The organism is Dyadobacter psychrotolerans (genome assembly GCF_004349265.1).
In the GTDB taxonomy this organism is placed as follows: Bacteria; Bacteroidota; Bacteroidia; order Cytophagales; family Spirosomataceae; genus Dyadobacter; species Dyadobacter psychrotolerans.
The window spans coordinates 57,672-115,342 of record NZ_SMFL01000008.1; the positions used below are offsets into that span (position 1 = coordinate 57,672).

The 57,671-nt window shown below is 42.0% G+C and carries 42 protein-coding genes (2 of these 42 cut by a window edge); 24 read left to right on the plus strand and 18 right to left on the minus strand.

Annotated features, from left to right (window positions below):
- On the minus strand, positions 1–693 hold the 5' portion of the coding sequence (locus E0F88_RS20665; protein WP_131960184.1) for an acyltransferase family protein. 414 nt of this gene lie to the left of the window's left edge; 693 of the gene's 1,107 nt are visible here — the first part of the coding sequence; its start codon is at positions 691–693; the stop codon falls past the left edge of the window.
- A gap of 697 nt (positions 694–1,390) precedes the next feature.
- Between E0F88_RS20665 and glgP the strand changes: the two genes are divergently transcribed.
- Together glgP and E0F88_RS20675 are read left to right on the plus strand one after the other, a co-directional pair.
- The gene (gene glgP / locus E0F88_RS20670) at positions 1,391–3,037 is read left to right on the plus strand and encodes an alpha-glucan family phosphorylase (RefSeq protein ID WP_131960185.1); all 1,647 of its coding nucleotides are present in this window, start codon (positions 1,391–1,393) and stop codon (positions 3,035–3,037) included.
- 77 nt (positions 3,038–3,114) lie between these two features.
- Positions 3,115–3,696 carry a Uma2 family endonuclease gene (locus E0F88_RS20675; RefSeq protein WP_131960186.1) on the plus strand — a complete coding sequence of 194 codons (582 nt, stop codon included), beginning with the start codon at positions 3,115–3,117 and terminating at the stop codon, positions 3,694–3,696.
- Positions 3,697–3,699: 3 nt separating this feature from the next.
- On the opposite strand, the gene E0F88_RS20680 is transcribed toward E0F88_RS20675, so the two are convergent.
- The 4 genes from E0F88_RS20680 to E0F88_RS20695 form a co-directional block, all read right to left on the minus strand.
- Complete coding sequence (locus tag E0F88_RS20680) at positions 3,700–4,617, minus strand: SDR family oxidoreductase (RefSeq protein WP_131960187.1); 918 nt, start codon at positions 4,615–4,617, stop codon at positions 3,700–3,702.
- Between the two features lie 8 nt (positions 4,618–4,625).
- Positions 4,626–5,351: a peptidylprolyl isomerase gene (locus E0F88_RS20685; RefSeq protein ID WP_131960188.1), complete on the minus strand. Its 726-nt coding sequence runs from the start codon at positions 5,349–5,351 to the stop codon at positions 4,626–4,628.
- A gap of 26 nt (positions 5,352–5,377) precedes the next feature.
- Entirely contained in the window at positions 5,378–5,989 is a 612-nt protein-coding gene (locus E0F88_RS20690; protein ID WP_229213850.1) for a hypothetical protein, read from the minus strand.
- A 166-nt stretch (positions 5,990–6,155) separates the two neighbouring features.
- Positions 6,156–7,580: a BamA/TamA family outer membrane protein gene (locus tag E0F88_RS20695; protein ID WP_131960189.1), complete on the minus strand. Its 1,425-nt coding sequence runs from the start codon at positions 7,578–7,580 to the stop codon at positions 6,156–6,158.
- Between the two features lie 222 nt (positions 7,581–7,802).
- On the opposite strand from E0F88_RS20695, the gene E0F88_RS20700 reads away from it, so the two are divergent.
- The 10 genes from E0F88_RS20700 to E0F88_RS20745 all read left to right on the plus strand — a co-directional run bounded on the left by E0F88_RS20700 (position 7,803) and on the right by E0F88_RS20745 (position 27,081).
- Positions 7,803–7,997 carry a hypothetical protein gene (locus E0F88_RS20700; RefSeq protein WP_131960190.1) on the plus strand — a complete coding sequence of 65 codons (195 nt, stop codon included), beginning with the start codon at positions 7,803–7,805 and terminating at the stop codon, positions 7,995–7,997.
- Between the two features lie 200 nt (positions 7,998–8,197).
- Entirely contained in the window at positions 8,198–11,722 is a 3,525-nt protein-coding gene (locus E0F88_RS20705) for a SusC/RagA family TonB-linked outer membrane protein (protein WP_165940119.1), read from the plus strand.
- Positions 11,723–11,745: 23 nt separating this feature from the next.
- Complete coding sequence (locus E0F88_RS20710; RefSeq protein ID WP_165940120.1) at positions 11,746–13,491, plus strand: SusD/RagB family nutrient-binding outer membrane lipoprotein; 1,746 nt, start codon at positions 11,746–11,748, stop codon at positions 13,489–13,491.
- A gap of 537 nt (positions 13,492–14,028) precedes the next feature.
- Positions 14,029–14,985, plus strand: a complete 957-nt coding sequence (locus E0F88_RS20715) for a PKD domain-containing protein (RefSeq protein ID WP_131960193.1) — start codon at positions 14,029–14,031, stop codon at positions 14,983–14,985.
- A 23-nt stretch (positions 14,986–15,008) separates the two neighbouring features.
- Positions 15,009–18,416, plus strand: a complete 3,408-nt coding sequence (locus tag E0F88_RS20720; protein ID WP_229213851.1) for a SusC/RagA family TonB-linked outer membrane protein — start codon at positions 15,009–15,011, stop codon at positions 18,414–18,416.
- Between the two features lie 18 nt (positions 18,417–18,434).
- Positions 18,435–20,090, plus strand: a complete 1,656-nt coding sequence (locus E0F88_RS20725; RefSeq protein WP_131960194.1) for a SusD/RagB family nutrient-binding outer membrane lipoprotein — start codon at positions 18,435–18,437, stop codon at positions 20,088–20,090.
- Positions 20,091–20,167: 77 nt separating this feature from the next.
- Positions 20,168–21,454, plus strand: a complete 1,287-nt coding sequence (locus E0F88_RS20730) for a hypothetical protein (protein ID WP_131960195.1) — start codon at positions 20,168–20,170, stop codon at positions 21,452–21,454.
- Positions 21,455–21,587: 133 nt separating this feature from the next.
- The gene (locus E0F88_RS20735; RefSeq protein ID WP_131960196.1) at positions 21,588–22,946 is read left to right on the plus strand and encodes a PhoPQ-activated pathogenicity-related family protein; all 1,359 of its coding nucleotides are present in this window, start codon (positions 21,588–21,590) and stop codon (positions 22,944–22,946) included.
- Positions 22,947–23,254: 308 nt separating this feature from the next.
- Positions 23,255–25,294, plus strand: coding sequence for a beta-L-arabinofuranosidase domain-containing protein (locus E0F88_RS20740; RefSeq protein WP_220466361.1), 2,040 nt, complete (start codon positions 23,255–23,257; stop codon positions 25,292–25,294).
- An 8-nt stretch (positions 25,295–25,302) separates the two neighbouring features.
- Positions 25,303–27,081, plus strand: a complete 1,779-nt coding sequence (locus E0F88_RS20745) for a purple acid phosphatase family protein (protein ID WP_131960198.1) — start codon at positions 25,303–25,305, stop codon at positions 27,079–27,081.
- 43 nt (positions 27,082–27,124) lie between these two features.
- Here the strand turns inward: E0F88_RS20745 and E0F88_RS34340 are convergent, their stop codons facing one another.
- The 4 genes from E0F88_RS34340 to E0F88_RS20755 all read right to left on the minus strand — a co-directional run bounded on the left by E0F88_RS34340 (position 27,125) and on the right by E0F88_RS20755 (position 28,387).
- Positions 27,125–27,328: a type II toxin-antitoxin system VapC family toxin gene (locus E0F88_RS34340; protein WP_262709898.1), complete on the minus strand. Its 204-nt coding sequence runs from the start codon at positions 27,326–27,328 to the stop codon at positions 27,125–27,127.
- Between the two features lie 9 nt (positions 27,329–27,337).
- Positions 27,338–27,514, minus strand: coding sequence for a PIN domain-containing protein (locus E0F88_RS34345; RefSeq protein ID WP_165940121.1), 177 nt, complete (start codon positions 27,512–27,514; stop codon positions 27,338–27,340).
- 38 nt (positions 27,515–27,552) lie between these two features.
- Positions 27,553–27,726, minus strand: coding sequence for a hypothetical protein (locus E0F88_RS33755; RefSeq protein ID WP_165940122.1), 174 nt, complete (start codon positions 27,724–27,726; stop codon positions 27,553–27,555).
- Positions 27,727–27,826: 100 nt separating this feature from the next.
- The gene (locus E0F88_RS20755; protein ID WP_131960200.1) at positions 27,827–28,387 is read right to left on the minus strand and encodes a methyltransferase family protein; all 561 of its coding nucleotides are present in this window, start codon (positions 28,385–28,387) and stop codon (positions 27,827–27,829) included.
- 370 nt (positions 28,388–28,757) lie between these two features.
- Between E0F88_RS20755 and E0F88_RS20760 the strand changes: the two genes are divergently transcribed.
- From E0F88_RS20760 to E0F88_RS20770, 3 genes are read left to right on the plus strand one after another with little or no spacing between them, the layout of a single operon-like run.
- A complete protein-coding gene (locus E0F88_RS20760; RefSeq protein WP_131960201.1) occupies positions 28,758–31,916 on the plus strand; it encodes a SusC/RagA family TonB-linked outer membrane protein in 3,159 nt (1,052 codons plus the stop codon).
- Positions 31,917–31,934: 18 nt separating this feature from the next.
- Positions 31,935–33,575 (plus strand): SusD/RagB family nutrient-binding outer membrane lipoprotein, encoded by a 1,641-nt coding sequence (locus tag E0F88_RS20765; RefSeq protein WP_131960202.1) that lies wholly within the window; start codon positions 31,935–31,937, stop codon positions 33,573–33,575.
- Between the two features lie 26 nt (positions 33,576–33,601).
- Positions 33,602–34,168, plus strand: a complete 567-nt coding sequence (locus E0F88_RS20770) for a hypothetical protein (protein WP_131960203.1) — start codon at positions 33,602–33,604, stop codon at positions 34,166–34,168.
- Between the two features lie 62 nt (positions 34,169–34,230).
- Here E0F88_RS20770 and E0F88_RS20775 read toward each other — a convergent pair whose 3' ends face one another.
- Positions 34,231–35,517 carry a hypothetical protein gene (locus tag E0F88_RS20775; RefSeq protein WP_131960204.1) on the minus strand — a complete coding sequence of 429 codons (1,287 nt, stop codon included), beginning with the start codon at positions 35,515–35,517 and terminating at the stop codon, positions 34,231–34,233.
- 132 nt (positions 35,518–35,649) lie between these two features.
- Here E0F88_RS20775 and E0F88_RS20780 point away from each other — a divergent pair, with 132 nt between their 5' ends.
- On the plus strand, positions 35,650–36,864 hold the full coding sequence (locus E0F88_RS20780) for a DegT/DnrJ/EryC1/StrS family aminotransferase (protein WP_131960205.1): 1,215 nt from the start codon (positions 35,650–35,652) through the stop codon (positions 36,862–36,864).
- A gap of 12 nt (positions 36,865–36,876) precedes the next feature.
- Here E0F88_RS20780 and E0F88_RS20785 read toward each other — a convergent pair whose 3' ends face one another.
- Positions 36,877–37,335 (minus strand): DUF1569 domain-containing protein, encoded by a 459-nt coding sequence (locus E0F88_RS20785; protein ID WP_131960206.1) that lies wholly within the window; start codon positions 37,333–37,335, stop codon positions 36,877–36,879.
- 165 nt (positions 37,336–37,500) lie between these two features.
- Between E0F88_RS20785 and E0F88_RS20790 the strand changes: the two genes are divergently transcribed.
- Genes E0F88_RS20790 through E0F88_RS20815 form a run of 6 tightly spaced genes read left to right on the plus strand, consistent with a single transcriptional unit; the run spans position 37,501 to position 41,686 of the window.
- Entirely contained in the window at positions 37,501–38,007 is a 507-nt protein-coding gene (locus tag E0F88_RS20790) for a GbsR/MarR family transcriptional regulator (RefSeq protein WP_131960207.1), read from the plus strand.
- Between the two features lie 57 nt (positions 38,008–38,064).
- Positions 38,065–38,883: a DCC1-like thiol-disulfide oxidoreductase family protein gene (locus E0F88_RS20795; RefSeq protein ID WP_131960208.1), complete on the plus strand. Its 819-nt coding sequence runs from the start codon at positions 38,065–38,067 to the stop codon at positions 38,881–38,883.
- Between the two features lie 5 nt (positions 38,884–38,888).
- A complete protein-coding gene (locus E0F88_RS20800) occupies positions 38,889–39,815 on the plus strand; it encodes a TIGR01777 family oxidoreductase (RefSeq protein ID WP_131960209.1) in 927 nt (308 codons plus the stop codon).
- A complete protein-coding gene (locus E0F88_RS20805; protein ID WP_131960210.1) occupies positions 39,812–40,240 on the plus strand; it encodes a hypothetical protein in 429 nt (142 codons plus the stop codon). The genes E0F88_RS20800 and E0F88_RS20805 overlap by 4 nt, the downstream gene beginning before the upstream one ends.
- A 7-nt stretch (positions 40,241–40,247) precedes the next feature.
- Positions 40,248–41,210, plus strand: a complete 963-nt coding sequence (locus E0F88_RS20810) for a wax synthase family protein (protein WP_131960211.1) — start codon at positions 40,248–40,250, stop codon at positions 41,208–41,210.
- A 2-nt stretch (positions 41,211–41,212) separates the two neighbouring features.
- Positions 41,213–41,686: an SRPBCC family protein gene (locus E0F88_RS20815; protein WP_131960212.1), complete on the plus strand. Its 474-nt coding sequence runs from the start codon at positions 41,213–41,215 to the stop codon at positions 41,684–41,686.
- Here the strand turns inward: E0F88_RS20815 and E0F88_RS20820 are convergent.
- From E0F88_RS20820 to E0F88_RS20830, 3 genes are all read right to left on the minus strand, one after another.
- The gene (locus E0F88_RS20820) at positions 41,665–42,009 is read right to left on the minus strand and encodes a DUF1801 domain-containing protein (protein WP_131960213.1); all 345 of its coding nucleotides are present in this window, start codon (positions 42,007–42,009) and stop codon (positions 41,665–41,667) included. The genes E0F88_RS20815 and E0F88_RS20820 overlap by 22 nt on opposite strands.
- A gap of 76 nt (positions 42,010–42,085) precedes the next feature.
- Positions 42,086–42,772 (minus strand): tetratricopeptide repeat protein, encoded by a 687-nt coding sequence (locus tag E0F88_RS20825; protein ID WP_131960214.1) that lies wholly within the window; start codon positions 42,770–42,772, stop codon positions 42,086–42,088.
- Positions 42,773–43,185: 413 nt separating this feature from the next.
- Complete coding sequence (locus tag E0F88_RS20830; protein WP_131960215.1) at positions 43,186–49,221, minus strand: alpha-2-macroglobulin family protein; 6,036 nt, start codon at positions 49,219–49,221, stop codon at positions 43,186–43,188.
- Positions 49,222–49,480: 259 nt separating this feature from the next.
- Here E0F88_RS20830 and E0F88_RS20835 point away from each other — a divergent pair, with 259 nt between their 5' ends.
- Positions 49,481–50,545, plus strand: a complete 1,065-nt coding sequence (locus tag E0F88_RS20835) for an efflux RND transporter periplasmic adaptor subunit (RefSeq protein WP_131960216.1) — start codon at positions 49,481–49,483, stop codon at positions 50,543–50,545.
- A 37-nt stretch (positions 50,546–50,582) separates the two neighbouring features.
- Complete coding sequence (locus E0F88_RS20840; RefSeq protein WP_131960217.1) at positions 50,583–53,696, plus strand: efflux RND transporter permease subunit; 3,114 nt, start codon at positions 50,583–50,585, stop codon at positions 53,694–53,696.
- A 185-nt stretch (positions 53,697–53,881) separates the two neighbouring features.
- Here E0F88_RS20840 and E0F88_RS20845 read toward each other — a convergent pair whose 3' ends face one another.
- The 4 genes from E0F88_RS20845 to E0F88_RS20860 all read right to left on the minus strand — a co-directional run.
- A complete protein-coding gene (locus E0F88_RS20845) occupies positions 53,882–54,997 on the minus strand; it encodes a fatty acid desaturase family protein (RefSeq protein ID WP_131960218.1) in 1,116 nt (371 codons plus the stop codon).
- 229 nt (positions 54,998–55,226) lie between these two features.
- Entirely contained in the window at positions 55,227–56,507 is a 1,281-nt protein-coding gene (metK, locus tag E0F88_RS20850; RefSeq protein WP_131960219.1) for a methionine adenosyltransferase, read from the minus strand.
- Positions 56,508–56,720: 213 nt separating this feature from the next.
- Positions 56,721–57,599 (minus strand): lipoyl synthase, encoded by an 879-nt coding sequence (gene lipA / locus E0F88_RS20855; protein WP_131960220.1) that lies wholly within the window; start codon positions 57,597–57,599, stop codon positions 56,721–56,723.
- A 57-nt stretch (positions 57,600–57,656) separates the two neighbouring features.
- Positions 57,657–57,671, minus strand: partial view of a hypothetical protein gene (locus tag E0F88_RS20860; RefSeq protein WP_131960221.1) — the end only. Its footprint extends 747 nt past the window's final position; 15 of the gene's 762 nt are visible here — the last part of the coding sequence; its start codon lies off the right edge, out of view; it ends in the stop codon at positions 57,657–57,659.

Sequence of the window (57,671 nt, forward strand, 5' to 3'; positions counted from 1 at the left end):
AAAGATAGGTAATGCAATTTTATTCACCAAATTATTATGTTTGCGTATTAAAATTGCAAGTATAGATCCAGTACTTAAAGCATCCAATCTGGAAAATGTAAATACATAACTAAAGTCACTATTCACATTGTAATTTCTTATCGATAAGGCTGTTACGATTAGTGCTATAAAGATGCCAAGTGCTTTTGGAGTATCCAGATAAAAAATTATAAATGGACAGACTAGATAAAACTGCTCCTCAATTGCCAGAGACCAGAAATGATTAAGAAGATCCGTTACTCCCCAACCCTTAAATGAAAATAGTAAATTTGGAGTGAATGTCAGGTAATAAACACTATCTTGAATTAATCGTTTGTCAAATACGGGGTTGATATTGTTTATTCCCGGGATTGTTAGGGCCATAAACACTACAAAGAGAGTTAAGTAATAAAGTGGAAATATTCTTAAAGCTCTTTTAATAAAAAAAAATTTGAAATAGTTTTCTTTTCCTTTTGCGTCAATAAGTATTCCGGTAATTAAAAATCCGGAGAGAACAAAAAATAAATCTACTCCAACCCATCCTATTTCAGAAATAAAATTTAATGGATAGACATTAATATTTCCGCAGCAATGAAAAGAAAGCACTAACAATATCCCGATTCCTCTAATGCCATCCAATGAATTAATGTGTCCTTTTTTGAAATTTATACTCATCCAAATCACTAGCTAACTAAATACTCAAAAAAGGTTGCTGTTAAGAACTGTGTCATTCTAAACCAGCAAATAATAAATTTACAGTCAAGTACAGATTAAAACTGCTGGCATCTTTGATATTTGGATGCTCTGTTTTTTTTGTTATATTCTAAACCCACATCAGCTAACCTTGTCGGCAGAAAATATACTAAGGCAAAATGTGGAATGCTCCTGAGACATTTGCAAAGCTTCTAATTGTTTAATAAAAAAGCAAGATAAGAATAATAATACTGATGGTTGTATAGATTTGTTGAAGAGGAAGGAAGTGCAAGGGATTATTTCAGGTAAGCGGTAGAATGGTGGATTAGTGAACGCTGAATTATATAAGTTTAACGCAGAGTTTCGCTGTTCTATTTAATTGAAAATCAGAGAAACTCCGCGTTAAACTCTGTGTAGTCAGTGGTAAATTAGAGTTTATTTTTTCTTTTTATTCCAAAACCAAATTCCGGCGAGTAACGGTAAGCCAATCAAAAGGGTTGTCACTAATTCTTCGATAAAGTCCTGCCAGTCTATTTCCCGTAGTAGTATCATGAATGTTTAGTGTGATTATTATGTGAAGTGAAGATACGTATATTATTAAATTTCAGCGCAATGGCATAATTTTATTAGATTAGTTGTTTTGATTTTTCAAACTTTGCTAACGCTAATCCACTGATAGATGCCACAAGCACCATTTTCACTCCCATATAAACATCCCTTCATCCCGGATAAAAACTACAAAAAGTCAGTCGCGTATTTTTCCATGGAGTTTGCCGTTGACCAGGCACTGAAAATCTATTCAGGCGGTCTGGGATTCCTGGCTGGTTCACACATGCGCAGCGTGTATGCACTCAAGCAAAACCTGATTGGCATAGGAATGCTTTGGAAAAACGGCTATTACGACCAGGGCCGCAAAGCCGACGGAAGTATGCAACCTGAATTTCACGAAAAAATTTACCATTATCTGCAGGATACAGGCATCCGATATCAAATCCCGATTCTTGGAAAACAGGTTTGGGTAGCTGCATATTATCTTCCGCCGGATACTTTTCAATCGGCGCCGTTGTTCCTGCTCACGACAGATACCGATGGTAATGATACCAGCACACGGGCAATCAGCTATTCACTTTACGATGCTGATGTAACCATGAAAGTGGCCCAATGTATGGTGCTGGGAATTGGCGGTGCCCGTCTTTTGGAAGAATTAAAATATGAGCCACAGGTTTATCACTTCAATGAAGCGCATGCTGTTTCTGCTGTTTTTTATTTGTATAAAAAACTAGGCAAGGTGGCGGATGTGAAGAAAAAGGTCGTGTTTACTACTCATACGCCGGAAGAGGCAGGAAACGAAAAACATAACATGCAATTTCTGGAAGGACTTGGTTTTTTCTCGGGATTATCACTGGATGTTGTCAGGAAAATAAGCGGGAATACAGGTGATGTTTTCAACCATTCACTTGCTGCACTGACATTGAGCAGAAAAGCAAACGGAGTTTCAAAACTGCACGGTGAAGTTTCCCGGAGCATGTGGAAGGCATATCCGAAAATTGCTCCGATCGATCATATTACCAATGCTCAGAACAACACTTACTGGGTAGATAAAACGCTTGAAAAGGCCCGTCTGACAAAAGACGTTGAAACGATCTCTTCCCGGAAAAAAGAACTGAAGACAGTTTTGTTCAAAACGGTTGCTGACCAGTGCGGGAAATTATTTGATCCTGACGTGCTGACGATCGTTTGGGCACGCAGGTTTGCTGCGTACAAACGGCCTGACATGCTTGTGTGGGACATAGAGCGTTTGAAAAAGATACTAAGCAATACCGATCAGCCGGTGCAGATTATCTGGGCAGGGAAACCATATCCAAAAGATGACGGTGCCATTAATACCTTTAATCATCTCTTTTACCTGAGTCATCATTACAATAATATGGCGGTGCTGACAGGTTATGAACTTGCACTTTCGAAACTATTGAAAGACGGCTCGGACGTATGGCTGAACACGCCTGTTGTCACGCGTGAAGCATCCGGGACGAGTGGTATGACAGCCGCTATGAACGCTTCGCTAAACCTATCAACCTATGATGGCTGGATCTGCGAATTTGCAAAAGACGGTGAAAATTCATTTATACTACCTGTTGCGGAAGGAAACGACATCAACAAAACAGATTGCGACAATTTGCTGGATAAACTCGAAAATGAAGTGATTCCAACGTATTATGAGAATCATAAAAAGTGGCAGGAAATGGTACTGAATAGTATGAACGACGTCAGTGAAGAATTTAATTCTGATCGTATGGCCAGGGAGTATTATGAGAAATTGTATTGATAAAAATCATGATATTATCAGGCATTTTTAAAGTGCTTGATAATTACTAAATTGCCATTAAAACAATAAGAAGGATTATGAATACGCCCGTTACCCTGAAAGTTGGGGATATCATGAGTGAGGATGAGTTTTTCCGGTTTTGCCTGATGAATGATATGCTTGACTTTGAACGGGATAGTAATGGAAATATAATATTTATGTCTCCAACAGGAAGTTTTACTGGCAGCTTTAATTCAGATATTTTAATTGAACTGGGTATGTGGCTTCACAGCCAAAAGATTCCAGGAAAACTGTTTGACTCCTCAGCCGGTTTTACACTTCCTAACGGTGCTGTAAGATCTCCGGATATATTCTGGATTGCCCGGGAGAAGTGGGATGTGCTATCGGCCGAAGACAAGGAAAGATTTGCTCCGGTTTGTCCTGATTTTATCGTTAAAATTCGTTCCAAGTCCGATGACCTGAAATATCTGAAAAAGAAGATGGACGAGTATATGGATAACGGGTGTCAGCTTGGCTGGTTAATCGACAGGTTTGAAGAAAAAGTGTATGTTTATTCTGAAGGTAATGAAATTTCTGAATATGCTGGCTTAGATATGCAGCTTTCGGGAGAACCATTATTTCCGGGATTTTTACTGGATCTTTCTGCAATTGAAAAATAATGATCAATCTGTTTTAGTAATCGCTTGCTCAGCCAATAAGGCAATTCCTTCCCGGAATGTATGCGGTTCATAACCCAGTACGTTTCGGGATTTTTTTAAATCAAAACCGGTTCGGGGTGGACGTTTTGCAGGTTGTGTAAAAGCAGAAGCATCCGTTGGCGTTATCAGTGATTTTTCCAGACCAAAATAATCGGCAGTCATCACTGCCATTTCATAAGGTGTAAGAAAATCCTTTCCGGAGATATTAAAAATACCCTCAGCTTCCTGTTTTGCAATTAAAAAACATCCCTCTGCAAGATCTTCCGCCAATGTTGGTGTACGAAACTGATCCGTTACAACCTTAATTGCTTTTCCTTCTTCCAATGATTTTTTAACCCACAAAATAATATTACTGCGACTCATATCATGGGCAATACCGTATACCAAAACAGTCCTTGCAATAGCCCAGCGAATGTCGGAGCTTGTGACAAGTTTTTCCGCCGCGTATTTGCTCCATCCGTAAAAGCTAACCGGATTGGGCGCATCCTCTTCCTGATAAGGTCCGGCTGTTCCGTCAAATATGAAGTCGGTAGAAAGATGCTCCAGGAAAACATTGTATTTTTTGCATGAAGCAATAAGATGTTCCACTGCCGTAACATTTAACTTCCAGCAATTTTCTTTTTCCATTTCACACTGATCCACATTTGTCATGGCGGCAGTGTGGATAATCACATCCGGTTTAGTCTTGCCAATAACATCATCAATCTGAAGCGGATCTGTAATATCCATTTCATGATATTGATAACCATTGGTAAAAGGCAGCCGGTTTTTCCCGGACGCAGTGGCTATGGTATCGATATCCGGTTGGCCTGTCAGTAATTCAACCAGTTTTTGGCCTAAAAGTCCGTTAGAACCAGTGATGAGAATTCGTTTTTTAGTCAATGCAGTTGTTATTTACGGGCAGAAATTCCAGTTTCATAGTTCCATCCGTACTTCTTCATGATCTTTTTCTTTTTTACTTTTTTAACAGAAACCTTCATTACAATATTTTTCTCCGGACGGTCACGATCATCACGCGGGTAAGAAGTGATTTTATCGATGACATCAATACCATCGATCACCTGACCAAAAACAGAGTAAGAGCCGTCGAGATGAGGTGTTCCTCCAACGGTTTCGTATACAGCTTTTTGTTCATCTGTAATTTTACGGGCTGCCCTGGCGGTTTGTTTAGCAAGATCTGCCTTGTTCCACTTTTTACCCTGTACGATATAAAACTGGCATCCGCTCGATTCCTTCGTTGGATTGTTGTCACGAGCGGCGGCAAGTGCGCCTTTTTGGTGAAAAAGCTTCGGGCTGAATTCGGCAGGAATTTTATACCCGTTATCACCTTTTCCAACCATGTCGCCGGGTTTGGCATTTTTAGATTCCGGGTCGCCGCCCTGGATCATGAAACCTTCAATAACACGGTGAAAAAGCAATCCGTCATAGAACTTGTCTTTTGCAAGTTTTATAAAATTGGCTTTATGTTTCGGCGTTTCATCAAACAGGATCACCTGCATGGTTCCCTGTTCCGTTTTGATCGTTACCAGATCATCCTTTTTTGAGCTTTTTTGAGCAAATGTATGAATAGACAAAAGGCATAAAGATGCCAGTACTACGGATTTAATGGTTTTCATGTAATAAATTGTCGTTTACTTAATTATTATTTGGCCGCAAGCACCGGTTTGCCAGCCGGGAAAAATTCGAATTTTAATCCGAAATCTTTTCCTTTTGATACGTCTTCCATATTCACACGAACGGCGTTTTTGCTGAATGTCAGTATCTTACTTTCTTCTTTTGGTGCATCATAGCTTTTGGTGAAATGTGCTTTTCCTGCATTCCAAAGCTGTTTCGTGGCTTCGGCGCTGTTAAGATACACATCTACTGAAATTTTATTTACCTTTTTATCTTTATCAGCAGTTAAAAAATACTGCACATCAATCGTTTCAAGCTGCGGCGTCTCCTGGGTATAACCCAAATGATCAGCTGTTTCTTCAAACATTTCAAAGGTTTCAGTTGCTTTTACCTTACTTACCGGATCTCCGAAAGATACGCCTCTGATAATTACGCCGGGATTTTGCGCAGTCGTGCCCAGAATGGCCTGTAGCAATGAAGACTGGTCACTATTTAACTCGGATTGTGCAGGGTTTGCCAGTGCCACCGAATCAGTAACTGTTTCGTCTTTTTCTTCCTCCGTTTTGGTACTACAGGCTTGAAATGTGAGCAGGATCAGTGCAACAGCCAGAGGTTTTTTTAACAATCTTAAATAGCTCATTGTTGTAAAAATTGTATTCATTGTAGTGATGTGAAGTGTTTGGTTAAAAATGTATGCCTGGTTGCCAAAACAATTATTCGTGCAAATTTAAAATATTGGCTGAGTTTCTCCTAAGGTGGGAAAAGAATGTTTGATAACCAGAACGATCAAACATAAATCAACATTTTTAAAATTCTCTGGCGATGTTAAAAAAGAATCTCCGGTCGCCCTGTGCGTTGATGTTGAAGTTAAATCTGGCAACGATATTGTAGAAACTCACGAAGTCGACTCCGGTTCCTGCGCCGTATAACAGCGAGTTTCCAAGTTTGGTATTACTGAATTCCGGATAATTATTCCAGACGTAACCGGCATCAGCAAAGGTGTTGATGTATGCAGCAAGCGGTATCGTATTAAATTGTTTTACTGGAATCCAGGAAAAATGTTTTTGGATTGAAAACAGTCTGTATTTTATTTCATTTTTAAAAAGTGCATAATCCTGTCCGTCGACAACATAAAGCTCGTATCCCCTTACGAGATCGTTGCGGTATCCCAATCCGATTGTCTGCAAGTAAGGCTGGCGTTTTGGGATAGACAATCTGGTGCGAATACCTGTGTTAGCATACCACCTTTTGCTGATCGGAAGATATTTTCTGAAAGAACCATAAAAATAAGCCTGATCGATATTGTCAGAAGGCAAAAGGCCGATTTTGGAAAACTGAACAGCTCCGCTTTGTCCCAGCAATGGATATTGGGTGTTATCCCTTTTGTCATAGCTAAATGAGTAAGTCAGCTGAAAATATTTTTGAACCGTCCTTCCATTCAGTAAATAATTAGGATTCATAACAGCAATTGTGTCCGCTATTTTTCCGTAACTGTACCGCAGATCGACGCTGTGAAAGGTATAATATTTGTTTCTGCGGGTTAGTGTTACGTAGGAGTAAAAGCGTTCCTTATTAATGACCTCGCTGCTGAGATAGTCCAGTTTATCGTTCCAGGTGCGAAAGGCCATGGTTTTATTGGTAGAGTAAGAACTCCCGATTGTGATACCGGTTTTTTGTGCCTTGTCGATGTAAGGCAGCGAGTAAGCAACTTCAAATTTTGGTATAAAACCAAACTCTGCGATAAAACGCAGTTTGTCGGCCCTGCCTGTTACATTTCCATAACTGAGATAAACGCCATAAATGGTCCGCTTAAGATCGCGGTTCCGGTCGTACCACCATTCGTTGAAATTTCTGTCTGCCAGCTGAAAAACGGGGAGTATGATAAAATACCATCGTTCTTTCACAATCACGCGAATGTCGGTACGCACAGAATCCGGGTTTGTCTTTGTGAGCAGTTCTGCGGTTACAAATAAATTTGTATTTATTATCTTGCGGCGGTCAATTTCCAGGACATTGTGAATCGTTGCCCCGGTAAGTGTATCGCCCGATTTAACTGCCATTTCCCGGTAAATAATGCCTGCACGGGTTTTATTGTTTCCCTCAATACTGATATCACCGATTATCAGACTGCTGTCTGGCCTGATAGGAATGACCTGTCCGGCAGCTTTTCCTGCAAGTGAAAGGATTAATAAAACGAGAAGATAATGTATGGACCGTAAGGGTTTACGCATTCTTTGTCGGCATTTATTTGGTTTCATGCTTTTGCGCAAAGCGGGCATGTTTATCAAAAATACGGCTAAATCGGGTCGGTTATTATAAATGACAGAAAATTACCGGATGCTGCTGTTGAATTTGACAGTGTTAAGTGATTGTTAAGTTTCAAAAAAACAGCAGGTGCAGATAGTCTTTTATAAATGGCAGACAGTATCATACACAACTAACCAGCTAATTCTATGTCACTTTCCCGGGCAGAATACTTGATCAACAGGCTGATCAGCAACAACCTCTCCGGTGAGGAACTTTCCGAGCTGCTGGAAGCAGTGGGGAACGAAGAACAGCAGCATAGTTATTCGGATGTTCTGGAAAATTATTTCTATCGGCTTGTGCAGGAGAGTGAGAATGATGCAGGATCCGACAGTAAGCAGTAGCGACAGCGAAAAGTAACTTTTAAACAAACATGTTTACTATGAATAGAAAATAATAAGAAATGTTCAAGAGCCATGCGACAGGTAAGAAATTACACAAACAGTCAGTCACCATATTAGCTTACCTGGTACCCGCGGAATTCACACGTATTTATAACCTCAGACAATTATGACAAATTTTACTAATCTAAATGAAAACTTCTATGTCAACCAATAGAAAGAGGATATGCTTCCTCATTGGCGCGTGGCTCCTTTGCGCAGGTGCCGTCACCCCATTAGCATTTGGAAAAGGAACGGAGCCGAATGGCAGCAAACGCAAAGCAGATCGCACCATTAAAGGAAGAGTCTCTGCTGAAAAAGACGGCTCAGGACTTCCGGGTGTAAATATCCTTTTAAAAGGAACCACTACCGGTAGCTCAACTGATGCAAACGGCGATTACTCCATCGTTGTGGGCGAAGGAGTAAATCAAATTTTAACCGTTTCTTACATTGGGTATGTTTCACAGGATCTGTCTATCGGCAATAATTCCGTAATTAATGTAAGTCTGGTAGAAAGTACCGAAACCCTGAATGAAGTTGTTGTTACCGCTTTGGGTATCTCGAAAAATGCGAGAGAACTTGGTTATGCAACCAATTCTTTTAATGCAAAGGATGTCGAAGCGGGCGGAACCTCCAACCCTTTAAAATCATTAGATGGAAAAACTACCGGCGTTCAGATAAACAGCCTTAACTCTTCTCCAACTTCCTCGGTGATGTTCAATATCCGCGGAGCTACCTCGCTGGCCGGGATTATGAAAGGAAATGATGCTACCAGTAATATCAACAATGCAACCCAGCCATTGATCGTACTGAATGGTGTGCCTTTGATGTCAAACAGCGTTGGAACCACCGCAGGTATCGATGTCGGTAACTACATGAACTCCATTAATTCTAATGATATCGAGAGTATTTCTATTTTAAAGGGTGCCAGTGCTTCTGCACTTTACGGTTCAACGGCAGGTAATGGCGTAATTTTGATTACAACAAAATCAGGAGCACAAAGTAAAAGAGGCCTCGGTGTTTCGATAAACAGTGCTGTCTCTTTTGATCGCGCGTATAGCGCACCACCGGTTCAAAGACAATTTTTTCAGGGTGGAGAAGAAGGAGAAGCACTAACCAGCGATAAAAAGGGTTTAGGCTGGGCAGTGGACGATAAAGTGAATAACGTTACACCCGAATGGAGATGGGATATTGTTAACCAGAAATGGGAAAAGTCAATTCTGGAAGCGCGCGGTGATCAAAATCCTTTGCTTGCTTTTCTTAAAACGGGTATGATGCTGGATAACAATGTGGCTGTAACGGGAAACTACGATAAAGGAAATTACAGAGTCAATGTAGGTAACATGACCTATTCAGGTGTAATTCCGGGCAATAAAACGACTCGTACCAATGTTTCTTTTGATGCACAATACAAAGTCAACAAAAAAGTCTCTATAACTTCTCAGGCTTCTTATTCACGGATGTTTGTTCCTAACGCATCGCACATCCAGGGTAAAAGGGAAGATAATCCGCTTGCTCACGCGATGTCTATGCCGATTAACATGCCAAAGATGTCGGTATGGAAAGATGCCAACACATGGTTAACCGACTGGACCGGTACTTATCAGAATACGCCTTATCTGACAAACCCGGGAGAGGCTCGTCTAAGCAGAGTAAACGCCACCGGATTTGATAACGCTGTTGGTAAAAACGGTCCTTATTTTGCTGCTGAGAATGTGATCAGAACATTTGCCAAAGATATCGTTTTCGGAAAGCTTCAACTGGATTGGAAACTTATTGATCCCCTTAATTTTATATTACGCTCAGGGGTGAGCCATGAAAGTTTCGCTTTTGAAAGAAAAACGCCATGGGGTTCTGAAAGAGCGTTAAAAGGGGGATATGAACAAGAGAATACCAATAATGTATCTGTTAATACGGATGCATTACTTGCTTTTAACAAAAACTTCCTGAATGAACAGCTGTCAGTTGATGCTTTAGCAGGTTTTTCATACAAATTTGGAGAGGCGAATAAGACTAAATTTGGTGGAAATGAGTTGACTACTCCAAATTCATTCAACTTCGCTTCGCTTCCTGCTACCGTGAGACAGGCTGCTGAATTTAACAGAGGTTATTCTACCAGAAGTTATGGCGCTTACGCCACTGCTACACTGGGCTGGAGGAGTACAGTTTATCTGGAACTAACCGGACGGAATGACTGGGTTGGTATATTAGACAGTGAAAAGGCAAGCCATTTTTATCCAGGTGCGTCTTTAAGCTGGTTAGCTTCTGAGACATTCAAAATGGGACCGGCCATTAACCTTTTAAAACTGAGAGGAAGTTATTCTCAAACGGGCTATGGTATCGGAAACTCGCCTAATCTGGACACTTATGGAATCGGAAGCACCACGTGGGGTGGTGTTACAACCGGAACCATTGGTGGTAATCTTGTGGATGCCAATATCGATCCAGAGCTAAACGTAACCAAGGAAATTGGTCTTGATTTCAGAGCACTGAACAGCAGAGTAACAGGTGAATTTACTGCTTATTCTAAAAATCACATCAATCAGATACAAAACCTTCCAGTGGTGGGTTCATCCGGTTTTAGTTCTGTGCTGACTAATATGGGATCTGTAATATCAAAGGGTATTGAGCTTTCTTTAAGGGTTGTACCTCTGCGCACCAAAGATTGGGAAGTAGGTATTGCTGGAAATCTGTCAACTTTTAATGCTAAAATCGACGAGTTGGATTCCCGGTTTGCAGAAAAGTTTTACGGCTATGCCGGTACTGCAAACCTGTCTCTTTTCAAAGGATCTAAAGTGGGCGACTTGTATGCACAAAACCCGATTCCATATATCCAAACCGGAAAATACAAGGGGATGATGCTGACTGGTCTGAGTGGAATCATAGAAGAATCGGTTACAACGACCGACCATATCAGAAAAAATGGCTACCTGGGTAACATGAACCCGAAGGCAATTATGGGTTTTAATGTGGATGCTAAGTTTAAAAATTTCAAGATTAATGTGGTTTCCAGCTTAAGAGTCGGTGGCGTATTTATATCTGAAACACAGAAAATTATGATTGATGATGGTATGGCAGACATCAAGAAAATCTATGGCGACGACTATGACAAAATGTTCACTGGCGGTCGTTTCGCAGGTGGTTTGCCAAGTATGCCAAACGTGAATCAAATGTTCACAGGCGATGGTTTTGAAGATTACAAAGAGAAAATGCAAAGTACAATGACACTCTACAACGGTGACCCAAGGTACTTTGGATACTGGAATGCAGTGTATATCGATCCAAAGATTGACTTGTCCTCGATGACTGCGGAACAAAAACTAAGTCTTCCGGATGAGGCGTATATCAAAAACGGTGACGATCCTACCAAAACGATTTACTTGAATCCATATGCTATGGAAGGGAATGAATTATGGTCGGGTGCACAGTTCAGAACGCATGATGCTACTTCCTTTAAAATTAAAGAAATTAATTTAACGTATCAGTTCAACAAATCTCTTACCCAGAAACTGAAATTACAGGATGTATTTATTACTGTTTTTGCCAAAAACGTAATGTTCTGGGCTAAAAACAGGATGAATGAAGATCCTGAAACGGCTTTCAATGATGGAGTTTCAGGAATGGGTGTGGCGCAATTTGGTTTGCCTCCGATGCGCTCAATGGGAGTAAAGCTTGGAGTTAGCTTTTGATGAACTATAAAACAGATACTATTATGATCAAGTTAATAAAATATGTTGCCTTATGTTCGACACTGGTACTCGGTATATCCTGTACCGACCAGCTGCGACTGGATGAAAGGGAAACGTCCTTTAATAAAGATTACTTTACCTATTCCCGTTATCAGTTGACAACTTCAATTTTAAACGTGGCCAAAAGTTACGGTAAGTCCGCGATAGACGCGCCAAAAGGACAAGCTGCGCTTTATTTTATGGATACTTACAGCGCGGACCAGATTGCCGGATTTTACAACAAAACGGATGCAAACTGGTCGTATCAGGACGTGAATGCTTACGCTGGTACGGGTGCGGACGGAGCAGGTCAGCTTAGAACGCTCGAAGCTGTAACGAAGCTGGCAACAACTGAGGGCAACATGGCGAATGTGGCTGCTGCTGATATCATGAAATGTGTAGTAGGCGCTTACCTTACTGAGAAATACGGCGACATTCCATTTACTGAGGCGGTTCAGGGCAGAGCGGGTGAGCTATTTCCAAAATTTGATTCGCAGAAAGTTGTTTATGAAACCATGTTTGCGATGCTGGACAAAGCGGTCGCTATTTTGGCAGATCCAAATAGCAAAGGTTTACCGGCCGATCACGACGTACTTTTTAAAGGAGACAAAACAAAATGGATCAAGTTTGCAAACTCCCTGAAATTTCGTCTGATGGTGCATTCTTATGATGCATTTAAGAAAGCAGGTAAGGATCTGGGAGCCGATATGCAGGCGATTGCCGGAGGTACCAATTATATGTCGACCGTGGCTGATAATGCTGGCCTTACATTTCCTGGTATCGCAGAAGCAGACTCTTGGTACATGCAAAGAACATGGGGAAGCGGAAATACATTCACTGAGCAAAAACCAACAAAATATCTGATTGACCAGTTAGTCGCTCTGGATGATCCGCGTATGTACGTTATTTTTGCGCCTGTTCTTTCTCCTTTGTCAAGTAAGCCAACAAAAGTTGATGAAACGATAAAAATAAACGGTTTTTCATACGTCATCAATCATTACCCGGCAACTGCGGCTGACGCTGCGGCATTAACAGCAGCCGGAAGAGACTTAAATGGCAATGTAACATCTGTTCCTTATGTTTTGGACGCCAAATGGTTCGGAACTCCAAACCCGACTAACGTTCAGTCGCTGTATGGCGGTACCGGTTTGGCCGGAAGTAACGGTTTTTATGACAATCGCCGCATTACAGGGTTCTCAAACCTGCTTGCAAAAGCAAGTGATCCAAGACTTAAGGCAGTATTAATGGAAGCCGATGAGATGGCGTTCCTGCTTGCAGAAGCACGTCAAAAAGGTTGGATTTCAGCCGGAACTGTAAAAGGTTATTACGATAACGGTATCAAATTATCTTTTCAAAGATGGCAGATTGAAGATGGTACGAAGCCAGCAACGCATATAGGCTCTGACAAAATAGTTGACAACTTTGCTGCTTATACTGCGAAAGCAGGCGTTGCGCTGGACGGCACAGCTGCTGATCTTGACAAAATTGCTTTGCAGAAATGGCTGTCTATGCTGATTACCAATCAGACAGAGGCCTATACCGATTACAAAAGAACCGGAAAACCTGCTTTTGTTGGTAAGATAGCCCAATCCTTTGGAGCTTACACCTATCCTCAGCGTTATATGTACCCATTGGATGAAGCAAGCAATAATAAAGCAAATTACGACGCCGCAGTCAGTGGCTTGGGAGGGAAAGACCTGCCATCGGCTAAAATGTGGATTCTGAATTAATAGGTCATAACTTTTAAATGCAAAGGAGTACTGTCATTTAATTGGCGGTACTCTTTTTTTTGCAAAAAGTTGTGAGTCGATAGTACTATTTGTTGATTGTAAAGTATTGTTAGGAAATGAAAGTGTTGGCTTCCGGGTAGTCAGGATATATTATTTTTTTGATCAAAAATAGTATGCATACATAATATAATCATAATATACACCACATAAAAACATCTCTGCCAATGCATTAACATTGCGCCTTATTAAACCAATCTTCCACCTTCTTTTTATCATTTATGGTTCATGTCATCTACCTAACATATTCAAATTTATGAGATTAGATTTTACAAAATGTAACCAGCAAATTCCGGGTATTTTGATCCTTTTGTAATTAAACTTTAAGTAGTCTGCTAGCATAACAATGATTCCTATTGAGCATTTTTTAATTGTTAAAAAACAACATGAATATGATAAAAAATGTAGTGTCCGAAAATGTATCGACCTTAACCAAACCATCATCAAAATAAATTTAAACCCAGTCAATCTATCTATACTATGCAAAAACTTGTGCCCAAATTAATGTCGGTCATTCTCATGGCAGTGATGTTCACCTTGGTGTCATCGTGCGATGATGATAATGATAGCCCGGTGTTTCCGTTTCATGCGGAGATTTACAACACGCTTCAGGGAAAGCAGGTGGCTTTTCAGGGGCTTACCCACAGTGCCGTAAGTTGGTCGTGGGATTTTGGCGATGGTAAAACCAGCACCGAACAAAACCCTGTTCACGTATATACAGCAGGAGGTTACTATGTGGCCAAGCTCACTGCTAAGGACAGTAAAGGAGAAACCATTACCAAAAGTGTCAACCTTGCTGTGGATTTAAGACCTTACGATTACCTTGTCGGAGACCACACCACAGCTGGTTATGCAGGTAAAAAATGGAAATTGACAAAAGCCCATACTGCCGCAGGCGACTACCTCGCTAACGCGGATGCCACTTTCACAAGTGCTACTCCCTACAATCCTATTCCTGACGGGATTTTTGCCACGAGCACATTTAATATGGGAGCTATTTATGATGACACCTATACCTTTTTCTATGACGGTAAATATGTGCATGATGTGAAAGCCGATGGTGCCGCATTTGGTGGCCTTGTTTATCAAATTGCCACAGGAGGCTATCCTGCCAATGTTTTAGTTGGTAACGCAACCTATGGCCTTTGCATTGCTAAGTACACGCCCCAGGCCAATGCCAAATTCACTTTTGTGGAAAGCGAAGATTTCAAAGTTTCTTCGGCTTATACCAGCGCTGGTCTTACATTTAAAGGTACGAAAACTCTTGATTTTTCAGGAACAGAGTTTATCGGCTTCCGCGATTTTCAACGTAAAGTGGTAATGAGGTCTATTTCCAACACACGTATGCAACTCATTATGTTCATGGCTGCAAGCGACAAAGCCGTGGGTGTAAATACGCATGCACTGATTCTTTCTTTTGAAGCTGTAAAAGAATAACCCCAACCCTATACATTTTTATTATGAAACAATTCTGTCAAAACATGATGAAGTCGGTTTTGGTTATTCTTTTCCTGACGTTGTCCGTGAACGCGCAAGCGCAGGAACGAATCGTATCAGGAAAAATAACCGATGCCAACAATGCGGCCATTCCTGGTGCCAGCATCCTTAAAAAAGGAACCACCACCGGAACAAGCGCCGATGCTGATGGAAAATATACACTTTCCGTTGGTGCCAAGGATGTACTTGTCGTTTCATTCATTGGTTATAAAACACAACAAGTAACCGTAGGTACACGAAGCGTCATTGATGTAAGCTTAGAAACCGATGTGAATGAACTCAGGGAAGTAGTGGTAACCGCCCTGGGTATTCAGCGCGAAGAAAAATCGCTGGGTTATGCTATTGGTAAAGTAGCTGGTGTTGAATTTACGAAAGTGGCACGCGAAAACTTTTTAACTGCTATGCAAGGTAAAGTGGCCGGGGTAACCATCAACGAAACCGGTGGTACAGGCTCCACCGTTAATGTGGTTATCCGCGGTGCAAAATCATTGAGCAATGATAACCAGCCTTTATATGTGGTTGATGGCGTGCCCATGTTCAATAGTGCTAACAACGTAAGTGGTTTTGGAAGCGGTAACAGTACGGTGGATTATGGAAATGCCATTTCAGATATTGACCCTGAAAGTATTGAAAGCGTATCGGTGTTAAAAGGTGCGAGTGCCACGGCACTTTACGGCTCGCGTGCCTCTAATGGCGTTATGCTCATCACCACCAAAAAAGCAAAAGATGGCCAGGGAATGAAAGTGAGTGTATCAACCAATAATACTTTCGATTTGCCGCAACGCTATTTAGGAGTGCAAAAGCGATATGGTGGTTATATTGTCACCACACCTGAGCAAAACGGAGGCAGCCAGATAATGAACCCATTGATATCACCAATCGGTCTGGGTGCTGAATTGGATAAAGGCTATTATGCGGTGCAATGGAACTCGCCTTTGGATGCTAACGGAAAACCCATTCCGATGGAATTGAAGTCGTATCCCAACAATGTGAAAAATTTCCTTAGGGATTACGGCTTCACCACTACCAACTCGGTACAGGTAACCAACGGTGGAAAGATGGTGAACATGCGCATAGGTGTAACGAGCATGAAAAACAAGGGGTTGATCCCGAACACCGATCTTAACCGTAATAATTTGTCGTTGTCACTTTCGTCAAAGCTCACAGAAAGACTTACTGTTAGCACCGACATCAATTATGTAAACAGCTTTGCTAAAAACCGGGCTTCAGGCGACCGCGGCACAAACCCCTTGCAATGGGCTTACGTCACTCCCGCTTATGTCAACATCATGGATTTAAAAGATTACAACATCGGTCAGGGTAATAACATTAAAAACCTGCTGCCGGGCGATAGCAACAATCCGTGGATGTTGGCTTATGATGTCAACAACAGTTTTAACCGTAATCAGATTTTCGGAAACTTAATGGCAACGTATAACTTTACCCCGAAACTTTCGCTTATGGCACGGATGACGATTGATAAACTGGACGAAGTGCGTGAATCAAAAATCGGGCAAGGCTATTCACAAGAGGCGAAGAACGGTTCTTACGGTATTGGCAACCTCAATAGTTTTGAACGAAACACTGATGCCTTGCTTTCATACAAAGACAATTTTGGTGATTTCGCGGTGAATGTTTCGGCAGGTGCCAATGTGCGTTACAGCAAATCGTCCAATGTAAGGAATTCGGCAAGATCAGGTGCAGGTTTGATTATTCCCAACCTGTACACGATAAGTAACATTTCCAATACTGCATTGGATTATAGTTCGGCCCGCGCTGAAAAACAAGTGAACAGCGTATACGGTATGGCCAACTTAGGATGGAAAGATGCGATTTACCTCGATTTGACCGCACGTAATGACTGGAGTAGTACGTTGCCCGTAGCTAACCAATCATTCTTCTACCCATCTGCTTCATTAAGCGTGTTGATTAATGAATTTATACCCATGAACCATGTTGACATGCTGAAAGTAAGGGGAGGCGTGGCGCGCACTGGGTACGATACAGATCCTTACAGATTGTTGAGTTCTTATGGCAACGGAGGCAATTGGGGGGAGGCAATTATGTTATTTAAACAACCGGGCTTACTTAACCCTAATTTGAAACCTGAGCAAATTACTTCTCAGGAATACGGAGTGGAAGCCAAAATGTTTGCAGGCCGCGTTCGCTTTGACGGAACCTATTACATTATGAACGACCGTCAACAGATTTTCGGCGTTCCGCTTGCACCATCGACAGGGTTCACAAGCATTAACATCAATGCAGGGTTGCTGCAAAGTAAAGGGGTTGAACTTATGATTGGTGGCACACCCCTAAAGACCGCTGACTGGAATTGGGATTTGAACCTGAACTTTACCAAAAACCAGACCAGGATATTGGCGCTTGCCGATGGTATCCCCTATGTTGAACCGTGGAACCAGGCCGGCGTTTCGAACAGAGGGTATGTGAAAGGAACAACCTTGCCCGATGGCTCTAAAGCCGATGGGTTACTAGGTAATTTATATACACGCAAAACACTGCGCGTTACTGATAAAGAATCGCCTTACTATGGTTACCCGATTATCCCCGGAAATCCCAAGACCGGAAATTTTAGTGATGATCCTGAGTTGACCAACTCAAACATTTATTCCCAAACCGGTAACTACAACCCTAAATTTATCATGGGTTTGCAAAGTTCGCTGACCTGGAAAGGCTTTACACTTGGCATGACGTTCGATTGGCGCCATGGCGGGCAGTTTGTATCGCAAACTTTTCGCTACATGAACGATGATCAGCTCACCCAATACTGGGCAGACAAAACCGTTACTCCGGGTGTGGCAGGCGGCCCCAGCGATGAACTTCGCAATTGGGTAGTTCAAAATGCCAGCACGTTGATTACACCCGAACGTGTTTATCCAATCGGCGGTCCTACACCCGAAACAGGGGGCTTTCCGGAAAGTTCAAATATGCCTTTTCCCGGCACTAAGGACGGCGTTTTCTATCCTGGTGTATTTGGTGAAATGGGCAGCGATGGAAAGTTTACCCTTTATCAGGAAAATCTTGGAAACCCAGGAACAATATTCGAACCGTGGGGTGCAAGCAACCTTTGGTCGGTTGGTTCATACGCGGTGTTTGATGCCGATTACCTCAAACTTCGCGAAATTTCGTTGAGTTATGACCTCCCAAAAGCATGGGTGAAGAAAGCGAAAATGGACAATGCTTACATTTCAATTTACAGCCGTAACATTATGCTATGGACAAAGAGCGGGTTTGGTGTTGACCCTGAACGGGCATTTCAACCTTCAGGTAGCGGAATGTTTCAAGGTGTTGAACGCTATAACGTTAGCCCGTGGATTGTTCCCGTTGGTTTCAAAGTTGGTTTTACATTCTAATCACAAAGAGAGAAGTGTATGAAAAAGTTTAGTTATAAAGTCATAACCCTATCGCTGAGTTTACTTTTCATGCTTGGTGCATGTAAAGACCTGGACGATCTAAATGTTAATCCCAACTCGCCCTCTCCTGAAACAACCGACCTCAACTTGTTATTGCCAACCGTAATTACATCGTTAGGTAGTCAGATCGTTGATCTGGGCTTCGGAGACCTTGCTGGAGTAATGCAGCATATGCAGAAAACAGGTTGGCAAGGTGGTTTCAATGCTTACGACTGGGCTTCGCCCGGCCAAAGTTGGACAGGATACTATGGAATTTTGCGCAATGCCGATGAGTTGCATAAAAAAGCCGTGAAAGACGGATTCAAGTACCATGAAGGCGTAGCGCTGATTATGAAAGCCTATACCTTTGGCCTGATTGCCGACCTTTGGGGCGATGCTCCTTATACCGAAGCGTTGCGTGCGGAAGAAGGTTCAAAGTATTTCAAACCCGTGTTTGATAAGCAGCAGGATATTTATCACGGTATTCTTGCCGAGCTTGAAACTGCCAACACACTTTTGTCACAAGAAGGTGGCAAGCCTATCAACGCAACTCAGGATGTACTTTTTGCAGGAAATGTTGCCAAATGGAGAAAGTTTGCCAATTCCCTGGCACTGCGTTATTATATGCGCTTGCAGGCCAAGGAACAAGCTTATGCCAAAGCAGGTATTGTTAAAATTGCTTCTGATCCGGCGAAGTATCCGTTGATTACTTCAGCCGCAGACGATGCCAATGTGAGTTACCCGGGAACCGCCAATGCGGCATGGCCTACAAACATGGTGTTCAATAATTCACCCGATGGAGAATATATGCGCAGAAAACCAGCTTCCATATTGGTAGAGGCGCTTAAAAGTTTAAAGGACCCGCGCATTGCCGTTTGGTTCGATAAAGTGCCGCAACCGCTGGTGCTTGTACCAGGTACAAACGTCAGCCGGGCAAGCGCCGACGGTAAAACATGGGAGATTTCGGCTGACAAAGCAAAAAATTATGAAACCACCTACAACACCCCCCTGAATTACAGCACCGATTACATTGGTATTCCTCCGGCAATTGGAGGGGCAATGTTTTACAATCTTCAAATGGAAGGTGGAGTAAGCGGGCAAGGCCGCTACAACCCGCACATATCGCAAATAAACAGCATGTACAAAAATGCTGCAGGCGATTTGCTGAAGATGCGACTTATATCAGCGGCCGAAGTAAATTTCATTTTGGCCGAAGCAGCATCCTACACATGGATTACGGGAGCAGAAACATATTACGCAAAAGGAATTCAGGAGTCGTTTAACGCATGGGGCGTTGGCGCCGCTTTTACAAGTTACATTGCCGGAGCGTCTTATAATGGTCTTCAAAGCATCATGCAACAAAAATGGATAGCCAGCTGGAGTGCTGCAGCCGAAGCCTGGTTCGACTGGCGCAGGACAGGCTTGCCGGCATTGAACGCCGGCCCTTCGGCCGCAAGGTCAGTTTTACCACTTCGTTTTTACTATAGTCTTGATGATGATTTAAATACCAATACCGATAATGCTAAAGCGGCCATAGCTAACCTTGTGCGTACGTCATATGCGGGCAGCGACCCTACTAATAACAGCGCATGGTCAAAAACATGGCTGTTGGAAGGAACAGGAAAGCCTTATTAATAAATGAATAACATTGGAATAAAATAACGGTGCGGGTGATTGAAAAATCACCCGCATTTACGTAACAATCTGCACCAATGAACAAGAAAACACTTATAACCCTCCTTTATTTTATTTGCCATATTACCCTGGTGAGTTACGCCCAGCACTTCAAAGCAGGTGCGGCATTCCGAAACATTACTCCTGACCCGCTTTTACCCGTTTCCGGCGGAATTGGAACACCAAAAAAAGCAACTGAAAAAAACGGTGAACTATCCGTTCGCGCGATCGTTTTTGAAAAAGCAGGTACAAAAGTAGCAATTGTGAATGTTGACAATCTGGGATGGCCGGCTGCGCTTGGAAACAAATCCCGGGCGTTGATCAAAGGAATTGCTCCGGAAAACATTTTGATAGGTGCCACGCATACACACAGCGGACCCGATGCCTATGGATTTCCAAATGAAAAGGGCGAGTCTTTTGCCGACTTAAAGTATCTGGACGATTGTATCAAAAAAATTGCAGATGCCGTAAATGAGGCATCTCAGAAGCTGGAAGATGCTTCTCTCAAAATTGCTGTGGGTGAGGCAAAAGGCAAAATTGCCTACAATTATTACGCAGATCAGCTTTACGACCCCCGTTGCGGTGTGATTCAGGTCATTGCCAGTTCGGGATCAAAAAAAGGAAAAGCCATTGCAACGCTTGTTAACTATGCCATTCATCCTGAGGTTATTGGGTCTGGAAGAGGTATTTTAAGTCCTGATCTTTGCGGACCTTTGTATGATCGCATTGAAGCGAAGGGGGGAGGAACTGCAATATTTATGAATGGTGCACAAGGTGGAATGGTGACGGTAGATAACCGCAGGGAAAATAAAGAAGAAGCAAATAACTGGGAGGAATGCAAACGGATTGGCGAGTTGCTGGCCGACGAAGCATTGCGCATTGCCGACGCCGCGCCTTTACAGGAAAATCCTTCACTTTTCTGTGCTTCGCGCCAAATTGAGTTTCCCGTAGATTCTGAAATTATGCGTTTTATCCTCAAAAATTCACCGATAAAAAATAAAATGTCGGGAGAAAACAGAGTTTCTACCCAACTGAATCTGCTGAATATAGGAACGGCTCAAATCCTGTCGGTCCCGGGCGAAGCTTTGCCGAATATTGGTTTTTATGTAAAACGAAAAATGAATACCAAGCAGCCATTTCTTTTCGGACTGACCAATGATGCTTTTGGTTATATGCTGACAAAAGTTGATTTTAATAGTTTTAAAAGATACGATTACGTAAGTCGTACCAGTCTGGGCGAAATGACGGGAGAGATTTATATCGAGCAGGCATTGAAGCTGATCTCAGAAAGTCCTTCGCCGGACGGTTTCCGGTCTGAACGGTAACGGGCTGAACGGGTTCAGGGCCATTTCGTTCAGACCGTAAAAATATGTTCAGACCGAAACGTAAAATACGTTGAGGCCGAAACATAAAAACGAATCAAAATAATATTTTTAGTTAAACCAAAAAACCTCTCCAATGTTTAAAAAGATCACGATTCTCGTAAGCAGTTTTTTTCTGTTACAATCCTTTACTTTTAATGTAAATGCACAAAAAACAATAACGCCTGAGACTGCCCTCCAGAGTTATCTGGACAATGGTGATAAAACTTTCAAATGGGAACTGAAAGATTCCTACACGAAGGATGATCTGACGATCTATAACATCCTGCTAACTTCTCAAAAATGGCGTGAGTTCACCTGGACGCACCAATTGACCATCATCGTTCCAAAAGAAAACAAACATGACGGCGCACTGCTGTTTATAACCGGGGGCTCAAATAAAAATGAATTGCCCAACTGGAACAGCAAAAAGGATGATAAACTAATTGCTTCTCTATCAGGTGTAGCAGCGGCCAACAAAGCCATTGTCGTACAATTGAAACAAACTCCCAATCAGCCCTTTTTCGGAGACCTGACCGAGGATGCACTAATATCTTATACGCTTCATAATTTCAAAAAAGACAAAGATTACAGCTGGCCCCTGCTTTTTCCAATGGTAAAAAGTGCTGTCAGGGCCATGGATGTGGTACAGGAATTTTCAAAACAAAAACTGAATCATGAGGTGAAACGCTTTGTCGTTTCAGGTGCTTCAAAAAGAGGATGGACAACCTGGTTAACCGGCGCAAGTGATAAGCGTGTAGCTGCCATTGCTCCAATGGTAATTGATATTCTGAATATGCCGGTGAGCCTGGATTACCAGATAAAATCATGGGGTGACTATAGTATTCAGATTGAAGATTATGTAAAACTGGGTATACCTCAAAACAGCAACACGCCCGACGGTTCGGCTATCACGACGATGATTGACCCTTATTCCTACCGCGCTAAACTGACGATGCCTAAAATGATATTTATGGGTACAAATGATGAATATTGGGTAGTTGACAACATCAAAAATTACCTGAAGGATATTCCCGGAGATAATAGTCTGCATTATGTACCAAATGCCGGGCACGACCTCGGCGGTGGAGCGCAGGCAATGGAAGCACTGGGTGCATTTTATGGCGCTACTTTAAACAAAACACCCTACACGGTTTGTGACTGGAAACAAACTGTTACTAAAAAGGGTGTTCAGGTCGATATTAGAGCGACTGCGAATCAGTTGGTGGATGTGATATTATGGTCGGTAGATTCACCTGACCAGGACATCCGGAATGATAAATGGACGAGTAAAAGTCTTGGTATTAAAAACAAGTCAAAAGTTGAAGTAACAGAAGCATTTCCATCAAGTGGTTTTCGTGCATTTTATGTTGATCTGAAATATAAAAATTCTACAGGAGGAACCTTTACGGAAAGTACCAGGGTATTTTTGACAAATGAAAAAGCGGTATTGTAGGACAGGAGTTAGGGAAGTTAAGTAGTTAGGGGGAGTTAAGTATTAGAAGAAATATGTAGTTAAAGAAGTTCCAGGAGCCAGAAGTAGGAAGCCAGGGACCAAGGATTGTTCCGGGACCGAATTAAATTAACCCTGGGTTTTAACCCGGGGACCAAAACAGATACTAATCCCCCAACCCTGAAAGGGTTGAATAACCCATGTTTTAAGGGTTTTAGGCAGATATGGGACCAGTCTTTTTCTTGCTCCCAAACGATTTATTTATAAATTGGATTTCCAATCCTTTTTATAAACTCAATTTCATGCACTCAATGTTAAAAAAATTATTGCTGTCTCTTAGTCTTATAAGTATCATTTTCCAGGCGTTTGGCCAGGATTCCAATAAGGCTTTGGTAAAAACAAATTACGTGAACAACCGCTCACCGCTCCGTCAGAATGCTTATCTGGAATTACCTCTCGGCGCCATCAAACCCCAGGGCTGGCTAAAGGAAATGCTGGTTCGCCAGAAAAACGGAGCAACGGGAAATCTTGATAAACTATATCCTTTGGTAATGAATGAGCGCAACGGCTGGCTTGGTGGTGATGGCGACCAATGGGAACGTGGCCCGTATTGGATAGACGGCCTTTTGCCTCTTGCCTATATTCTCGACGACAAAGAACTCATCTCAAAAACAAAACCATGGGTGGAATGGGCGATCAAAAGTCAGCAGCCGGACGGTTATTTCGGCCCTTCAACTGATTATCCGGGCCAGGCGGGCTTACAGCGGGACAACAGTCGTGACTGGTGGCCAAAAATGGTAACGCTTAAAATCTTAAAACAATATTATTCAGCAACCGGTGATCAGCGGGTGATTACCCTGATGACTAATTATTTTCAATATCAGCTTAAAGAATTGCCTCAGAAGCCGTTGAATAACTGGACTTCCTGGGCGAAATTCCGGGGTGGTGATAACCTGATGGTTGTTTACTGGCTCTATAATATTACCGGAGATAAGTTTCTGCTCGAACTGGGCGATCTACTGCATAAGCAGACCTTTGATTTTACCAATGCTTTCCTGAATACCGATATGCTCTCAAACCAGGGAAGCATTCATTGCGTGAATCTGGCCCAGGGAATGAAAGAGCCTTTAATATATTATCAGCATCATCCCGAACAAATATATCTGGACGCCATGAAAAAAGGGCTTCAGGATATCAGAAAGTACAATGGACTGGCACATGGGCTTTATGGCGGAGATGAGGCGCTTCACGGAAACAGCCCCACGCAGGGATCCGAACTGTGCAGCGCGGTCGAAATGATGTTTACGCTGGAAAGTGGTCTGGAAATAACCGGTAATACGGATTATGCCGATCGTCTCGAAAAAATAGCGTTTAATGCTTTGCCGGCTCAAACGACCGACGATTATATGGGCAGGCAATATTTTCAGCAGGCAAACCAGGTTATGGCAACAAGGCTGATGCGCAACTTTGCCGATAATCACGGAGGAACGGATGTATGTTTTGGTTTGCTGTCGGGTTACCCATGCTGTACTTCCAATATGCATCAGGGCTGGCCGAAGTTTACTCAAAACCTCTGGTACGCAACGGCTGATAAAGGTTTGGCTGCATTAATTTATTCTCCCAGCGAAGTAAAGGCGTTGGTGGCTGACGGTACAGAAATTTCTTTTAAAGAAGAAACGAATTATCCTTTTGAGGAAAGTATACGGTTTACGTTAAGTCTGAATGCAAAAACAAAACAAGTTGCTTTCCCCTTCCATCTGCGCATTCCTGCCTGGTGCAAACAGGGAATTGTAAAAATTAACGGGCAGGAATTTCAAAAAGCAGACAGCAGCCAGATTGTGAAGATTGAGCGGACATGGAAATCAGGTGATGTGGTCGAATTGCTTTTACCTATGCATGTTTTTAAAAACAAATGGGCAGAGAATTCAATGTCTGTAGAACGAGGGCCGATTACTTATGCGCTTAAGATCGGGCAGGAGTTTAAAACTGTGACGAATACAAAGGATCCTGTGGATTTTGGAAAAACCTATGTGGAAGTACGGCCAACTACACCGTGGAATTTTGGGATATTCGAGGTGCCGGATGCTAAAATGAGTGATTTTTACAAAGTTGAAAAAACAGGTGTTTCAACAAACTTTCCCTGGAACCTGGAAAACGCGCCTTTGCAGCTAAGAACAAAAGCCAGGAGAATACCGTCCTGGCAGCTTTACAACGAGTCGGCCGGGCCGCTTCCTTTTAGTACAATTTACGGAATGGAAACGGCAAAGGAGGAAGAAGAGGTAATATTAGTGCCGTACGGTTCTACCAAACTACGCATTTCACAATTTCCGGTTGTCGGGACAAAAAAATAATTTAGAAAATGAAACGGATTAGACTTACCCTCCTCTTTTTAATTGTTGTATTAGCTGTTTTGTCCTGTGGCAAAGAGGAGTCAGATCAAAATGTATTAGTCAAAACGGTTATTGACAATGCAGTTACGCGTTTGTATGAAAAACTAGGTCCTTCACAGCTGGATACAATTTCTGAATCATATATAAGGAATTTTCTGTCTGCGGATGAACTGGAAGTTCTTGGCACTAAATTCTGGACTTTTGAGACCAATGTCCCGGTTACGGTTTCTTTAATGCGGGACACAGCACAAAAAACGATTCCTTTCTGGATTGAAGAAAGTGGTTTTAAAAAAACGAATCTTTTTGTTAAAAATGAAGAATATACCTACGAAGTATGGCAGAAGGATTTTGATGCAGGAAAGGTCGGACTGGGAATAAACGGTTTTGACAAACACAGGCCGGTTTACTTCGTCAGTGTTGCACCACAGGATACAAAAAAGGAACTTCAAATAACCAACGTATATCCGTCGGAGTATAATCTTGATACAATGAGAACCGGCGCCTTTACTTATCATGACTGGGATGGGCTGATATTGACCGAAGTTCCTGAAAAACTTAAAGGTCAGGTGTTATTTACAACCGTTCGCGGACGAGCCAGGGAAGCGCATCTGGTTGGTGCTTTTCGGAAAACAGCGACTCCGTCATCAGCGAAACCCGACCAGCTTATTCTCACCTGGAGTGCTGATCCTAAAACAAGTATTGATGTACAGTGGCGTACTAATTCTGCGGTAAAAGATGGAGTGGTAAAATATTGGAAGGAAGGTTCAAAAGACACTTTGAGTGCCAATGCAGTTGCTTTCAAGATGGAAGACCGTCTATTGCAGAATGATCGTTACGTACAAAGATTTACTGGCAAACTTAATAAACTTGCACCAGGAACAACTTATCATTACAGCGTTGGTTCCAAAGATGGCAGCTGGTCTGAAACGGCAAAGTTTAAGACTGAGCAGGATGAGAAAAATGGTTTTTCATACATCTGGTTTGGAGACACACATCACTCTCCGGTTTGGGGTGATATGGCGCAAAAAGCTTTCAACAGACATCCTGATGCCGCTTTTTATTCTATTGCGGGTGATTTGGTAAGCACTGGTTTACATCGGAACGAGTGGGACGAATTGTGGAGTCATCCCGGAAAAGTATTTAGAAACAGACCTTTAATGCCGGTTCCCGGTAATCATGACAGTCAGGATGGATTGGGTGCCTGGATGTATCAGGAAATGTTCAGCCTGCCGGAAAACGGGCCGAAAGATTTACCAAAGGAAATGACTTATTCATTCGTTTATCAGGATGCTTTGTTTCTGATGATTGATTGTACTTTACCTGTTCCGGCCCAAACGGCCTGGATTGAAGCACAGTTAAAAAACTCAAAAGCCAAATGGAAGTTCGCCATGTTCCATTTTCCGCCGTATAATTTCGTTGAGCCTTATGACGAAATTATGCGGGAGTGGTGTTCGCTTTTTGACAAGTATCATCTGGATATGGTTATGAACGGTCACATGCATTATTATCTGCGAACAAAGCCCATGTTTAATAAAAAGGCCGTTGCAACTCCTGCTGAGGGAACAATTTACACGATGTCTATTAGTATTCCGGGTAAACAGGAAGAATGGCCTGCCGAGGATTACGCCGTGGTCCGCTATCCCGACGGCCCGCTGTATCAATACATTTCCATTACAGGTAACAAGCTGTCTTACAAATGTTTTGATCCTGAAGGGAAGCTGAAGGATGCTTTTGTGATTGAGAAGTAAAAATAACGGTTGAATGGCTTAGTGTAACGCTTCGTTTTGTGTGTTACTCTAAAATTTGCAATTCTCCGATCCGATTGAAATGTTTAGTGTTTAACGTAGCGATAGGCAAATCGTGAGCGATGGCAGTTGCTGCGATGAACAAATCGGCAATCCCAATTTGTCTTCTGTCCCTTTTAAGTCTATTATTTATTTCTACGGCCACTCTAACCATAGACTGATCGAAAGGTAAAACCTTGGTGTTTAGCAGAAATTTTTACTAGTAGTCAACTTGCTCAGGTGTTGTTCCTGAATAAATTTCATACTCTGTAATTGCAGAAATACTAATTGAATAACCCTTTTGAACCAAGGCAACAAGTTTTGAATGTGCTTTGTTTGTCTTTCGGAAAAAATCAATAGGTATTGATGTGTCAGCAAGGATTAGTTTTTTTGCCATTCGTTGATAGCTTTTCTTGTCTCTTCAATCTCTTCCAGTTATTTTTTGCTGTACACCGGACCTGACAGGAGTAAAGTTTCAAAATCTGACGCTTCATCCTTTACTGATAATTCCTGCTCCACTTCCCGTTTCAGTTTTTGCCACTGTTTTTCAGGAAGTTTTTTTGCTATTTTAACAAGCTGCTCGAATCCAATATCTATCTGTACCTGCATAAATCAAAGTTAAGTTTTTTTTGAAGAAATTTTAGACCATATCCCGTTAGAAATCATTGATTCGATAATGCTAATAACATAAACGGAATCCAAAATAACCTCACCAAACAAACGGAATCAACCCCTTCACCCGCTTCCTGTAAGTAACATACTCCTCCCCAAACTGCTCCATTAATACCTTTTCTTCGATTTTAATCCGCATGATAAAAACGGTTATGACAGAAACAACCACCAGAATAAGACTGATCCAGTTGTTGAGCGAAAGGCCAAACCCGACAAATGAGAACAGAGAGGCGAAATAGGATGGATGACGGAGCAACGCATACAATCCGTCTTTTTTAAGCTGATGCCCTTCGCGGATTGTCACATCCACAGTGAAAAACCGGCCTAGTGTTATTATGGATGCGAATCTGAGTACAATACCTCCAACAATTACAGCCAGTCCGATGTAACTTATTATACGGTTAGCCACAATAGGTAGGTAATACATCATCGCAATGGCGTTCGCGGCAGAAATAGCAAGGATAATTACAATCCAGATAACACCAAGCGAATTTTTATCTGCGTGCTGCTTGTCGGTGCTTTTTGAATGGAGCATTCGGTTAAGTGTAACTTCCGAAATAAGCCAGATCGCATAAGTGATAATAAAAGTGATGTTCATAGTCAGGTTGAGATTAATGTTTTGATATTGACCCGTGACCAATTTAAAGAAAATTCTAACGCCTGCTAATTCGAATCAGCCTCCAAATTTAAGATATTTATAAAGTGCACAATTTCAGGTTTTTAGTGTATTTTAAAAACAGTATACAAACAGTTACAAAAAGAATTAAATGTCAATTTTGACAAAATATAATTTCTATAAAATTTAAATTTGTAGAATAATCAATATTATTTATAGGTAAAATCAATATTAAATTTCAGATAGTTAATTCTGTATAAGTATCGGTTAATATCGGTTGATTGGCGGGTCATAATGTTTCTTATTATTGTGTAACGGTTACTTGTAGCCGATTACCTAACTAATAAATATTATGAGAAAAAATCTACTGCTGAGCTTGCTCATGGTGTGCTCCTGCTGGCTTACGGTGTATGCGCAGCAAAAAAAGATTACCGGCAAAATAACTTCTGCCGACGGCGCAAGTGAACTTCCCGGCGTATCGATCATTGCGAAAGGAACCAGCATTGGAACAAATTCCGGCTCGGATGGAACGTATTCCATTAGTGTTCCAAGCGGAACTACTTCTTTGATTTACAGTTTCGTGGGAAGTATTACCCAGGAAATTGTAATTGGGAACCAATCGGTGATTGACGTGAAACTTGCAGATGATACCAAAAGTCTGCAGGAAGTTGTAGTTACAGCACAAGGGATCGCGCGTGAAAAACGGGCACTCGGTTATGCAGTGGCCAACATCGACAAGAAATTGATTGAGGACAGACCACAGTCGGATATTGGACGTACACTTCAGGGGAAAATTCCTGGCGTAAACATCACTTCCACTTCCGGTGTATCGGGTACCGGTACCAACATCATTATTCGCGGTTACTCCTCCATCACAGGTTCTAACCAGCCGTTATTCGTTGTAGATGGTGTGCCTTTTAACTCAAACACCAACTCCCGGGGTGGATTTACCAGCGGAGGGCAGTCGTCATCCAGTCGTTTCCTCGACCTTGATCCTAACGGGATTGAAAACATCAGCGTTTTGAAAGGTCTGGCTGCGACCGTATTATATGGTGACCAGGGACGTAACGGTGTTATTTTGGTAACTACTAAAAACGGCACGCAGAAAAACAGGCCAACTGAGGTTTCTGTTTCTCAGTCGATATTTACAAACCAGGTTCATTTGCCTGATTACACAAGTACTTATGCCGGAGGTTTTCAGCAGGCGCCGGGCTACTTTTTCAGTAACTGGGGGCCAAATTTTAATGAAGTTCCTGCAGGCTCACAGCTTCACCCGTTTACATATTTAACCAATGCATCTTTAAAAGCAGCTTTTCCTGAATTGGTAGGAGCACCTTATGATTTCCGCCCTTACACGGATAACGTAGAAAAATTCTTTCGTAAAGGTATTATCTCAAATTCTTCCCTGAACATTTCAGGTGGCGGAGAAAAGGTAAGTTACAATGCTTCGGTGGGTTATAACAATGAGCAGGGATACATTCCGGGTAACAACCTGAAGAAACTGAATATTGGGATGGGGATTAATGCCCAGCTGAATAAAAAGATCAGTTTGATGACATCCTTCAACTTTGCCAATACAGATCAGGTATCTCCTCCTTTGAATGCTGGCCAGGGTAACAATACCTTGGGTGGTTTCCCTTCCATTTTGGCTAACGTGATGTACACACCTCTGAGTGTTGACCTTTGGGGGATGCCTTTTGAAAGCCCTGTTGATAACCGCAGCGTTTATTTCCGGAGCGGAAACGATATTCCAAACCCACGTTGGATGCTGAAATATTACAGTAATACCGGCAAAGTAAACCGGTTATTCAACTCAACTTCATTACGTGCCGAACTGGCAAAAGATCTGACACTGCTTTATCGCGTTGGTTTGGATACTTATACTGAAAATCAGGAATACAAGTACAATAAGGGAGGGGTCGATTTTGTAAACGGATGGTACAGTACCAATGATATTACCAACACGATCTGGGATAACAGCCTTATTTTGTCTTATAACAAAGTTGTAAGCGACAAATTAACTTTCTCAGGAAAAGTAGGCGGTAACCTTCGTAATGACCGTTTCCGTTCAATCACAACGACTAGTGATAACCAGCTTGCTTTTGGTTTGATGCGCCACTCTAACTTTATCTCAACGGTAGCAACCAATTATGAAGAGGAACAAACCAGAATGGGTGTGTACGGGGAAATTACCGCCGATTTTGGTAACTACCTGTTTTTGAACGTCGCCGGTCGTAACGACTGGACTTCAACAGTTGAAAAAGAAAACCGCAAGATTTTCTATCCTTCGGGAAGTGTCTCTTTTGTTCCTACGTCTGCTTTCCCTGGTCTTGAATCTGAGGTTATTAATTTCCTGAAAATCAGAGCAGGTCTTGGAACTTCCGCAGGTTTCCCTGGTCCGTATAATACAAGAAATATCCTGAATCAGGTTGCACGTGGATTTGTAGATAAATCAGGAACAGTTTCTTCAACGCACTCAGTAAGTGATGTACTTGGTAACCCGAATCTTAAACCTGAGCTTTTGACGGAATATGAATTTGGTATTGAATCAAAATTGCTGAACAACAAAATTGGTGTTGACCTTACAGTCTATCGTCGTGATACAAGAAATCTGATCACAGCCACACCGCTTGATCCTTCAACAGGTTATACTTCCACGACTATCAACGTAGGTAAGCTTCGCAATGAAGGAATTGAACTGGGCCTTACCATAAACCCAATTACCGGCGAGGGTTTTAACTGGGAGATGAATCTGAACTATACCAGAAACGTTGCAATGGTTAAAGAATTGGGTGGCGGACTTGAAGAGGTTCAGGTTGCAGGTTTTGGTGGTGGTTTAGGAAACTATGCTATTCCTGGTAAGCCTTTTAACATCATCAAAGGAACGGCAATTCGCCGTGATGCAAACGGAAATCCGATCATTGGCAGCAACGGTTATCTGCTTTCTGATGCCTCACCTGCTATTCTTGGTAATCCAAACCCTGCTTTTACAAGTGCTTTGATCAACACTTTCCGTTACAAAGGAATTTCTCTGACATTCATGATTGACTATCGTCATGGTGGTGCCATGTATTCCACAACTGCGGGTGCTTTGCTTGGACGCGGTTTGACAAAAGATCTTGACTTTGATCGTGCACAGTCGTTCATTTTTCCGGGTGTGATGCAGGACGGACAGCCTAACACTACGCAGATCACGGCTTCCAACGTTTATTTCGATAACTACTATTTCTTTGGTGATGAAGGCCGTATGTACGATGCTTCTACTATTCGTCTGCGTGAAGCTTCTATTTCCTATTCAATTCCAAAAAAGCTTTTGACCAAAACTCCTTTCAAAGGAATATCACTTTCTTTTTCAGGAAACAACATCTGGTACAAAGCGTTGCATTTCGAAAAAGGCCTGAATTTCGATACGGATAACCTGGGTCTTGGGGTAGGTAACGGAATGGGCTTTGAGTTCCTGACCGGGCCAAGCTCAAGAAGAATGGGTGGAACTTTGAAATTGTCATTCTAACAGAATTATTAAAATATTATGATAAGAAAAATCAAAATTGTGTGGCTTGCAATGTTTGCATTGTGCGTCACATCCTGTAAGCTTGACCTGCTGGACAATCCCAATGCGGTTACCACAAGCAATACAAACGTGAACTTCCTGCTGAACCGTATTCAGCTTAATTATGCGGGCTTTTTCAACAGTACTTCCGATATCGGTATGCGTCTTACGCGTATGTTAAACCAGGGATCTGCGCTTTATGAAAATGCTTATTCTCCTTCGGGGGGTGACGGATTGTGGACGAACTCCTATGCCAACATCCTGAACGACGTAAAAACGTTAATTCCTTTGGCAGAGGCATCCAACCTGCAAATGCACGCGGGGATCGCTCGTTTGACACGTGGTTATGTTTTGGCTACCCTGGTTGATTATTATGGAGATGTTCCTTTGTCAGAAGCATTGAATTCTTCCAACTTCAACCCTGGCGTTGATCCTGCAACTTCGGTGTACGCAGCAGCGATGAAAGATATCGATGATGCGATAGTAAACTTTGCTGCAACATCCTCGGCAGTTCCGGCAGATTTCTTTTATGCAGGAAATGCCGACAGCTGGACACGTGCGGCAAAAACGATGAAGCTTAAATTGCTGTTTACGAAAAGACTTTCGGATAACACGGTTGCAGCAGCTATCAATGCGTTGATCACAGAAGATAAACTGATCAAAACAGGGACACAGAACTTTACTTTTAAGTACGGAACTTCGCTCTCAAACCCTGACAGCCGTCATCCGAAATATGGCGGACAATATTCTCCGACAGGTGGTGGTGATTACCAGGCTAATTTTTACATGTGGCACCTTTATTCCGGGAAAGGTTTTCCTGACCCGCGTATCCGTTTTTACATGTACCGCCAGACGCTCACAAATACAACTACAACCAATGAGCTGAGCTGTATCAACAATCAGAAACCTTCACATTATGCAAGTGACATGGTGTTTTGTGTGCCTACTTCGGTTGGCTACTGGGGACGTGACCATTTGAGCAATGAAGGTATTCCACCAGATGGATTGCGTCGTACTGCGTGGGGATTGTACCCGGCCGGCGGATTGTATGATAATGATGCAGGACGGCCTGTTGCACAGGGAGTTGGTGCAGGCGGCGGTGGGATTTTGCCAATCATGATGTCATCTTTTGTAGACTTTATGCTTGCTGAATCTGCGCTGACAATCAGCACGACCGGTGATCCGCGCGTTTTGCTTGAATCAGCTGTTCGTAAATCCATGACGGATGTACGCAATTTCGCTACTTCAACCATTGAAAATGCAACGATTACCTCCTTTGAAACAAGCAAAGCGATTGTTTGGACTCAGGAAGTAAATCAATATGTAACCAAAGTATTGGCGCTTTACGATGCGGCTGCTACAACGGATGCAAAACTTGACGTGATCGCAAGAGAATACTGGCTGGCACTTTATGGTAACGGAGTAGAATCTTACAACATGTATCGCCGGACTGGCAAACCTTCCAAAATGCAGCCTGCGCTGGAAGTAAGTCCCGGCGGATTTGTGCGCTCACTTTACTATCCTGCGGCTGTTGTAAACAGAAACGGAGCGGTTGTACAAAAGCCAAATGTTACGCAACCTGTGTTTTGGGACAAAAATCCTGCAACCCTGACTTTCTAACCAGTTACGTTTTAAAAGAATTTTATATGAAAAAAATAATCATAGCTTTTATGTTTCTGGCCATGGTGTCATGCGAAACAGAAATAATAGATAAAATCGATGTTTTTGCACTTCAGACCGGAGCCTACATGAGAACCGTTGCTCCCTGGCCGTTAAACGTTGCCAACGGAATTGTTTTCTCAAAAGCAGGGCTGGCTGCTGCTAATGTCAAAATGACTATTGAAGCAGTAGATCCACAGCAGGGATCCACGCTGTCGTCCTACGATCTGACAGTTCGTTTTGTAGACAACACACCGGCTAACGGAACCATGTCAAAAGCCTACACAGCTCTTGAATCTCTTCCGGCTTCGAGTTTTACAAAAGATGCAGCATCCGGTTATCCAAGAAGAGATCTGACTTTTACGGCTTCTAATTTTATGACCAAACTTGGACTTACTGCTGCCGACATCAGTTCGGGAGATTCGTTCGAAGTGCTGGCTGTGATGAAACTTACCGATGGCAGAAGTTTTACGGATGTCAATTCCGGTGCTGAAATAAAGGGGGGAGCATATTACAAATCACCTTTCTTTTACCGTATAGCGATTAATCCATAGTTTTTTATTACCTCATACTCGTATTGCTTAAACGTCCTGGTTTTACCGGGACGTTTTTTGTTTTAATTAAATCTTACCTGCATACCTTTTAATTCTTCATGTGAACTGACAGCCACTGCGGTAAATAAGGCAATCACGGCAAGCACGAAAAGAAGATTGATTGCCCAGCGGCTGAGATTAATTCCTCTGTTGGAAAAGGATGGTTCAAATTTGCCGATCAAAAAATAGATAACGACAATATTGACAAAATAAAGATACTGCTCAATCCGGTAGAGACTCTGAAATGCACCGGTAATCAGTAAACTAAAAAAGGCATACAGAACCAGCAGCGAAAAGAAAAAAGCGGATGTTTGACGAAAGTTAATTGAAACTTCTGTTTCTTTTTGTTTAAAATAAAAATGATAAATCCAGTAAGCCGCAGCAACCAAAACCGAAACAATTGCTGCCCACTGAATATATGTTGTAAGTGATAACGTATCGGCAAGCGGGTCAATTCCTGTAAGCATTTCAACAATCCGTTTTGTCTCAAAGGTTTGGTCCCATACGATAAAAGGAATAAGAAGGATCAAAATAAGAAGCGGGGCAAGAAAGCTGTTGCGATTTGCCGTGGTTTTAGAGTCTTCCCACTTTGAAGTAAAGGTGCCGTAAGCCATACCGGTTCCTCCAAAAAAACCTATTGAATATTCCATCACATTCCAAAAATTGAAATGTATGCCGGACACACTTCCAAGGACTTGCATAAAATTTCCGAATGCAAAACCAAAACCGCCTCCCAGTCCTGCAAAAACCGAAACTCTGAGCGCGGCATATTGTTGATGCCGGATCATGTACCAAAACATAGCGACAGCCATTCCAAAACACGCTGCCCATGCTTCTGAACGTGGCGGTGTCATGAGCCAGCCCAGTTCTTCAATCAGCAGGTAATAGAAAATTATTGCTGATGCTGTCATTTCGACAATCAGCCGGTGCCATTTTACGGATTTCAGAGGATTGTCAGCCAGCATTAGGCCAAATAAACCTCCGCCGAGTAATCCAAAAAGTCCGCCGATAACGAAAAGCATCAGCAGGCCGTAATATACATTGCCAAAATCTGTCCCGCGTCCATACCCTACCACAACTCCATAACTGATAATTCCCCCGATTCCCCAGCCGGCGGCGGAAGCTAGTGTAAGCTGAAATACTTTTGCATACCAGTCAGGTCTTTTGGCAAGAAGAATGATGCTTAATGCACCGATACCGCCTGCCCAGGCTGCACCCTGTTCGTGACCAAACTGTCCGCGAATGGCCCAGGCGGTACCTAGCGACATACCTGCAATAAGCAGTGAATAAAGCAATTGCCTGTTGTTCATAGCTGAGGATTTTGGCATATTACTGTATGAACCTAAAATCAGGCTACGACTTGTCATGTATCAATAGCCTGAAACAAATTATGGCCAGTAATGTATGGAGTGAATATGATTCAGATTTAAAGAAAACCCTGCATGAAAGAGCATCTGGCAATAAACGGAGGAGACAAAAGCATCACTAAAAACTTTCCCTGGCCGATATACGATGAACAGGAAGTAGAAGCAGTTGCAGCAATTGTCAGAAGCGGTAAGTGGGGAAATCCGGATTGCGGTGATGCCGTGGAAAAATTTGAATCCGAGTTTGCAGCCTTTTGTGGAAGTAAATATGCAGTAAGTTGTGTAAACGGTTCGGTTTCCCTCCGTCTTGCGCTGATTTCCTGCGGTGTTAAACCAGGAGATGAAGTTATCGTTCCGCCATATACATTTATCACCACGGCTTCTTCCGTGATCGAATGTAACTGCGTACCGGTTTTTGTTGATATCGACCCGGAGACTTACAATATGGATCCTAAGGCTATTGAAGCTGCCATCACGGAACGTACCAGAGTAATAATTCCGGTTCATTTTGGAGGGCTGGCTTGTGACATGGATGCTATCATGGATATAGCGAAACGTCATGGGTTACGCGTGATCGAAGACGCCGCTCATGGGCACGGAGCAGAGTATAAAGGTAAAAAGCTGGGTTCAATCGCAGACGTGGGCAGTTTTAGCTTCCAGTCATCCAAAAATCTGACGTCGGGTGAAGGTGGGATTGTGATTACTGATGATGATGATTTGTATGCCATGATGCGATCGCTGCGTAATGTAGGAAGGATTGAAGGAGGACAATGGTACGACCACTACAATCCCGGATGTAATTACCGGATCACCCAAATGCAGGCGGTTTTGCTTTCCAGCCAGTTGAAAAGACTGCCGGAACAAACACAGCGCAGAAATGATAACGGTTTTTATCTCAACACTTTATTGGAAAAAATAGAAGGAATTACCCCTTTGAAAAGAAGTGAGGAGATTACGATGCATTGTTATCATATTTATATTTTCAAATACGATGCGTCTAAATTCGGAGGTTTATCAAAAAATCAGTTTGCCGAAATGCTGACAGCGGAAGGCGTTCCCTGTTTCAAAGGTTATCCGCACCCTTTATACAAACAGCCGCTTTTCCAAAATAAGAACTTCATGTGTTACGCCATTCCGGAAACTGCGGATTATAGCCAGGTAAACTGTCCGGTTGCCGAGCAGGCATGCAGTACGGATGCGGTCTGGATTTTACAGCATGCTATGTTAGGAGAGCCGGAAGATATGGAAGCCTTTGCGGGGGCAGTCCGGAAAATTCAGCTGGCTGCTATTTAGGTGTAATCAATACTACACACCAAACTGCGTCAGATGATGATCCAAATGTTTGTAAAACATTGTGTTCCATTCGTCCTTATTTAAAACACCGAAGGAGAGAGATTCTTTTCCATCAAAATGGTTTTCGCCCAGGTCTTTGGTTTTAATGATGTAGCTGATCAGCCGGCTTTTTTCTTTGTCAAAATTCCGGTCGTCTTTAATTACAAATGCGGGTGCCGTCTGGGAGTTTCGCTTGTATGGAGCATCTCCCGTTACCGTTTTTTTTATAAACATTTTCAGGATAAACCGCATCAGGAAATTCGGTTTCGGATGTTTGCTTTCATACACCATTTCATAGGTAACACTGCAATGAGCCAGCATCTGCGCCGAATTCATTTTTCCCCAGTCAGGAAGTGTACCAGGTTTCAAATTGGCGATCCTGCTGATCACTGCTGCTGAAACTTCGTCGGTAAAAATGTTTGGAAAAGCCATATGGAGGGTTGTTTTAGTTTTAATTTTGATGATATTTTTTACTAACATAATAAATTATTCTTATGAAACCTGCTCATAATCAGTAAAGAAAATAATATTTATAAATATTTGACAATTAAACTTTCAGTTATTATTGAAAGTTTAAAAACTTAATTATATTTGTACATGGAATTAACTGAGGCAAAACATAAGTTTATCGAAGCCTGGGGCAAACTGGGATCTGAATGGGGGATCAACCGCACCATGGCTCAGATACATGCGTTGCTTTTAATTTCACCAAATGCGCTTACAACCGAAGAAATTATGGAAACGCTTAGTATTTCAAGAGGTAATGCGAATATGACGCTGCGGGATCTGATCGGTTGGGGCCTGATAGAAAAACAACACAGGGCGGGGGAGCGGAAAGAATACTTTTATGCTGATAAGGATACCTGGAACATTGCCAGGCAGGTTGCGAAGGAAAGAAGAAAAAGGGAATTGGATCCGGTTTTAAAGGTTTTAGAAGAAATAAGTAAGGTGGAAGGAGATCCGAAAGATCCTGAATTTGCGACTTTTTATAAATCGGTTACCGATATTAATAAACTTGCTAAAAACGTTGACAAAACCCTTGATACGATGCTGAAAGCTGAGGAAAGCTGGTTTTGGGGTTCTATTTTTAAAATATTCAAGTAAAGTCTATTTTTTTTGATTAGTAGTTTCATTAATTACTGAAAGTTCAATATATACTATATGAAAACGCTGGTTAATCATCAGATACTTTTTGATGCGGAATGTCCTATGTGCAAAATGTACACAAAAGCGATCGTAAACGCCGGGATACTGGATCAGGATGGGCGCGCAGCTTACCAGGACATCACTGAGGAAAGCTGTCCCATGCTGGACAGGCAGCGGGCAGTAAATGAGATTGCACTGGTAAATCAGGAAACGGGTGAGGTTACGTATGGCATACCAAGTCTTTTTAAAGTTATGGCAGTCGCGTTTCCGGGTTTGAAAATGCTGTTTACGTTTAAACCGTTTGTCTGGCTGATGGCGAAAGTGTATGCTTTTATTTCCTACAACCGCCGGGTGATCGTTCCTCCACAAACCACCACAGATCGTTTTCAGTTGCAGCCAACTTTTAAATTAAGCTATCGTATAGCCTATATCGTTTTGACCTGGTTTGTGATTAGTTGTGTTATTTCCGCCTATGCCAATTTACTGGTTGGTGTGCTGCCGGCGGGTAATGCTTACAGGGAGTATGCGATCTGTGGGGGTCAGGTGTTTTTTCAGGGACTGGTCATTTATCTTGTTGACAAAAATAAAGTATGGAGCTATCTGGGGAATATGATGACTATATCTTTTGCAGGAGCTCTGCTTCTACTTCCAGTCTTACTGATTTCCATATTTTTTACAATTAGTCCGGTCTTTTTTGCTGCATGGTTTTTGGCGGTAGCAGGAGCGATGTTTCTGGAACATATTCGCAGAAGCAGACTTTTGGGATTGGGTTGGACTTTAACAGCAAGCTGGGTTTTGTATCGGTTAGTTATTCTGTTATTCATCTTCATTTAATGGTTATGAAATATAAAAAAATAGTACTTGCGGGGGGGAATGGCTATCTGGGCCGGGTTTTGGCTGAATATTACAGATATCTCGCTGATGACATAATTATTCTGAGCAGAAGAAAAATGCCTGTTGATGGAAATATTAAGACAATTGTTTGGGATGGTAGTAGTGAAAGTGATTGGGTGCAACACATTTCTGACGCTGACATGTTGATCAATCTCTGCGGGAAGAATGTTAACTGCCGTTACACCAAAATTGCACGAGCGGAAATTATTAATTCAAGGACTGTACCCACCGAACTTCTGGGAAAGGTGATTCAGAGAATGACCAATCCTCCAAAACTCTGGATTAATATAACCTCTGCCACTATTTACCGTCATGCAGAGGATCGTTTTCAGGATGAAATGAACGGAGATTTAGGCTACGGGTTTTCTGTTGATGTCTGCAAACTTTGGGAAAAGGCATTTTTTGATGTCGAAACAAAAAACACACGCAAAGTCGCTTTACGCATGGGCATTGTGTTTGGAAGAGCGGATGGTGCGTTTCCAAGATTATTGAACCTGGTAAGATTTGGATTAGGAGGAATGCAAGGAGATGGTAAGCAGTATGTCTCCTGGATTCATGAACAGGATGCTGCAAAATGTACGGAATGGCTGATGAATAATAAAGAGTTGGCAGGTGTCATAAATTGTACTGCTCCCCAGCCTTTGAAAAATGCAGACCTAATGAATTGCATACGTAATGCTTATGGAGTTAAAATAGGATTATCGTCACCTGCATGGTTATTGGAAACCGGAGCAATGGTTATCGGAACTGAAACAGAATTGATATTAAAAAGCAGGTGGGTCATGCCGGGACGATTAATGGAAAATGGATACAAATTTCTTTTTCCAAAAGCCGAGCATGCAATAAAGGACATTTTAAGTATTCAGATATGATAGCGCTGCAACCTGATATCCAAACCTTCCTTTTCGTCGCAGGAATATCCCAGGTTATTCTTGTAATCGGCAGTCTTGCCATTCCAAAGGTACTCAACTGGGAAAGTGAATTGAAAAATGTACAGACTTTGATCAGGCAAATGTTCTGGACTTATGCAGCTTACATTCTGGTGATTAATCTCTGTTTCGGATTGCTGTCGGTTTTTGCTTTTACTGAATTGACGGATAAGTCTTTGCTCGCAAAGGTGGTGACGGGTTTCATTGCGGTTTACTGGATTTCAAGGGTGCTCATTCAGTTTCTCTACTTTGACAGAAAAAGTTTTCCTTCCGGTATTTTAAACAGAATTGCCGAAGTATTGTTGGTGACGCTTTTTGTAGCGCTAAGTGCTGTTTACAGCTGGTCATTTTATGTGAATTTTATCTGATCCGCTCATGGAAACGGTGCTTTTTTATTTCGTTCTGATCAACATTTTTACCATTCTGGCCGGGTATGTTTTTGTGCGAAAATCCATGGTCTGGCCAAGCTGGCTGCTCCTTGTTCTGTCTGTGCTGATCGTTCATATTCTTTTTCTAAATCAGCCATCTGTTCTCAGAATGTTTGTGCTGATTACAACTGCTTTCACCGGCATGAAGGTTGTTTCAGCAACGGTTGGTTATCAGGATAAAACCAATAAACTGACTTTTAAACAATGGTTGTTTTTCTGCCTGACCTGGGCAGGAATGAAGGCTGACATATTTGAATCTTTGGGGGCCAGTCCATTACCGGGTGGTAGACAAATGATTGTTTTTGGTACAAGCAGAATCGGAATTGGTCTGTTACTGGTTTTTGGAGCGCATAGGGTTGTTCTGCTTCCGTTAAATCCTGATGTAAGTTATGTTTTAACCAGCCTGATGCTGCTGGTCGCGTTTAGTTTGATACTGCACTTTGGACTGTTGAATATCAGTGCCGGTATCTGGCGGTTTTTTGGTGTAAATACGTATTTCTTGTTTAATGCACCTTTGAAAGCATCAAGTCTTACGGAATTCTGGAGTAAGCGGTGGAATGTTGCATTCAGCGAGATGACTTCCATCACAATCTTCCGGCCACTGAAAGATAAGTTGGGCAGCGGGCCCGCGCTAATCATTGCGTTTCTTTTCTCAGGACTGTTACATGAGCTGGCCATCAGTGTTTCGGTAAAAAACGGTTATGGTTTACCCATGCTTTATTTTATAATCCACGGCTGTGTTGTATTAATTGAAAAAGTGCTGTTTAGGAAAAACATCCTTTTCCTGCAAAACAAAATTTTTGCAAAACTTTGGGTACTTTTCTGGCTTGTTGCACCGATTCCACTGCTGTTTCATTATAAGTTTATGCAGGAAATTGTGTGGCCGCTCGCTGGATTAACTTTAAGATAGTTATGGGAAATTTTATTTTATATACAGAAATTAATGCTTCGGTTGATCTTTGTTTTGACCTGTCAAGAAGCATTGATCTTCATTTGACTTCAATGGAAAAAACAGATGAAAAAGCGGTATCAGGAGTAACAGAAGGCCTGATTGGATTAAATGAGCAGGTTACCTGGCAAGCAAGACACTTTTTCATACCAATGAAGCTTACTAGTAAAATAACTGAATTTTATTATCCACATACTTTTACTGATGAAATGGTTGAAGGGCCGTTTCAAAAGATGAAACACAAACATTCATTTGAGGAAAGGAGCGGTCATACACTTATGACTGATGAATTTGAATTCAGCTCACCTTTTGGACTTTTAGGTAAACTGGTGGATTTCATTGTTTTAAATAGTTACATGACCGCTTTGCTTCGCAAGAGAAACGAAGTAATAAAGTTGCATGCCGAAAAGGATTATCACAAATTACCCGAAGCCTGACTGAGCAACTTTGCCAAAAGATTATAATCCACTTCCTGTCCCTGTTTAATCGTAGCTGTTTTACGATCGGGACTGGTTGTTGAAGCAAAAAAACCTTTAATGTCTTCGAGCTCACCGGCATTGAAAATACTAAAAGAAACTTTGTCCTTGGCAATAGAGATAACCGCAGCGTAATGACCGTTTTTGAGATAATGCGGTTTGCCATACTGCACCCGTTCCACAATTTCAGGAACCGTATCGTAAACTGCTTTGCGAAGGTTTTCACAAATTGCAGACTGCCACTCCGGCAGCTTTTGAATATAATCTGTAACTTCCTGGTTCATTGATTTTTAGATTTAAAAGTTTGGTTTTTGGATTGATATCACAATAGTGAATAGAACTGGAAAAGGAATTCGAACATTATCTTTTACAATTCCGTGTGAGTGCATTTGTATATCCTTCGGTAATGTGCTTGCTTCCCAGTTTTTTGCAAACATCATAAAATTTCCATGCATTGTCGCACTCCTTTTTTGTGAAGTAAGCCACGGACAGTTTGTAAGCTGTGTTTTGATTTAAACTATCAACCTCATATGAATTATTAAAATAGTCAATGGCATTGTTAAGTGCTGTTGTATCTTTCTCATTGTGGTACTTACTCATATAAATGGTCCCTTTATCCGTTAAAATATTTGAGCTGCGGGGATTTAAGACTAGTCCTTCATCAAACTGTTTTAACGCATTGGGGATATCCTGAAATGAATAATAGATGGCGCCAAAACCCCAGAATGCATTTTCATTTTCGGGATCAAGAAGCCATGCTTGATTGAATCGGGACATGGCGGTCTGTACATCGCCCTTGTAAAAAAGGTTAAATCCATTTCTAACAAACGCTTCTGATGCTTTGCGGCGGGTGCCTTCCCGGGCAATACTTTCATCTATTAATTCTTGATCCGCAAGCTTTTGCTTATCATTTTTTGGTTGATTTCCATATTTGGGTAAAAGTCGCATATCCGTTTTGGCTTGTTTATTCCAGTCTTTGTAACTTATTGTTTGAGAAAAAGAGATACTTGTCCAAAGAGTAAAAGCAGCAGTCAGAAGAAATTTCATGTTTGATTGGGAGGTTTTGAGTAAAAGCGAAGGCTAAATTAAAGATTGTAGGTTAATTCATGATGTTATTGACGGCTTTGGGCTGAATCAGTACTAAATAAATTTTTGTATATTTAAACCTAATAATCCATTTTGAGAGCATTGTTTAAAGATAAATCGCGCTGCCATGATCAAAACAATTGTTACGCCTGAGAATTCGAATATTTCTATAAAGATTCCGGAGTCCTATATCGGGTAGCAAATTGAAGTGATTTTGTATGCCGCAGATGAGCTTGTCAACCACGAAAAGCCAATTCGTAAAACGTCAGAATACAGAGGTAAATTGAATTTAACCGCAGAGCAATACGCTGATTTTCAGAATTCATTAAAGTAATCAGATCCGAAGAAACTTGAACAATCCTGATTATCTTTCATCACTTAACCTGAATCCGCACTCCCTCACTATGCGCTGTAAACTCCGGCGCGTACATACATTGCACAGTTGTGATGCCGTTACTGAAATCGCCGTCGTGGGTTACGAAAAGCGAATATTCGAAGACGTAGGTTCCTTTTTGTAAGTAGTTAAAAAAGAAATTGGTGCCTGCATCTTTTGTGCTTTCATAATAACCCAGTCCTCCCTGCCATTTGTAGCCGCTCAATACATTCACCGGTTCAATTGCGGATGCGCGCATGTCTTTCATGTGTACATATTCCATATCGCGGTCTACACGCAACTCAATTCGAACTTTAATTTTATCGCCAACATGCAGCGCAGTGCTTTCATTAACTGGGGACAATACCGGTCCGATATCCGAATTTTTCTCAATAAATAGTTTCTTCGCTATTTTGAGCGGCGTTTCAGCAAAAGTGATTTTGTCCAGATCTTCGAAATACTGCCAGTAAACAGCACCCCAGCTTGGCAGGTTATTTACGGAATTATTCATGAGATCCACCTTAATGTTACCCATAGCAGATTTTATGTCAGCAGCTTCAAAAGTTTTTTTCAAATAACCGGTACCGGCTTCCTGTTTTTCTTGGCCGGATTTAATGGTTAAGTCTCCCAGGCTAATCTGTACATCGGTTTCTCCGGAAAGCCATTCCGTTCCTTTCAGCAGCATGGCGTAACAGGCTTCGGCGGTAGCTTTACTACTTTCCCAGTGGTTGGTTTGTTTGTTTTTTAACAGCCAGGTTCTCATGGCATCCACCGTTTTAGTGTCGTTGCTTATTTCATCGAATGCTTCTATCAGCAATGCCTGACGTTCGATCGGTGCCTGGTACCACCACCATCCTTTGGCAGTTTCCCAGGTCATGCCTGTTTCTTCATTTACAATAGCGGTTTCCTTTAATGATTTCAGGATGGCTTTTGGGGTACTTTTGTCTTTTGAACGGTGCAGGGTGAGTGCAATCATTCCCTGCATGAATTTGGTTTGTGAAACCCAGTCTTCTTTGAGTTGTTTTAGAAAATAATCATGTGCAGTTTGAAAAGCCGATGGAACTGCATGGCCCGGGAAAAAGCTGCGCATATATAAATACTGCACGATCAGCGGTGATGGCCGGTGCAAACTCAGGTTTGTTTTGTTTCTGATCAGTTGGTTGTACTCTTCCTTCATTTTTAAATCAAGAAATCCTATTGCCTGCCATAGTAAACTGTTTATTTTTTCTTCCTGATCTTTTTGAATCGCGTTTATTTTTTTCAGATGACCAATTCCCGTCGTGATATATTGGGTCATATAGCGGTCAGATGTTCCGCCTTTAAACCAGACAAACCCGCCGTCCGGATTTTGTGATTGTTTAAGTTTGTCAAAACCGGAACTGAGCTCACGGCTCATGCGCACCATATCAAAAAGCAATCCGATATTACGCTTTTGCTCCGTTTCGGATTTCGCAGTCAAAAGCCAGGGCATTTCTTCAAGTAAAACTGATTTTAATTCCTGATTCTTTTCCAGGTTGCTTTGAAGAGCGGTCGTATCCAGTGTTTTCCATGTATCAAAAACCTTTCGGATTTTGGACGAACTGTTTGCCACAAGCGCCGCAAGTGAATTGGCATAATACCCATTCCAGGTTTGTTCTGCACACTCATTTTTAAACTCCATCAGCGTTGGCAATGCCTGCACCGCGTACCAGGCAGGATTTGAGGTATATTCGACAGTCAGTGATTCATTAACCAAACTTTTGGAATTACCTGAATTAATCAGTTTTTCAAACCTGAAATTCCTGCTCCCCTTTCCGCTCATAGGCAGCGGCATACTTTCCGTCACCAGCATGCGGTTGCTAAGTACAGGTAAAACTTTTTCTTCTCCGTCCGAAAATGATCCTGCTTTGGCAACGATGCGCCAGGTTAATGTTTTTGTAAAATGAAGCGGAACTTGCAAGCTAAATTGGATAGGCTTGCTTTCCCTGGCATTCAGAGTGATGTTTTGTTCAGGATAGAGATTTTGGAATATGTCGTCAACAGCTTTGTTTGTTTCAGTATCGAACAACTGAAAATTGACTGTGCCTGTAAGCACTTTATCTGTTAAATTAACAACCTTAGCACTGAAACTAATTTTGTCACCCTCGCGCAAAAACCTCGGCGGATTCGGCTGAACCATCAGATCTTTTTGGGTGACAATTTCCCTGCTGCTGTATCCGAATGCAAGATCTTTTGTATGTGCCAGTGCCTGAAATTTCCATCTTGTCAATGCATCCGGCATGGTAAACGAAAACTCAATTTCTCCCTTTTTGTTGGTTTGCAAGTCGGGAAGGAAAAAGGCTGTTTCGTTGAAGTTCTTCCGAATGCTTACTTCCTTGGAGACATCTTTTTTCTCCTGTGTTTCCGCTCCAGTCAGATCCTGTTTCTTTTGAACTCCATATCCAACTACTACAACTTCCTCCAAAGCCTTTTGGTCATTCAATCCAATGCCGGCAACGGCTCCTGCCATACTTCGCATTTGCGGCGTCATGGTTCCCCTGATCATAATCCGGTTGTTAAAATCGAATGTCAGCAACTGATCATATCGTTTTTCAAAGTATTTATAACTTACAGGTTGACCATAACGGATCAGTGCTGCAACCTGGCTGAAATTATCATTGGCAGTCCAGCTGCTACCCGCATAACTTGCCCATACGAATGGTTTCCGCCATTGATGTTTATAAAACTGATCCAGTGAGATGTCGTACATGGATCCCAGCATTTCGGCGGCTACTTTATCTGTTTTATAACCTGAAATTTTAACCTTCCATTTTTCCTGGCTGCCCGGAAGCGTTTTGTCGCGGAACGACGCATATTCAATTTTTAGGTCTTTGTTTGTCCACGGAACCCTTATCGTTTCCTGAAACTGGAACACACGGTTGTTTTTAACAAATACATAATTCACTCCGTATCCACCACGGTCTTTCTCCGTCGCTGTGAAAACAAAGGTTCGCGACTGAATATTGAGGACAGAAAAGTCGTAAGATTTGCCTGCTACATTTTTTCCTGAAACATTAATGATCAGAAAAATATCATCAGCTGATGATCCTATTTTTATGCTTGTCCTTTCTCCCGGCTCAATTGGTTTGCTTTCTTCTGTATATAAATATTGCGGCTGGTTTGGCCTGTCACTTTTAGGATCCGTAAGTTCAATGTATTTGATGTCCCTTATATCTTCACCGGACGGATCGCCGGTGCTTATTTCGATCTTGTAAAATCCTGGCAGAAACATTTTTTCGGAAACATCAAACTTTTGCTTTACCGAAAGTTGGGCCGTTTTTTCAAGAAAAATATCTGCCTCAGGCCAGTTTTTAAATTCTGTTTCCCCGTCATATTCATCGTTTGGAAAGCTCTTTATATATTCTTCTTTTGACATCACGAATACGTCCGGACGTCCCCAATACCTCGGTCTGATCAAACGGGTTTCGGGCAGGAGTTTAGTCACCTTCACTTTAATTTCACGCGGCAGAAACATCCCGTTCATATTTTCGGTACTGATCGCCAGATTTTTCAGGCTGTCGGCAGCAAGTTTTTCCGGAATTAAATTTTTTAATAAAAGTGATTTGTAGCTTACAGATACAGTCGTCTGGCCGCTTCTGGTTTCGCCATTGCTGTCGGTGATGTCTGCGTAAATGGTGTAGTTAAATACCGGATCCAGTTTTTGGCTGATTGATAAATCTGGTAACGCTTTGAAATTGATTGAAAATTTTCCGCCGTTATCTGTCACCGTAGTTCCGTTTGTTATTTCCATCGATGAGGTTGGCGGGAACCATCCGCGGGAAAATCTCCGTAAATAGGGGAAATGGGAATTTCTGACAACACGGTAGGAAACCTTTGCTCCGCTGATAGCATTTCCTGCATAGGCAACGGCATTTCCGGCGATTTTTATTGTGTCGTTAACTTTGTAAGTTCCTTTCAGTGTATCGTAGGAAACTTCAAATTTTGGTCTTTTATAGTCTTCTACATGAAATGAAATCTGGTCATCCTCATTAGCTTCAATTGTGAAAAGGCCATTTAGCTGTCCAGCCGGCAGGGTAAACTGTCCCGAAAAGCTTCCGTATTCATTTACCTTTTTTATTGTCTTTTCTATTTCCTTACCATTAGAATTTAGCGTTACAACAATTTCCTTATTTCGATCTTTTAAAACTTCATTGCCTTTTCTGGCAATTCCTTTGTAATGAATAACCTGCCCCGGACGATAGAGGCTCCGGTCGGTAAAAAGAAAAACTTTTTCTACCGGTTGGTTGTCGTCGGCTTCCTGGCTGTTGTAATAAGTATAAACCTGATGTTCTGTAATAAGCGTGTCCTTTTGATACGTTATTTCCAGCGTCTCATTACTTTGCAAGTTTATTAAATACTCTTTTTTTCTAACAAAATACCCATTGACATTGGAAGTGTAGGTTTCTCGTTTTTGTTTTTGGTATGAAACCGTTTTGGCATCATATCGGCTGGTCCAAATTGTAGCTTCCGCTCCGGATAACGGCTGCCCGGTGTTCCTGTTTAATACAAAATAAGAATCTCCGCGTTGGACAAAGCTGATTTCGGATACGGAAAGTAATCTGGCGCCCATCGTTTTTTGTCCGATATCAAAATTTGCATCGGTTCCTGCAAGTAATACATATTCTCCAATGGGTAAGGCATCGACGTTGACTTCAACACTGTGAGCCTGGTAATCTTTGAGATCCGGCAGCGTTTGTTCCCAGCGGCGGACGATCGGGGCCAAGGTCAGTAGGTTCCATTTTTGTTCCTGTGCGCCTTCATTTAAATATGCCTTAATGGTTTCGGTCGCTTTAATGAGTCTGAGATGAAGCTTTGATATGTTCTTGTAGGTTACAAAAACGCGGAATGGGTTGTTCGGAAGATTTACGCTTTCTGCTGAAAATTGAAGGGTTTTTTCACGGATACGGCTTAACAGGTTGGATGCATTAATGCCACCCTCGGAATCCGGACTTGCTTTGGTAATTTGTTCGCAAAGCAAAGCTGCTTTAATTGTTTCAAAACGGGATGTTGTATCCTGTAATGCCTGAGATTGCATCGCCTTGTCAAAATGACTGGATGCAATAAGGTAAGAAGCCTGAGCAGCTGCCGGGAAATTCGGATACTGGCTTACGATATGGTTGAGAGCTGTACGGTAAAGTTGGTTTTTATCAGGATGAACTGATTTTTGACTGACATACTGTAATCTTAGGACATCCACATCGATAAGGGCATCCGGGTTTTTGTCGGCGAGATGAAAGGCAATCAGACTTTGATAAAGACGTAGTGCAAGCAATTGCAGCGATGCCGAATCTTTACTTTCAAACTTTCTGTTTACAAAATCCGCCGCAGGTTCAAAGGCAGAGGCACTGCTGATTGCAAACGAATATGCCGGTTTCTGAATATCCCTTTCATCGGAAGAAAAGTATTTTAAAGCCTCATGTGTGAGCAGGTCATACAGCGTCGGGCGAAGTTTAGGGGTGTTTCCTTTTACAAGAATATCACCATATTCCTCCAATTTTAGCAGCTGAAGTTGTTTTTCATTTTTTATAGAAAGCAGATAAAGCTCGCGGATTTTTTCATGAAAATCTTTGGTTCCCCAGGTTGCAAAATCATCGTTTTTAAAATCGGTTGTTTGCGTTCGGTTATAGAGATTCCAGCGAACACGGTTGTAGTGGTTAAGATATAAGCCGGCAAGCACACTGGTTAAAACAGACTTGACAGGTTCCTGGCTTAGATTTACCTCTTTCTCCATTTCTAAAATGAAAGGTGAGTTACCTGTTTCATTGGTTTCCGGCTGGAAGCCTGCCATGTAAATTGCCGCTTTAATCAGCTGCGGGTTATTCTTTTCTTTTTTGGCTTTCTGGTAAATGTTCCTGACTTCTTCCAGTGCGGATTTTGGCAGACCTTTGTTCTGAAAATCATCGACAGTTTTCCAATGGTTATGGTATGTTTTGACTGTATTTTGCCCTGTCGCCGCAAGTGCAAAAAGAAGCATGATCAGAAAAATGCTTTGTATGGAACGGCAAAGTGATTTTTTCATGGCTTGTGAAGCGGAGGTAGTAAATCGGATATTTTTTACTGGATGCAAAAGGAATTAATATTCCATAAAGTCCGGCAAATTTTATTGATCGTGAACAGAAATTAGTTTGCGACGGAATAATATACAGAAATTAATCAATTGTAAAAGTAAAAATGTAACCCGTTGCCACTTTGTACAATATGAAGTATCTTTAAATAGCTCTTTTACAGAAATGTAATTTATAGTTATACAAATTGAACAGAAATTAGTTTCAACGTTTATGCGTACAATATTATTGATTGGTGTGGTGATTGTGGCCCTTGTGATCGGGAAACTTTTTATTTTTTCAAAACCCGGGGAAGGCAAAGAAAGTGGGAAGGTTGGGGAGGGAAATAAAAGTGGGAAGTCTGGCAGTGCGATTCCTGTGAATGTATATGTGATAGAAAGAGAATCTCTTGATAATCAGATATTCGCCTCAGGTACTGTTGTTCCTAACGAAGAAGTAAATCTGATGGCAGAAATATCGGGCCGCCTTGTAAAGCTTGATATCCGTGAAGGATCATTTGTACAAAAAGGGCAGCTCATTGCGAAAATCAATGATCGTGAGTTAAAGGCGCAGCTTCAAAAAATTGGTTACAATCAGGAACTGGCACAAAAAATAGAAACCCGCCAAAAAAAGCTTTTGAACGTAGAAGCAATTAATTTAGAAGAATACGATGTTACCAATAACAACATCCGGGTGCTGGAGGCGGAAAAAGAAGTAGTTGAATCGCAGCTGGAAAAGACAGAAATACGTGCCCCGTTTAGCGGAAGGATCGGTTTGAAAAATATTAGTGTTGGTGCTTATGTAGCTCCCGGAACTTCAATCGTTACACTTGTACAAAGTAATCCAGTAAAAATTGACTTTACCGTTCCTGAAAAATATTCTCCTGATATCAGAAACGGGAATGTAGTTCGCTTTAAACTGGACAATGATCCTTCCACATACAATGCAAAGGTAATTGCTATCGATCCGAAAGTGGATGAAAACCTTCGTACGCTTCGTGTAAGGGCGGTAGCGTCGAATCCGGCCGGAAGATTTGTACCGGGTATGTTTGTAAAAATTATGGCAAATCTGGAAGCTAACAAATCGGCATTGATGATTCCGACAGAAGCGATCGTGCCGGTTTTAAAAGGTAAAAAGGTTTATGTAGTTAAAAATGGAAAAGCTCAGGAAGCGATGGTCGTAACCGGAGTTCGTACCGATAAAAGAATACAGGTTATAGAAGGTCTTCAGCCGGGGGATTCACTTATCACATCGGGTATCATTGCGCTGAAAGCCAATGTTGCAGTAAAAGTGAAATAAGCTCTTTCAACCACCATCTCATTAATTTCCTGCAAACATGAGTATTTCAACGCTCTCTATTAAACGTCCTGTTCTGGCTATTGTGATGAACCTGCTCATCATTTTGTTTGGCTGCCTGGGATATACTTATCTGGGAATGAGAGAATTCCCGTCTATTGATCCGCCCGTTGTTTCTATCAGGACCAACTATACCGGAGCAAACGCAGACATCATTGAATCGCAGATTACCGAACCGCTGGAAAAACAGCTGAATAGTATTGAAGGTATCAAATCAATCAGTTCTACCAGCAGCCAGGGTGTAAGCCAGATTACGGTCGAATTTGATATCGGTGTGGATATGGAAAGGGCTGCTAACGACGTTCGTGATAAAGTCGGTTCATCTTCAAAAACGCTTCCGCTGGATATCGACGGTCCGCCTTCTGTAAATAAGGCAGATGCAAATTCGGAACCGATCATCGTACTTACCTTTAAAAGTGATACACGCTCACAGCTTGAAGTGAGTGATTATGCTGAGAATGTTATTGCACAACGACTTCAGACGATAGAAGGCGTAAGTGAGATCAGAATTTTCGGTCAGAAAAAATACTCGATGCGGATCTGGATGGATCCGGTTAAAATGGCTTCGCTGGGCATTACTACCCAGGATGTTAAATCGGCTCTGGATAAAGAAAACGTAGAACTTCCCAGCGGAAAACTTGCCGGGGATAATACCGAACTGACAGTAAAAACGATAGGGCGTTTCCGTACGGAAGAGGATTTTAATGAGCTGATTGTTAAAAATTCGACTACACAGACCATCCACCTGAAAGACATTGGTTTCGCCCAGCTTGGTGCCGAAAACGAGGAAACGATGTTGAGGCTGGATAACATCCCGATGATTGGACTGGCCATTTCCCCGATGCCCGGAGCCAACTACATATCAATAGCCGAAGAAGTGCACAAGCGAATGGATGAAATCAAAAAGGAGCTTCCGAAGGACTACAAGCTTGATACCCTTATTGACAATACGATTTTTGTAGAACGGTCTATTGAAGAAGTGGGTGAAACACTGCTGATTGCGATTATATTGGTGGTATTAATCATCTACCTGTTCTTCCGCGACTGGCTGATTGCATTCCGGCCTTTGATTGATATACCGGTTTCGCTGATTGGTACTTTCTTCGTTATGTATATTATGGGATTTTCCATCAATGTACTTACGCTGCTGGCGATTGTACTGGCAACCGGGCTGGTTGTCGATGATGGTATTGTCGTCACGGAAAATATTTTTAAGAAGATAGAGCAGGGGATGAAACCCGTGGAAGCGGCTATCAAGGGTGCCAACGAGATTATTTTCGCGGTTCTTTCCACGTCGATTACACTAGCTTCTGTTTTCCTTCCTGTAATTTTTATGCAGGGGTTTGTCGGGAAATTGTTTAGGGAATTTGGTATCGTAATTTCAGCAGCGGTTTTAATTTCAGCATTTGTATCACTCACACTGACGCCGATGCTGAATGCTTACCTGGTTCGTAAGTCGGATAAAAAGAGCTGGTTTTATGAAAAAACAGAACCCTTCTTTGAAAAAATAACGAATGATTACGGTACTGCACTAGGCCAGTTTCTGAAAATGAGGTGGGTGGCAATTCCATTGGTAGGTTTGACGTTGGGTATGATCTGGTTTTTTGGTAAAGATCTGCAATCCGAACTTGCACCCCTGGACGACCGGAACTGGTTCCGTATCAATATGACTGCGCCGGAAGGTTCATCCTATGAGTTTACCGACAATTATGTAAAAAGTGTCAGCGATATGCTCATGGATTCAATGCCGGGTAAAAAGGGGTTGATGTTAATTACTTCTTCTGCGAATTCAGGTTTGGGGGCAGCTAATACAGGAAGCGGGCGTATTGCGCTCGTTGATAAAAAAGAGAGAAAGGAAACCCAACAGGAAATTGCAGATTATATAAACAAGAAACTGAAGCAATTGCCGGATGCGAAGTCTTTTGTTGTGCAACAGCAAACCATCGCGGTCGATTCACGCGGCGGATTACCAATTCAGTATGTAATTCAGGCTCCTGATTTTGAGAAGCTTCGTGCTTATCTTCCTAAGTTTATGGAAGAAGCTTCCAATGATCCCACCTTTTCGATTACGGATGTAAACCTTAAATTCAGCAAGCCAGAGTTGCAAATTTCGATTGACAGGGAAAAAGCGAAATCTCTTGGTGTATCTGTTGAGGACGTAGCGCAAACAATGCAGCTGGCTTTTGCAGGACAACGTTTTGGTTATTTTACAATGAATGGCCGCCAGTATCAGGTAATCGGACAGTACGACAGGACAAACCGCGACGAGCCGCTGGACTTAAAAAGCATGTTTGTCAGAACCAGCAACGGGTCGCTGGTGCAGCTTGACAATATTGTGAAGGCAGAAGAGGAAAGCAGTCCTCCGCAGCTTTTTCACTTTAACCGTTACATGAGTGCAACGGTGCAGGCTTCATTGGCTCCCGGAAAAACGATCGGTGACGGAATTGCAGCCATGGACAGGATTAGAGATAGCCTGAAAGACGAATCGATCCAGACGGCATTAAGCGGCTCATCAAGGGATTATGCTGAAAGTTCTTCCAACACGATGTTCTCCTTTTTTCTTGCCCTGATACTTATTTATTTTATCCTTGCAGGCCAGTTTGAAAGTTTTATCGATCCTTTGATCATCATGTTCACAGTTCCGCTTGCAATTGGCGGTGCGGTGTTCTCGCTGTGGTTATTCGATCAGACGTTAAACATATTCAGCCAGATCGGGATGATCATGTTGATTGGGTTAGTGACGAAAAACGGGATTCTTATTGTTGAATTTGCCAACCAGTTACGCGAAAAGGGAATGGGCAAACTAGAAGCTGTACAGGAAGCTGCGACTTTACGTTTCAGGCCAATTTTAATGACAAGTTTAGCAACAATCCTGGGTGCTTTACCCATTGCTATGGCATTAGGCTCGGCAGGCAGAAGCCGGATGTCGATGGGTATTGTAATTATGGGCGGGTTGCTTTTCTCGCTGGTTTTGACGCTTTATGTAATACCTGCGATCTACACTTTCCTGTCACGAGAAAAGAATTTTGATAACATGAGAATGATTGAAAAAATCGAGCGGGAGAGCGAATTTGAAGAAGAGGCGCATGTGTAGTACGAGGTAATCACCACTTCATAATTGGTTTGTTGCACCGTCAATAATTAGAAAATGTATTTAGATGTAACTTGTCCGGCTGATTAAGGCAGATATCATCCAGTAAATCAGCTATAAAACAAAGCGCCTGAAACTACAATGAAAGTTTCAGGCGCTTTTGTATCGTTAAAAATCTTATTGTCAAATCAGGCTGGCTGTAATTCCGGTTTGTTGATCCGAACCTCTGTTCCCATACTTCTCAGCATGCGTACATGTGAACCCAGTGCATTGATAAAATCTTTCTTTGCATTGTAATCATAGCCAAATTCAGCAGCAGTTGCTTTCACAATTGGAGACAGCGCATGGTAATGAACGTGCGATATCGATGGAAATAAATGATGTTCGATCTGGTAATCCAATCCGCCGATGTACCAGGACAGAATGCGGTTTTTACCGGCAAAGTTTGATGTTGTCTGGAGCTGATGTACAGCCCATGCATTTTCTATATTTCCCGAAGTATCCGGTTCGGGCTGTTCAACGCCTTCCACCACATGTGCCATTTGAAATACGGTGCTTAATATGATTCCGGCCGTGCAATGCATCGCTAAAAATCCTGAAAACCATTGTCCGAAAGTTATTGGCAAAAAGTATAACGGGATAACACAAATGAAAACAACGTAAGCCAGTTTGCTTATCACCAGCCTGATCAGTTCTTTACGCGGAAATGGTTTGGTCATTCCGGATTCGGACATTTTATTAAACAGAGAAATTTCCTTGAAATCTTTCCATAAAAAGGAAATCGTCATCAGACTGTATAAAAAGAATGCGTAGATGTGCTGAAAACGATGGATGTATTTCTGCTTCTCCTGATAGGACAGGCGTAAAAGAAACTTTCCGGTGATATCTTCATCCACCTCGTGTATGTTCGTGTAAGTATGGTGGAGCCTGTTGTGCTGAACTTCCCAGTTATAGGCATTGCCACCCAAAAGATAAATGGAGCCACCCAGAATTTTATTGAGGATCTTTGAAGTTGCCAAAGAACCATGAATTGCATCGTGCATCACCGACATGCCTACGCCGGCAACACCAAGGCCCATAACAACAGTCAGAGCAAACATAGCCAGGTTTGAAAATGCTCCGGACATAATCAGAGAGTACGGAATGAGATAAAGGCTCAACATGAAAATAGCCTTGTATAAAATACCTGACCCGCCGGATTTACATATATCGTTAGCAGAAAAATACTGATCTACACGCTGTCGGAGGACTGGGAAAAAAGTTGATTTTTCCCGGTTCGAGAATTTGATTTTTTGGTATTGCATAACGAGGAGGCAATGTATGAAGCCCGCAAGAAGATTTTCTTCTTCAACCTATATGGAACGGTGTTTACTTCTAATTATTAGCTAAAAGTATGGATAATTTCGCCGATTCAGAAAGTTATTCTAAAATAAAGAGTTTGTCCCCAATATTATTATGCAAATCTGAGATACATGTTTAAAAAAATAGGCCGACTGTTATGCCGGCCTAAATTGTATTATCTAAGTATTATTTTTAAAGAGCAAATTTCTCTTTGATTTTATCAACGAAGTCCAGCTTTTCCCAGGTAAACAATTCAACTTCAACTTCTTTTTCTTCTCCGTTTGCACCTTTGAATGTTTTCTTCACAACCTCATTCTTCCGCCCCATGTGACCATACGCAGCAGTTTCAGAATAAATTGGGTTACGAAGTTTCAGGCGTTGCTCAATAGCGTAGGGGCGCATATCGAAAATCTCAGCGATCTTTTCTGCAACAGCTCCGTCATGGTCAGCAATCTTTGAAGTTCCGTAGGTATTAATGTACAAACCGCAAGGCTCAGCGACACCGATTGCATAGGAAACCTGTACCAGAACCTCATCACAAAGCCCGGAAGCAACCATGTTTTTAGCGATGTGACGCGTCGCATAAGCGGCAGAACGGTCTACTTTCGAAGGATCTTTTCCTGAGAATGCGCCACCACCGTGAGCACCTTTTCCACCGTAGGTATCAACAATAATTTTACGGCCGGTAAGACCTGTATCACCATGAGGACCACCGATTACAAATTTGCCGGTTGGGTTGATATGGTGGGTGATTTCTCCTGTGAAAAGTTTTTGTAATTCAGGAGTAAGTTTTGCCTTCACGCGGGAAATGACAATATTAATGACATCTGCTTTGATCTTGGCAAGCATTGTTGCTTCTGAATCGAAATCATCATGCTGTGTTGATACAACAATCGTGTCAATGCGCAGAGGCACATTTTCGTCGCTGTACTCAATCGTCACCTGAGATTTTGCATCCGGACGAAGGTATGGGATCAGATTTGGCTCGTTGTTACGGATGTAAGACATCTCCTGAAGAATCTTATGTGCCAGGTCAAGTGCAAGCGGCATGTAGTTTTCAGTTTCGCGTGTTGCATAACCGAACATCATTCCCTGGTCACCTGCACCTTGTGCATTGGCTTTATCTTCAAAACTTTCTGATTCTACCGCACGGTCAACACCCTGGTTGATATCTTCACTTTGATCATGGATCGCAGATAAAATACCGCAGGAGTTAGCTTCAAACATGTATTCACTCTTGGTGTAACCAATTCTTCTGATTACTTCTCTTGTTATTTTCTGAACATCCAGGTAAGTAGTAGTTTTTACTTCACCGGCAAGTACAACCTGGCCTGTGGTAACCAGTGTTTCGCAGGCAACCTTACTATTCTTATCCCACGCTAAAAAATTATCAATCAGTGCATCTGAAATTTGATCTGCTACTTTATCGGGATGTCCTTCAGATACGGACTCCGAGGTGAATAAATATGGCATAAAACTTACTTTTTTTGAATGTTATTTTTATGTGTGAATGTCTTTTGTATGAAACAAATCAGGTCACAAAATTGAACTTTTTTGTGAGATTAAACAAATTTTAAGTCTGGTTAATCTCGAATAACGTAGTGGAGTTAACCTATGTAGAAACCATATATGATAAAGCCTTGCACGTTTCGCGGGCAAGGCTTTATCTGTATGTTATAAATCAAATCAAATTGGAACATTAACGTGGCGCTCTGCATGATAACTGGAGCGAACTAATGGGCCGGATTCAACGTATTTGAGTCCGCGTTTCAAACCTTCCTCACGATAATTGTTAAACATTTCAGGTGTTATCCATTCAATCACCTCATGATGCATTTTGGTAGGCTGTAAATACTGACCGAGCGTTAATATGTCCAGGCCGTTTTCTACAAGGTCGTCTATTGCTTTAAAAACTTCATCCTGAGTTTCTCCTAAACCAAGCATAATGCCGGATTTCGTGCGCTGACCAAATTCCTTTGTTCTCTTAATCTGCTCAAGACTTCTGGCATATTTGGCTTGCGGACGTACAGAGCGATAAAGACGCTCAACTGTTTCCATATTGTGGGAAACCACTTCCTGGCCTGCTTCTATCATGTGAATTAAAGCGTCCCAGTTATTTTTTACGTCAGGAATCAATGTTTCAATTGTCGTTTCCGGTGTATTTTCTTTTACCTGTCTGACAGTCTGATACCAGATCTCTGCGCCGCGGTCCTTTAATTCATCCCTGTTAACAGAAGTGATAACCGCATGTTTAACCTGCATCAGTTTAATGGCTTCGGCAACGCGTCTTGGTTCATCAGCATCATATTCGTTAGGGCGGCCTGTTGCAACTGCACAGAAACTGCAGCTGCGTGTACAAACATTTCCTAAGATCATAAATGTAGCGGTACCGGCTCCCCAACACTCTCCCATGTTAGGACAGCTTCCGCTTTCACAGATCGTATGAAGTTTGTAATTATCTACTAATTGGCGTACTTTCCTGAATTCGGGGCCGGCGGGAAGTTTTACTCTTAGCCAATCGGGCCTTTTCCTGCGCTCCGACGGAATTACTGGTAATTCAATCATACTTTGATAAATGCGGATAGTCAGATCTTTGCGCTCTGATATCGGTTAAAAATTCTACTATCTTTTTTTGCT

Bases quoted from the DNA above. Each gene is read 5' to 3' on its own strand.
- glgP (WP_131960185.1), top strand. From the start codon at position 1,391: ATGCCACAAGCACCATTTTCACTCCCATATAAACATCCCTTCATCCCG.
- E0F88_RS20675 (WP_131960186.1), top strand. From the start codon at position 3,115: ATGAATACGCCCGTTACCCTGAAAGTTGGGGATATCATGAGTGAGGAT.
- E0F88_RS20685 (WP_131960188.1), bottom strand. From the start codon at position 5,351: ATGAAAACCATTAAATCCGTAGTACTGGCATCTTTATGCCTTTTGTCT.
- E0F88_RS20690 (WP_229213850.1), bottom strand. From the start codon at position 5,989: ATGAGCTATTTAAGATTGTTAAAAAAACCTCTGGCTGTTGCACTGATC.
- E0F88_RS20695 (WP_131960189.1), bottom strand. From the start codon at position 7,580: ATGCGTAAACCCTTACGGTCCATACATTATCTTCTCGTTTTATTAATC.
- E0F88_RS20700 (WP_131960190.1), top strand. From the start codon at position 7,803: ATGTCACTTTCCCGGGCAGAATACTTGATCAACAGGCTGATCAGCAAC.
- E0F88_RS20705 (WP_165940119.1), top strand. From the start codon at position 8,198: ATGTCAACCAATAGAAAGAGGATATGCTTCCTCATTGGCGCGTGGCTC.
- E0F88_RS20710 (WP_165940120.1), top strand. From the start codon at position 11,746: ATGATCAAGTTAATAAAATATGTTGCCTTATGTTCGACACTGGTACTC.
- E0F88_RS20715 (WP_131960193.1), top strand. From the start codon at position 14,029: ATGCAAAAACTTGTGCCCAAATTAATGTCGGTCATTCTCATGGCAGTG.
- E0F88_RS20720 (WP_229213851.1), top strand. From the start codon at position 15,009: ATGAAACAATTCTGTCAAAACATGATGAAGTCGGTTTTGGTTATTCTT.
- E0F88_RS20725 (WP_131960194.1), top strand. From the start codon at position 18,435: ATGAAAAAGTTTAGTTATAAAGTCATAACCCTATCGCTGAGTTTACTT.
- E0F88_RS20730 (WP_131960195.1), top strand. From the start codon at position 20,168: ATGAACAAGAAAACACTTATAACCCTCCTTTATTTTATTTGCCATATT.
- E0F88_RS20735 (WP_131960196.1), top strand. From the start codon at position 21,588: ATGTTTAAAAAGATCACGATTCTCGTAAGCAGTTTTTTTCTGTTACAA.
- E0F88_RS20740 (WP_220466361.1), top strand. From the start codon at position 23,255: ATGTTAAAAAAATTATTGCTGTCTCTTAGTCTTATAAGTATCATTTTC.
- E0F88_RS20745 (WP_131960198.1), top strand. From the start codon at position 25,303: ATGAAACGGATTAGACTTACCCTCCTCTTTTTAATTGTTGTATTAGCT.
- E0F88_RS34345 (WP_165940121.1), bottom strand. From the start codon at position 27,514: ATGGCAAAAAAACTAATCCTTGCTGACACATCAATACCTATTGATTTT.
- E0F88_RS33755 (WP_165940122.1), bottom strand. From the start codon at position 27,726: ATGCAGGTACAGATAGATATTGGATTCGAGCAGCTTGTTAAAATAGCA.
- E0F88_RS20755 (WP_131960200.1), bottom strand. From the start codon at position 28,387: ATGAACATCACTTTTATTATCACTTATGCGATCTGGCTTATTTCGGAA.
- E0F88_RS20760 (WP_131960201.1), top strand. From the start codon at position 28,758: ATGAGAAAAAATCTACTGCTGAGCTTGCTCATGGTGTGCTCCTGCTGG.
- E0F88_RS20765 (WP_131960202.1), top strand. From the start codon at position 31,935: ATGATAAGAAAAATCAAAATTGTGTGGCTTGCAATGTTTGCATTGTGC.
- E0F88_RS20770 (WP_131960203.1), top strand. From the start codon at position 33,602: ATGAAAAAAATAATCATAGCTTTTATGTTTCTGGCCATGGTGTCATGC.
- E0F88_RS20775 (WP_131960204.1), bottom strand. From the start codon at position 35,517: ATGAACAACAGGCAATTGCTTTATTCACTGCTTATTGCAGGTATGTCG.
- E0F88_RS20780 (WP_131960205.1), top strand. From the start codon at position 35,650: ATGAAAGAGCATCTGGCAATAAACGGAGGAGACAAAAGCATCACTAAA.
- E0F88_RS20785 (WP_131960206.1), bottom strand. From the start codon at position 37,335: ATGGCTTTTCCAAACATTTTTACCGACGAAGTTTCAGCAGCAGTGATC.
- E0F88_RS20790 (WP_131960207.1), top strand. From the start codon at position 37,501: ATGGAATTAACTGAGGCAAAACATAAGTTTATCGAAGCCTGGGGCAAA.
- E0F88_RS20795 (WP_131960208.1), top strand. From the start codon at position 38,065: ATGAAAACGCTGGTTAATCATCAGATACTTTTTGATGCGGAATGTCCT.
- E0F88_RS20800 (WP_131960209.1), top strand. From the start codon at position 38,889: ATGAAATATAAAAAAATAGTACTTGCGGGGGGGAATGGCTATCTGGGC.
- E0F88_RS20805 (WP_131960210.1), top strand. From the start codon at position 39,812: ATGATAGCGCTGCAACCTGATATCCAAACCTTCCTTTTCGTCGCAGGA.
- E0F88_RS20810 (WP_131960211.1), top strand. From the start codon at position 40,248: ATGGAAACGGTGCTTTTTTATTTCGTTCTGATCAACATTTTTACCATT.
- E0F88_RS20815 (WP_131960212.1), top strand. From the start codon at position 41,213: ATGGGAAATTTTATTTTATATACAGAAATTAATGCTTCGGTTGATCTT.
- E0F88_RS20820 (WP_131960213.1), bottom strand. From the start codon at position 42,009: ATGAACCAGGAAGTTACAGATTATATTCAAAAGCTGCCGGAGTGGCAG.
- E0F88_RS20825 (WP_131960214.1), bottom strand. From the start codon at position 42,772: ATGAAATTTCTTCTGACTGCTGCTTTTACTCTTTGGACAAGTATCTCT.
- E0F88_RS20830 (WP_131960215.1), bottom strand. From the start codon at position 49,221: ATGAAAAAATCACTTTGCCGTTCCATACAAAGCATTTTTCTGATCATG.
- E0F88_RS20835 (WP_131960216.1), top strand. From the start codon at position 49,481: ATGCGTACAATATTATTGATTGGTGTGGTGATTGTGGCCCTTGTGATC.
- E0F88_RS20840 (WP_131960217.1), top strand. From the start codon at position 50,583: ATGAGTATTTCAACGCTCTCTATTAAACGTCCTGTTCTGGCTATTGTG.
- E0F88_RS20845 (WP_131960218.1), bottom strand. From the start codon at position 54,997: ATGCAATACCAAAAAATCAAATTCTCGAACCGGGAAAAATCAACTTTT.
- metK (WP_131960219.1), bottom strand. From the start codon at position 56,507: ATGCCATATTTATTCACCTCGGAGTCCGTATCTGAAGGACATCCCGAT.
- lipA (WP_131960220.1), bottom strand. From the start codon at position 57,599: ATGATTGAATTACCAGTAATTCCGTCGGAGCGCAGGAAAAGGCCCGAT.